Source organism: Pseudomonas sp. GLN_2 (assembly GCF_043106005.1).
Taxonomy (GTDB): domain Bacteria; phylum Pseudomonadota; class Gammaproteobacteria; order Pseudomonadales; family Pseudomonadaceae; genus Aquipseudomonas; species Aquipseudomonas alloputida.
On sequence record NZ_JBICMC010000028.1, the window covers coordinates 1 to 57,671 of the forward strand.

The following is a 57,671-nucleotide window of genomic DNA, read 5'->3' on the forward strand; positions in this document are numbered from 1 at the left end:
CACCTCCCTTCGCAAGCCCTGCGCTCGGCCTCCTGAAGTCGCAATCCGCGGCGCCTGGGCTATCGCGCGCTTAGAAGCAAAATCAAAAGCCGAAGCGAGAGCGAGAGCGAAAGCGAAAGCGAGAGCGAGAGCGAGAGCGAGAGCGAGAGCGAGAGCGAGAGCGAGAGCATCGGGATCTTGCCTTGATTTTAGCTCAATGACCCGCCGATGCCGGGCCCGCCTTGGCGGTAAAGGGCGGCTTGGCGAACCACACCAGCAGAATCAACCCGGCAAACACCCAGCTCATCAAGGTGAAGTAATCCACCGTCGACATCATGTAAGCCTGCCCGTTAAGTATCTGCTCCAACTGCGCATAACTCTGCGGGCTGGCCCCGCCCAACTGCTCAAGGGTATGCCGCGTCGTCGGGTCGAACTGGCTGATGTGCTCGCTCAGGTAGGCATGGTGCTGATCCGCCCGACGAATCCAGATCCAGGTAGTCAACGAAGCCGCAAAACTTCCGCCCAAGGTTCGCAGGAATGTAGCCAGCCCCGAACCGTCGGCAATCTGGTGCGGCGGCAGGTCAGACAGCAGAATGCTCAAGGTCGGCATGAAGAACAACGCCACGCCAATCCCCATGAACAACTGCACCAAGGCCACGTGCTGGAAGTCCACCTCGCTGGTGAAACCGGCACGCATGTAGCAACTGGTGCCAATCGCCAGGAACGCCAACCCAGCCAGCACCCGCAGGTCGAAACGGTGCGCATATTTGCCCACGAACGGCGACATGATCACCGGCAGCAAACCGATCGGCGCCACCGCCAGGCCCGCCCACGTCGCGGTATAGCCCATCTGCGTCTGCAACCACTGCGGCAGGATCAGGTTGATACCGAAGAACCCGGCATACCCCCCGACCAGCACAATGGTGCCAATGCGGAAGTTGCGATGCACAAACAGGCGCAAGTTGACCACCGGGTGCCGGTCGGTCAGTTCCCAGATCACGAATACCGCCAGGAACACCACCGAAACCAGGCTGCCGACAATGATGAACGACGACTCGAACCAGTCCAGATCGTTGCCCTTGTCCAGCACTACCTGCAAGGCCCCGACACCGATAATGAGGGTCAGCAGGCCAATGTAATCCATCGGCTGGCGGCTGGTGACCACCGGGCGCGTACGCATCTGCTGGCGCACCACGGCAGCAGCGAACAGGCCGATGGGCACGTTGATGAAGAAGATCCATGGCCAGCTGTAGCTATCGGTAATCCAGCCCCCAAGAATCGGCCCGGCAATCGGCGCCACCACCGTGACCATCGCCAGCAGCGCCAGTGCCATCCCCCGTTTTGCCGGGGGATAGACAGCAATCAGCAGGGTCTGCGTCATCGGGTAAAGCGGCCCGGCGACCACACCCTGCAAGACGCGAAACCCGACCAGCTCGGGCATCGACTGAGCGATACCGCACAGGAACGAAGCCAGCACGAACAGCAGCGTGGCCCAGATGAACAGTTTCACTTCACCAAAGCGCCGGCTCAGCCAGCCGGTCAGCGGCAAGGCGATAGCGTTACTCACCGCGAACGAGGTGATGACCCAGGTGCCTTGCTCGTAGCTCACCCCCAGGTTGCCGGAAATGGTCGGCAGGGCCACGTTGGCGATGGTGGTGTCCAGCACCTGCATGAACGTCGCGAGCGACAGGCCGATGGTGGTCAGCAGCAGACTTGGCGGCGTGAACTGGGCAGCGGCGTTGTTGCTCATCGTTGCGCCGTCTTGCCGGTTGCACTGTTCTCGTGAATCAGCCGGGCGATCAGGTTGTCGGCTTCGATCATCTGGTGGTCATACACCTGGGTGGTGTAGCTGGCCTTCTGCGGTGGCTGCTGGGCCAGGGTCGGGCCGCTCTGGTCATGCAGGTCGACTTCAACCACGGTGGACAGGCCGATACGTAGCGGGTGGTCCTTGAGCTGGTCGGGGCTGAGGTGGATGCGCACGGGTACTCGCTGGACAATCTTGATCCAGTTACCGGTTGCGTTCTGCGCCGGCAACAAGGCAAAGGCGCTGCCGGTGCCCGCGCCAAGGCTGTCGACCGTGCCGCTGTATTTGACCTCGCTGCCATACACATCAGCGGTGATTTCCACCGGCTGGCCGATGCGCATCTCGCGCAGCTGGGTTTCCTTGAAGTTGGCATCGATCCACACCTGATCCAGCGGGATGACCGCCATGGTCGCGGTGCCCGGCTGCAGGCGCTGGCCCAACTGGACGGTACGCTTGGCGACGTAACCGGTGACCGGCGCAACCAACGTGGTGCGGGCGTGGTCGAGGTAGGCCTGGCGCAGATCGGCAGCGGCAGCCATGACATCGGGGTGCGAGGACACCACAGTGTCGTCGACCAGCGCGCTGCTGGTGCTGAGCTGTTGCCGCGCGCTGTTGACGGCGGCCTGGGCAACGCTCAGGTCGTCGCGGGCATGGGACAATTCTTCTGCGGCAATCGCACCGCTGTCAGCCAGCACCTTGCGCCGGTTGAAGTCCTGCTGCGCCTTGCGCAGTTCGGCTTGGCGCGTTTCCAGTTGAGCCTTCAGCGAATCGACGTTGCTGTACAGCCCGCGCACCTGCCGCACGCTGCGTGCCAGCTTGGCTTCAGCGGACTGCAAGGCCACTTCGCTGTCGGCCGGGTCGAATTGCAGCAACACCTGGCCGGCGTGGACCAGGTCGCCGTCATCGGCCCCGATGCTGATAACGGTGCCAGCGACCAGCGGGGTGATCTCCACCACGTTGCCGTTGACATAGGCATCGTCGGTGCTTTCGTGCCAACGCCCGACAATGCTGTACCAGGCCCAGGTGCCGCCCCCTGCCAGGATCAGCAGCAACAGCAGGCCAAGCAACCAAGCCTTGCGCTTGCGCGACGGCTCGGGCGAGACGGAGGGAGTCGGGGTGTCTGCGGGAGTGGCCATGACAATACCTTGGATTATTCGTTACAGGGTTCAACGGTCGCCGAAGCGGCGGATCGTCAACGGGTCGCCAGCACCGAGCAGCACCTTGGCCAGCAGGCCTTCCAGGGTCTTGAGCTCCTCTGGTGCCAGCACGCCGCACAACTCGTTCATGGCGGCGGCGCCAATTTCCGGCAGGCGATTGGCCAGGCGCTGGCCGTCGGCGGTGAGTGCCAGGCGCACCTGGCGCCGGTCGTCGGCGCAGCGGTTGCGCACAATCAGCTCCTTCTGCTCGAGGCGGTCGAGCATGCGGGTCATCGATCCGCTGTCCAGGCCCAGGTAACGGCACAGTTCGGCCGGGGTATCCACCTGGTATTGGGTGACGATGATCAGCACTTTGAACTGCGCGGCGGTGACGCCCTCTGACTCCAGGTGCCAGTCAAGAATGCGGTCTTTGAGAATCGCAGCACGGCCAAGCAACATGCCGATGGCGCAGGTCTGGAAGTTTTCGGGAGAGAAATGGGCCATCGTTGACTGCTCAGTTAAGTGTGTATAAATATTACTGCCTAGGCAGTGAATGTCAAAGCTTTCATTAGCTAGCTATGAAATAGTGGGTGTTTTCTGGCTGTCACACCGCCCCCAGCAGGCGCGCATCGCGGCCCATCGCGACACATAACGCCGCCCCTGCCAGGGGCTACGTAAAGGCGGCTACCGCGCTCGCAGGCCCAGCGCCTCCACCGCCCCGCAAGCAATCGCCATCCCCACCAGCTCTGCGAGGCTGCCTGCCTGCAACCGCTTCATCACCCGGCCTCGGTACAGGTCCACGGTCTTGACGCTGATGCCCAACTGCTCGGCAATCTCGCGGTTGTTCAACCCTTGGGCCAGCGGTATGAAGACGTCTCGCTCACGCGGCGTCAGGCCGTCGATGCGCGCCTGCACCAGGGCCAGCGCCTGATCGCCCTGTCGCGCCAGCCCGGCGTGCTCCAGCGCAGCCTGAACGCTGTCGAGCAGCAACTGGTCGTTGTAGGGTTTTTCGATGAAGTCGCAGGCGCCGGCCTTGAACGCCCGCACCACGATCGGGACATCGGCATGACCGCTGACGAAGATCACCGGCACCATGAGGCCACGCTCGCGCATCGTCTGCTGCACAGCCAACCCGCCCAGCCCCGGCATGCGCACGTCCAACAGCACACACGCGGGCCCATCATCGACGCAGGCGTCGAGAAACGCCTGCCCGCTGGCAAACGGCAAGGCTTGCAGGCCCACCGACTGCAGCAGCCAGACCGTAGAGTCGCGCATACCCTGGTCGTCATCGACCACATACACTTTTGCTTGCAACACTGCCTCCCCTTATTCCCTGCTGACCGCCAGCCGGCAGCACAGTACCAGACCGCCATTGTCACCCGCCCGCGCCCACAGGCTGCCACCGAAGCCTTCGATCAGGCTGCGGCTCATGCTCAAGCCCAAGCCCAGGCCGTCGGCCTTGCTGGTGGTAAAGGGCGTGAAGATTTCATCCAGCCGCTCGGGTGCCACGCCCGGGCCCTGGTCAGCTACCTCGACCAGCACCCCATCGCCATCGCGCGCCGCGCAGAGCAGGATACGTGACGGCCGCTCCCCCTGCTGCTCGCGATTGGCATCGATGGCATTGCGCAGCAGGTTGAGCAGCACTTGCTCCAGCAGCACCCGGTCGGCATACACCAAGGGCAGTTGAGCGCTCATGCGAAGTTCCACCTGCACCTGGTCCCGCGCGGCTTCCCAGGCGCACAGGCGCATGGCTTCGCCGGCCAGCTCGGCCACGTCCAGTGCCTGCAGGCGGCGCGGCCCCTTGCGCAGGAAGGCACGCAGACGGCGGATCACTTCGGCGGCATGGGTGGCCTGCTCGCTGATACGCTGCAGGCCCTGGCCAACCCGCTCGCGCGCCTGGGGATCACGTTCCAGGCCCTGCAAGTAACGCTGACTGGCGTTGGCATAGTTGACCACCGCGGCCAGTGGCTGATTGATCTCGTGGGCGATGCCCGAGGCCAGCTCGCCCAGGGTCGCGAGGCGGGCACTGTGCGCCAGGCTTTCCTGCGCTTCGATGCGCAAGGTGATGTCGCGGGACACGCTGACCACCTCCACCACCGCGCCGGTGTAGGTCTCGCGGATCGCCCGGCTGGCGATTTCGAACCAACGGTAGTCACCTGTCGCCTGGCGTACCCGGCAGGTCATCGTGTGGTAGCCGTCCTGGTCCAGCGCGGCAGCGGCCTGGCGCAGTACCTGACGCCGTTCGCGCGGATGCAGCAGGGTATGTACAGGCATGCCACGCAGCTGCTCGGGCCACAGGCCGAGCAGGCGGTAGGCTGCCGGTGAGGCATCGAGAAAGCGGCCATCGGGGCTGTGCCGGGAAATCAGGTCGGTGGTGTTTTCGATGATCAGCCGATACAGGCGCCGGGCGCGGCTGGCTTCGCGTGCGCCATGGCGCTCTTCGCTGGCATCGCGGCAGCGGCCCAGCACCTGCTGGCCCTGGTTGTCCGGCATGAACGTCCACAGCACGATGCGTTCGCCGACCTGCACTTCCACATCGCTGATCGCCCGATGCTGGCGCAGACAGGCACGCACAAGGGCAGCGCAATTGGCCGGCAGCCAGCAAGCCAGCTCAGGCCCTTCGGCGACCCAGGCCTGCAATGCCGGGTTGAGTGCCAGCGGGCTTGCATCACTGGCCAGCAACAGACTGGGTTGTGGGTCTTTGGCAAGCAAGGGGTAAGCAGTGTCATCCACAGTAGGCGGCCTGTTTTTATAGTAGTTTTACTATATTGCTATAGTCGATATTCCTAATACCATAGCGACTCGCGTAAAACTGCGACAGAGGGGGCGGCCCACCGTCCGCCCCCTGCACCCTGAACAGAGCTAACAATCAGCCATCGGGGGCCAGGTGCACAGGCTGCGTCTGCCTCCCTTACAGGATTACCGCATGTCGATCTATGCCCAGGGCCTGATGCCCGCTGCCGTCAACCATGTCGCCCTCACCCCGCTGAGCTTCATCGAACGCACCGCTGCCGTTTACGGCAACTACCCGGCCGTCATCCACGGCGCCATCCGCCGCAACTGGCAAGAAACCTACCAACGCTGCCGGCGCCTGGCCAGCGCCCTGGCCGGTCGTGGCATTGGCCGTGGCGACACCGTGGCAGTGATGCTGCCCAACACCCCGACCATGCTCGAGGCGCACTTCGGCGTACCCATGACCGGTGCCGTGCTCAATACCCTGAACGTGCGCCTGGATGCCGAGGCCATCGCCTTCATGCTGCAGCATGGCGAGGCCAAAGTGCTGATCACCGACCGCGAGTTCCATGCGGTCATCGAAGGCGCTCTGGCACTACTTGAACACCCGCCGCTGGTGGTTGACGTGGATGACCCGGAGTACGGCGAAGGCCGCGCGGTCAGCCAGCTGGACTATGAGGCCCTGCTCAACGAAGGCGACCCGGAATTTGCCTGGGAATGGCCCGATGACGAGTGGCAGGCCATTTCGCTGAACTACACCTCCGGCACCACCGGCAACCCCAAGGGCGTGGTCTACCACCACCGTGGTGCCTACCTGAACGCCTTGGGCAACCAGATGACCTGGGCCATGGGCCACCGCCCGGTGTACCTGTGGACGTTGCCGATGTTCCACTGCAACGGCTGGTGCTACCCCTGGACCATCACCGCCCTGGCCGGCACCCATGTGTTCCTGCGCCGGGTCGACCCGCAGAAGATCCTGACCCTGATCCGCGAGCACAAAGTCAGCCACCTGTGCGGTGCGCCGATCGTGCTCAACGCGCTGGTCAACATGCCCGAGGCGGCCAAGGCAGCCATCGAGCACCCGGTGCAGGCCATGGTCGCCGGCGCCGCTCCACCGGCCAAGGTCATCGGCGCCGTGGAAGAAATGGGCATCAAGGTCACCCACACCTACGGCCTGACCGAGGTCTACGGCCCGGTGACCGTGTGTGCCTGGCATGACGAATGGGACGCGCTTTCGCTGGAAGAGCGTGCACGCATCAAGTCTCGCCAAGGCGTGCGCTACCCGACCCTCGATGGCCTGATGGTCGCCGACCCGCAAACCCTTCAGCCAGTACCCCGCGACGGCAATACCCTGGGTGAAATCTTCATGCGCGGCAACACGGTGATGAAGGGCTACCTGAAAAACCCTGAAGCCACCGCCGAAGCCTTCCGTGGCGGCTGGTTCCACACCGGCGACCTGGCCGTGTGGCATGCCGACGGCTATATCGAGATCAAGGACCGGCTCAAGGACATCATCATTTCCGGTGGCGAGAACATCTCCACCATCGAGGTCGAAGACGCCCTGTACAAGCACCCGGCAGTGCTGGAAGCCGCCGTGGTGGCACGCCCGGATGAAAAATGGGGGGAAACCCCGTGCGCCTTCGTTGCCCTGAAGCCGGGCCGGGAGGACACCCGTGAAGCCGACATCACCAGTTGGTGCCGCGAGCACCTGGCCGGGTTCAAGGTGCCGAAGACCGTGGTGTTCGGCGAGCTGCCCAAGACCTCGACCGGCAAGATCCAGAAGTACGTGCTGCGCGACCGGGCCAAGGCCCTCTGATGCCGTAGCCGCTCCCCTTCAGGTGCAGCACACGCCTGCGCCTGAAGGTTCAGCGCACGCCCAACCCTCCCCCACTATTGCAAGAGCTGCCGATGACCACCTATTCCGCCCCCCTGCGCGACATGCGCTTCGTCCTGCATGACGTGTTCAACGCTTCAGGCCTGTGGGCCCGACTGCCCGCCCTGGCCGAACGCATCGATGCCGACACTGCCGACGCCATTCTCGAGGAAGCATCAAAAGTCACCGGCCAGCTGATCGCCCCGCTCAGCCGCAACGGTGACGAGCAAGGTGTGTGCTTCGACGCAGGCCAAGTCACCACCCCCGAAGGCTTTCGCGAGGCCTGGAACACCTACCGCGAAGGTGGCTGGGTCGGCTTGGGTGGCAACCCGGAACACGGCGGCATGGGCATGCCAAAGATGCTCGGCGTGCTGTTCGAAGAGATGCTCTACGCAGCTGACTGCAGCTTCAGCCTGTATTCGGCATTGAGCGCAGGCAGCTGCCTGGCGATCGATGCCCACGCCAGCGAAGCGCTCAAGGCCACTTACCTGCCACCGCTGTACGAAGGCCGCTGGGCCGGCACCATGTGCCTGACCGAACCCCATGCCGGCACTGACCTGGGGCTGATCCGCACCCGCGCCGAGCCTCAGGCCGATGGCAGCGTGCGCATCAGTGGCAGCAAGATCTTCATTACCGGCGGCGAGCAGGACCTGACCGAGAACATCGTCCACCTGGTGCTGGCCAAGCTGCCGGATGCGCCCGCCGGTGCCAAAGGCATATCGCTGTTTCTGGTGCCCAAATGCCTGGTCGAAGCCGATGGCCGCCTGGGCGCGCGCAATGCTGTCCATTGTGGCTCGATCGAACACAAGATGGGCATCAAGGCCTCGGCGACCTGCGTCATGAACTTTGACGGAGCCATCGGTTACCTGGTGGGCGAACCGAACAAGGGCCTGGCAGCGATGTTCACCATGATGAACTACGAGCGCCTGTCCATCGGCATACAGGGCATCGGTTGTGCCGAAGCCTCCTACCAGAGCGCCGCCCGCTATGCCAACGAGCGCCTGCAGAGCCGCGCAGCGACTGGCCCGCAGGCACACGACAAGGTGGCCGACCCGATCATCCACCATGGTGATGTGCGGCGCATGCTGCTGACCATGCGCACCCTCACCGAAGCAGGTCGGGCGTTCGCCGTCTACGTTGGCCAGCAACTGGACGTGGCGCGCTATGCCGAGGACGTTGGCGAACGCGAGCATGCCCAACGCCTGGTGGCACTGCTGACACCGGTGGCCAAGGCATTCTTCACCGACAACGGTCTGGAAAGCTGCGTGCTTGGCCAGCAGGTGTATGGCGGTCATGGCTACATTCGCGAATGGGGCCAGGAGCAACGGGTGCGAGACGTGCGCATTGCACAGATCTATGAGGGCACCAACGGCATCCAGGCCCTTGATCTGCTGGGGCGCAAGGTGTTGGCTGACGGTGGCCAGGCGTTGGCCAGCTTTGCCAGCGAAGTGCGCGCCTTCAGTGTGGATGCGCCCTTGCACCGCGAGGCCTTGCAGGCGAGCCTGGCGCGGCTCGAGGCCACCAGCAGCTGGCTGCGGGCGCAGGCTGGCGAGGATGCCAACCTGGTCAGCGCGGTAGCCGTTGAGTACCTGCATCTGTTCGGGCTGACGGCCTATGCGTACATGTGGGCGCGGATGGCGGCGGTGGCGCTGGCCAAACGTGATGAGGACGAGGCGTTTCATGGTGCGAAGCTTGCCTGTGCGACGTTCTATTTCCAGCGGGTCTTGCCGCGGGGGTTGGGGCTGGAGGCGAGCATTCGGGCCGGTAGTGGCAGCCTTTATGGGCTAGAGGCCGCACAGTTCTGACCGGTGTGTCACTGACGCGCTTGTTGCAAGGGCAGCCGTGTGCTGCGAAGAGGGCCGGTACAGGTTACCGAATCGGTACCGCAAACACTGACCTCTTCGCCGCACCAGGCCGCCCCGGAAGCGATTGCAGACATCGTCTTTTGCCCGCGAAGGGTTCTCAAACGCTGAAAAACCGTGGTCAATCCGACGAAAAACCGGCACAACTGATAGTCATTCGCCAGTACATTGGTTCTCGGGAGCCCTCTCGCAAGGGTAGAATGGGCAAAACCCGGAGCCGCAATGAACCACGACCGCCTCAATCCCAGCCCAGACGATGCCATCACCGACGCCGCAGCGCATTGGTGCATGCGCCTGCACGCCGACGACTGCACGCAGGCCGAGCGTGAAGCATTCGCTGGCTGGTTGGCGGCCGACCCGCGGCATGCCGAAGAATATCAGGCGATGCTGGAAATCTGGCAAACAGCCGACCTGCTGCCGCGTAGCGCCACCGTCATCGACTTCAACCCACCCGCCAAACACGCCGCCCGCCCCCGCAACTGGCGGCCGCTGGCGTCTGCTGCGGCCATCGCCCTGGCAGTGCTGCCGCTGGCCGGCTGGATGGGGTGGGAACAGGGCTGGTTGCCCAACCACTACCAGCACGTCGAAGCCGGTGACCGCATGCAGACCGTGGAGCTCAGCGACGGCAGCACGGTACAGCTCAACCTGCACACCGAGCTCACCTTCCTCAACTACAAGGACCAGCGCCAGGTCACGCTCAAGCGCGGCGAGGCGTTCTTCAAGGTGCGACACGACAGCAGCCACCCGTTCATCGTGCGTGCCGGCAGTGGCCAGACCCGGGTCACCGGCACCCAGTTCAACGTGTGGAAGTACCAGGACCAGGTGAAGGTCACCCTGGTGGAAGGTTCAGTGCTGGTGTCCAGTGAGGGCAGTGCCGGTGGCTATCGCCTCGGCCCTGGCATGCAGGCCAGCTACCACAAGGGCGACTTCGAGCCGCAGCTGGAGCAAAGCGACGACTATGGCAACAGCCTGGCATGGCGCAGCGGCAAGCTGGTGCTCGACAACCTGAGCCTGGAACAGGCGCTGCCGGTGATAAACCGTTACCTCGACGCCCCGCTGCGACTGGCCGATGCCAGCACCGGCCGCATTCGCATCAGCGGCATCTACAACACCCGTGAGGTGGGGCGCCTGGTCAACAATCTGCCCAAAGTCCTGCCGGTCTACCTGACCCGCAGCAAGGACGGCAGCACCGTGCTCAATCGCATCTCGCCGCCGCCCGGCAAGGGCTGACGCCCTCCCCCGCCTTACAAGGTCATCGCCGCCAACCAACCGAACGCCAGCAGCGGCAGGTTGTAATGGATGAAGGTCGGCACCACGGTGTCCCAGATGTGGTGGTGCTGGCCATCCACGTTCAGGCCCGAGGTCGGGCCCAGGGTCGAGTCCGAGGCCGGCGAACCTGCATCACCCAGCGCACCGGCAGTACCAATGATGCACACCGTGGCCAACGGGTCGAAGCCCAGTTGTACGCACAGTGGCACGAAAATCGCCGCCAGGATCGGCACGGTGGAGAACGACGAGCCGATCCCCATCGTCACCAAAAGGCCTACCAACAGCATCAGCAGGGCACCGACGCCCTTGCTGTGATCGATCCACTGCGCCGAGGTTTCCACCAGGCTCTTCACCTCACCGGTGGCCTTCATCACCTCGGCAAAACCGGACGCGGTAATCATGATGAAGCCGATCATGGCCATCATCTTCATGCCTTCGGTGAACAGGTCGTCGGTCTCTTTCCACTTGACGATGCCCGACAGCGAGAAGATCAGGAAACCGACCATGGCACCGATGATCATCGAGTCCAGCAACAGCTGGACAATGAAGGCTGCCGCGATCGCCAGCCCGGCCACCAGCAAGGTCAGCGGGTTGTACTGCACGCTCACCTGCTCCACCTGCTGGATCCGCGCCAGGTCGTAGTCACGCTTCTTGCGGTAGCTGATGAACACCGCCACCAGCAGGCCGACGAGCATGCCGGCAGCCGGGACGGCCATGGCGTGGGTGACGTTGACGCCGCTCACATCGACACCCGCGCGGGCCACATTGGCCAACAGGATCTCGTTGAGGAAGATGTTGCCGAAGCCCACCGGCAGGAACATGTACGGGGTGATCAGGCCAAAGGTGATCACACAGGCGATCAGCCGGCGGTCGATACGCAGGCGCGTCAGCACGTACAACAGAGGTGGCACCAGCAGCGGGATGAAGGCAATGTGGATAGGCAGGATGTTCTGGGACGACACGGCCACCACCAGCATCAGGCCGATCATCAGCCATTTGACCTTGCCGCCCTTGGCGTCGTCCTGCCGGTCGATCATGGCCAGGGCGCGGTCGGCCAGCGCATGGGCCAGGCCAGACTTGGCGATTGCCACGGCAAAGGCACCCAGCAGTGCATAGGACAAAGCCACCGTGGCACCACCACCGAGGCCACCGTTGAAGGCCTTGAGCGTGCCTTCGATGCCCAGGCCGCCCACCAGCCCACCGGCCAGGGCGCCGATGATCAGGGCGATGACCACGTGCACGCGGGACAGGCTGAGTATCAGCATGATGCCGACCGCGGCGATCACTGCATTCATGGTTGGCTTACCTCATTACGACAGAAAAAAGCGCGAACTCTGAAGCAGTAGGCGGCAGATGTCAAAAGCGCCTTGATGCGGCGTTAGTGGCGGACAAATTTAAATTGAATGTTTGAATAAAGAAAAAACGGCAGGGGCCGATATTGAGGGAGGCAGCGAGGTGCCTGGCCGCAGCGCTTTGGCACCTCCCGGCCCCACCGCAGATAAAGCCATAACCCTTAATGCCAAAAAAGGGATCCGCCCCCATGCCTTTGCGACAACTTTCCATCCAGTGGAAGATCACCCTGCTCGCCGGTCTCTGTCTGGCCGCTATCGTCACCTTGCTCGTCGGCCTGTCGCTGTACCGCATGGATCACAGTTCGGACCTGGTCAAGGCCAGCAGCATGCAGATGCTGACCGAGGCGGCGCAGTCGCGTATCGAGTCACAAGGTGAAGTGCAAGCGCTGAACATTCGCCGCCAGTTCATGGATGCCTACCAGTACGGCGCCGGCTTCGCCCGTCAGGTGCTGTTCCTGCGCGAGCAGGCCGAAAAGCGCTTTCTCGATGCCTTCGACCTGCGCGAGGACATGACCCGCCAGGTACGCGCCGCACTGCAAGCCAACCCCGACCTGCTCGGCCTGTCACTGGTGTTCGAGCCCAATGCCCTGGACAACAAGGACAGCCTGTTTGCCGGCAAGGCAGAATTGGGCAGCAACGAAACCGGGCGCTTTGCCCTGTACTGGTCGCAGCCACGCGCCGGCCAGTTGACCTCGATGGCCCTGCCCGAACATGACATGGCCAACACCGAGATCGGCCCCAGCGGCCAGCCGGCCAACACCTGGTGGGTATGCCCACGCAACTCCGGCAAGGTGTGCGTGGTAGAGCCGTACTTCTACGACATCGATGGCCAGCAGGTGCTGATGACCAGCATCGTGTTCCCGCTGGCGGTCAACGGCAAGATCATTGCCACCCTGTCCATCGACATCAACCTCAATAGCCTGCAGGCGCTGAGCCAGGAGGCCAGCCGCAGCCTTTACGAAGGCCGCACCACGGTCGGCATTCTGACCCCGGTCGGTCTGTTGGCCGGCTACAGCGCCGATGCCAGCAAGCTGGCCCAGCGCTTCGACCAGGTAGACCCGGTCAAAGGCGCCGAGCTGGTGCGCAAGCTGGCCGATGGCAAGCTGACCATCCTCCACGACCGGCAGCGCTTGAAGGTACTGGCGGCATTCCGGCCAATCCCGGACGCCCAGCCCTGGGGTGTGTTGCTGGATGTACCGGAAAACGCCCTGACCGGGCCGGCCGAAACCCTGAAGCAGGAACTTGACGCGCTCAATACCAGCGGCACCTTGCTGGAACTGAGCCTGGGCATGGCCGCCGCCATTGTCGGCCTGCTGCTGGTATGGCTGATGGCCCGCGGCGTTACCCGGCCGATCCTCGGCGTGGCCGCCATGCTCAAGGACATTGCCAGCGGCGAAGGCGACCTGACCCGTCGCCTGACCTACCAGAAACAGGACGAACTGGGCGAACTGGCCGGCTGGTTCAACCGCTTCCTCGACAAGTTGCAGCCAACCATCGCCGAGGTCAAACGCTCGGTGCAGGCCGCCCGAGGCACGGCCGACCAGTCCTCGGCGATTGCCACTGAAACCAGCGCCGGCATGGAGCAGCAGTACCGCCAGGTCGACCAGGTGGCCACCGCCTCGCATGAAATGAGCGCCACCGCCCAGGACGTTGCCCGCAGCGCCGCCCAGGCTGCACAGGCGGCGCGCGATGCCGACCAGGCCACCCGCGAAGGCTTGGCGGTAATCGACCGCACCACCAGCAGCATCGGTGCCCTGGCCGCCAACATGAGCGACACCATGGCCGAAATAGAAGGCCTGGCGCAGAACAGCGAGAAGATCGGCTCGGTACTGGAAGTGATCCGCTCGATCGCCGAACAGACCAACCTGCTGGCACTCAACGCTGCCATCGAAGCTGCCCGCGCCGGAGAGGCCGGCCGTGGCTTTGCCGTGGTCGCCGATGAGGTGCGCAACCTGGCCCAGCGCACTCAGGAGTCGGTGGAAGAAACCCGGCAGGTCATCGAAGCCCTGCAGAACGGCACCCGCGAAGTGGTCGGCGCCATGGACCACAGCCACCGCCAGGCCCAAGGTGGCGTGGAGCAGGTCGGCCAAGCCGTCACGGCATTGCAGCGCATTGGCCAGGCGGTGACGGTGATCACCGACATGAACCTGCAGATCGCCTCTGCCGCCGAGGAGCAAAGCGCGGTAGCCGAGGAAATCAACAGCAACGTGGCGACCATTCGTGATGTCACTGAATCCCTGTCAGGCCAGGCCAACGAATCGGCGCGGGTCAGCCAGTCGCTGAACAGCCTGGCCAACCAACAGCAAGCGCTGATGGACCAGTTCCGCGTCTGAAGCGAACGGGGCCACGCCAGTGGCCCTGAAACGTGCAAAACCTCGTCGTCTACACTTGCCCCCACCGCCAAGGCGTGGCGAACGACGAGGTTTACATGAAGAGATTTCCAGCGCTGCTGGCCGGGCTGCTGTTGACGGTGGGCCTGGCCAGCACGGACAGCGCCGCATCGGCAGAACAGCCTGCGCCTATCCATTTTGGTGCCATCGGCTGGGAAAGCGGCGCCCTCACCACCGAGATCCTGCGCCTGATCGTGGAGCGCGGCTACGGCTACCGCACCGACAGCCTGCCTGGCAGCACGGTCAGCATGGAGGTGGCCCTGGCGCGCAATGACCTGCAAGTGATCGCCGAGGAATGGGCCGGGCGCAGCCCTGCCTGGGTCAAGGCCGAACAGGCCGGCCAGGTATTCGCACTGGGCGATACGGTCAAAAATGCAGAGGAAGGTTGGTGGGTACCGGCCTATGTGATCGAGGGCGATGCCGCACGCAACCTGAAGCCCGTGGCGCCTGAGCTGCACAGTGTCGAGGACCTCAAGCGTTACCCGCAGGTATTTTCTGACCCCGAATCGCCCGGTAAAGGGCGTTTTCTCAACAGCCCAAGCGGCTGGACGTCTGAAACCGTCAACAGCCAAAAGCTCAAGGCCTATGGCCTGGATGGCCTCTACAACAACTTCCGCAGTGGCTCCGGCGCCGCGATGGACGCCGAGATCGGTTCGGCTATCCGGCGCGGCAAACCTGTGCTGTTCTACTACTGGAACCCGACTCCGCTGATGGGGCGCTACAAGCTCATCCGGTTGGAAGAACCCCCGTTCGATGCCCAGGCCTGGGCCACCCTCACCGACCCCGCCAACCCCAACCCGAAAGGCAGCCGCTCGCTGCCGGCAAAGTTGTCGATTGGCGTGTCCAAAGCCTTTCGCGAAAACTACCCAGACCTGGTCAGCGTGTTCGAACAGGTCAACCTGCCCATCGATCGCCTGAACAAGGCCCTGGCCGTCATGAGCGAAAAACGCACGCCCCCGCGCGAAGCCGCCCTCGCCTTCCTGCGCGATCACCGCGAGGTGTGGAAAGCCTGGTTGCCGGCGGACATCGCCGCCAAGGTCGAGGCCACCCTGTGAGCAGCGGTTTCCCGCAGACCCTGCAGTTTTCCTTTGCCGACAGCATCAACCGCCTGGTCGACGGGTTGGTATTGAACTACGGCGACCACCTGCGCAGTTTTTCTGACCAGTTGCTGCAACTGCTGGTCGGCCTGGAGAACCTGTTGCGACTGTTGCCTTGGTGGCTGTTGTTGTTGCTGGTGGGTCTGCTGGCCTGGCACGCCAGCCGCAGCCTGCTGCGCAGCGCCGTGCTGGTCGCGCTGCTGGCCTTGATCGGTATGCTCGGGCTCTGGGACAAGCTGCTGCAGACCCTGGCCCTGGTGCTGGTCAGTACCGGCCTGTGCGTACTGGTGGGTGTACCGCTGGGCATCCTGCTGGCTGCCCGGCCACTGGCCAGGCGGCTGCTGTTGCCGGTCCTCGATGTGATGCAGACGCTACCTGCATTCGTTTACCTGATCCCGGTGCTGATGCTGTTTGGCCTGGGCAAGGTGCCTGCCGTGTTCGCCACGCTGATCTACGCCCTGCCGCCGCTGGTGCGGTTGACCGAGCTGGGCTTGAGCCAGATCGACCCCTCGTTGCTGCAGGCCGCACACGGCCTTGGCGCCAGCCGCTGGCAGCGGTTGCGGCGCATCGCCCTGCCCCTGGCGCTGCCGAGTATCATGGCCGGGCTCAACCAGTCGGTCATGATGGCCTTGTCGATGGTGGTCGTGGCGTCGATGATCGGCGCCCGTGGGTTGGGTGAGGATGTGCTGGCGGGGATCCAGACCTTGAATGTTGGCCAAGGGATGGAGGCCGGGCTGGCAATTGTCGCCCTGGCCATGGTGATCGACCGGATCAGCCAGGCCTATGGGCGTAGCAGTCGCTGAGCCGTATCGGCAAGGCCTGGGAGCAGCCTTGTGCTGCGAGAGGGCCGGGCCTGACAATATGCCTCTGTCAGCTGAGAACCGGACCTCAACCGCATGTCCCTGAAAGCCCTGCGCACCTTGGTGACCATCGCCCGCCACGGCACCTTTGCCCGCGCCGCCGACCTGCTCAGCCTCACCCCCTCGGCGGTCAGCCTGCACATCAAAACCCTCGAAGACGAACTGAAGGTGGCCTTGTTCGACCGTAGCCGCAGGCAGGTGGTGCTGACCGAAGCCGGCCAGTTGGCGGTGGCCCGCGCCGAAAGCCTTCTGGCTGCCTATGACGAACTGGCCGATGCCCTGGCCAGCGGCCCAAGCCTGCGCGGCCGCTTGCGCCTGGGGGCGATCCACACGGTGCTGGCGCGGCGCTTGCCCAAGGCGCTGGTGTGGATCAAAGCCCATCACCCGCAGCTACACATCAGCGTGGCCTCGGGCATGTCGGCGGAGCTGGCGCGGCGCGTGGAAGACGGTGAGCTCGATGCCGCGATCACCACCGAACCGGTCAGCCCTTACCCGCAGAACCTGGACTTTACACCGCTGTTCGAGGACCGTTTCTGGGCCATTGCCAGCCCTGATCTGGCCGGGTATAGCGTGCCGCAGTTGCTGACCAGCCAGCCTTTCCTGCGCTTCGACAAGCGTGCCTGGGCCGGCCGGCAGATCGAGCAGGAGCTACGCCGCCAGCAGGTGCAGGTGAGCGAACTGATGGAACTGGACAGCCAGGAAGCCCTGGCGCGCATGGCGGTGATGGGCCTGGGCGTGGCGGTCATCCCCATGGCGGATGACGACCTGCAACGCTTGCCACCCGCCACCTGCCTGCCGTTTGGCGAGCCGCAGCTGACCCGGCGGGTGGTGTTGCTGGAGCATGAAAAAAGCCAGCGGCGGCATTTGAGTGCGGTGTTGAAGACCGCCCTGGAAGCCTGAAGCCAGGCTGCTCCGAAGCGCGATCTGCACCCACCAACATGCATTTTTCCTCAACGGTGACTGAAGAAAACAACGTTTTTACAGATTGATCCGCCCCCGTAGTCTGTGCACGTACCCGACCACGGAATGCTGACCATGCTGCACTTGCTGCTGACCACCCTGCTCCCCATCATCCTGCTGATAGCGCTGGGTACCTTCCTGCGCCTTCGCGGTTTTCTTGCCGAGAGCTTCTGGCCTGGCGCCGAGCGCCTGAGCTACTACGTCCTGCTGCCGTCGCTGTTCCTCCATGGCCTGGCCACTGCCAACCTCGATGGCATACCGGTGCTGGGCATGGCCGGCGCACTGATGCTCTCGACCCTGGCCGGTGCCGTATTGCTGATGCTGTATCAGGGCGCGGCGAACCATGAGGGTGCCGACTTCACTTCGGTGTTTCAGGGCGGTATCCGCTTCAACAACTACATCGGGGCCACCCTGGCTGCGGGCATCTACGGCAGCGCCGGGATTGCCCTGGCGGCGGTGGCCAACGCTGCCATCGTGCCCTTGGTCAACCTGCTCTGCGTGCTGGTGTTTGCCCGCTTCAGCGCCCGTCACAGTTCGCCAGCCACAGTGCTTCGGGCGATCTTCGCCAACCCGTTGATCGTCGGCTGCGCAGGGGGGCTGGTGCTACGGGCCACGGGGCTGGGCTTGCCGGCCGGTATCGACGCCACGGTCAAGGCCTTGGGCCAGGCCGCACTGCCTTTGGGCCTGCTGTGTGTCGGCGCTGCCCTGGGCGGCGCCCGCCTTGGCCAGCAGGTACGGCCGCTGATGGCAGCATCGACGTTCAAGTTCCTGGTCATGCCACTGACCACCTGGGGCGTTTGCCGGCTGCTCGGCCTGAGTGGCCAGGCAGCGGTGGTGGCGGTGTTGTTCCAGGCGCTGCCAACCGCTTCGTCATCTTATGTCATGGCCCGGCAAATGGGCGGCAACGCGCCACTGATGGCCACCCTCATTGCCCTGCAGACCGTGGCTGCCGCCGCCACCCTGCCTTTGGTATTAATGCTTACGCTTGGCTAGACTGAAATTCTGCCCACCGCCTGGTAATGTGCCCATGCGCCTTCACTTGATGCTGATCGGCTTGACCTCGGCCCTGCTCGCAGGCCCCCTGTATGCCGCTGATCCAGCCAAGGCCGCCGTTGCCGAGGACAAGGCCGCAGTGCTTGAAGAAAAGGTCGTCGAAGAGGCGCCGCCCCCCAGGAAGGCAGAGAAACTGACCCCAGGCGAAACGCAGGCAGTGGACCCGGCTGGCCAGGCGCCGCTGGATGACAGCATCACCTGCCTGGCACGTACCATCTACTGGGAAGCCAAGGGCGCCGACGCCAAAGACATGACCGCGGTGGCCAGTGTGGTGCTCAACCGCCTGGGCCACGATGGCTTTCCCGATACCATCTGCGCGGTAGTCAAACAGGGGGTAGAGACCAAGTCCTGTCAGTTCTCATGGTGGTGTGACGGGCGCCCGGACCAGGTCGAGGAACCGCAACGCTACAACGTTGCCAAAGAGATCGCACGCAAGGCGCTGAACCAGCAGTTGAAAGACCCCACCGGCGGCGCATTGTACTTTCACGATCGCACGGTGCGCCCCGACTGGGCGAAGGCTTATCGCAAGACCGCGCAGACCACCCACTTCCTGTTCTACAAGCCGAACCAGGCGTTGGCCCATTGACGCGTAAACGGCAGACAACGCTGGCCCGATGCGAATGATTGGCAACTGACCGCACTTTTCCACCGGCCAGGGGTCTACCCCCTCTTTTGCCGCCAGTAACGATTGCCGGTGGTTTCATTGCCTTGCACGACCTCGGGCCAAAAGCGCCGGTCTTGTGTAGGATGAGCAGCGCACACCACGACGCTGCCAGTCATAGGGAGATCCACATGCGCGTCCTGACATCCGTTGTCGCCTTGTCACTGGGCCTGGTCGTTTCGACCGGGGCGCTGGCAGCCACCGGCGAAGAGGCGCAGTTGATCGACTCGATCAATGTCTACCGCAGCAAGGCCCAGCCCTGCGGTGGCGAGGCGTCGTTGGAACTGCCGCCGCTCAACAGCGACACACGCCTTGCGCTGTCGCCAGAGGGCACCCGCGACCTGCAACAGGCCATGACCCGCGCCGCCTACCCCATGGTCAGCGTCCAGGCCATCAGTCTGTCGGGGCCACGCGACGCACGCGCCGCCATGCATGCCATCGAGGAAAGCTTCTGCCAGGTGGTGCTCGACCCGCAATTCGTCGATATCGGCGTCAGCCAGGAGGGCCGCGACTGGCGCATCGTGCTGGCACGGCCGCTGCTCAGCGGCCGCCTGGGCGACTGGCAGGCCGAGGGACAAAAGGTGCTGCAGGAGGTCAACGCCGCGCGCAAGGTGCCACGGCAATGCGGCGGCCAGCCGTTTGCCGCCGCCCCGCCACTGAGCTGGAGCACAGTGCTGGCCGGGGTCGCCGCCAACCACACACGGGCCATGGCCAACCAGAACTTCTTCGACCACATCGACAAGGATGGCCGCACACCCGGTGACCGGGCGGAACTGGCCGGGTACCTGTACCAGCAGATCGGCGAAAACATCACCGCCGGGCGTGACACCGCGCAAAAGGTCGTCAACGGCTGGCTGGACAGCCCGGGGCACTGCGCCACGCTGATGAATCCGGACTTCCGTGAACTGGGCGCTGCCTATGCGATAGACCCCAAGAGCGATGCAGGGATCTACTGGACAGGGTTGTTCGGGACGCCGCAGTAGATCACGTGAGCGGGTAATGACCTGCACGCAACTGCAGGGCCGTACACCCAAACCGACGCCGCACGCACTTGCCAAGGTAGCTGGCATCACCCAGGCCCACCTCATCGGCAATCTGCGCCAGGCTGTGGCTGGAGTTGAGCAAACGCCAGCGCGCCTGCTGCAAGCGCATCTCCAGCCACCAGGCCTTGGTGCTCATGCCGTGGCTGGCCTGGAACTGCCGGTCCAGTTGACGCCGGCTGATGCCCAGTTCTGCGGCCAGTTGCTCCACGGCCAACGGCGTGCCCAGGTGATGACGCATCAGTGCTTGCGCCCGTTGCACCTGGCGCCCCTGACCAGTACCCAGCTCCAGCGAGCGCAAGGCGTGACGGCTGTCGCGGGTCTCGTCCACCAGCATGTCAGCCAGCCCTTTGAGCGCACGGGTTCGCCCGCAAGCGCGTGACAGTAGTGCAACGGCCAGGTCTATGGCGGCAGTGCCACCGGCGCACGTGATGCGGTTGCCATCGATGCAGTACAACTGCTCGCGCAGCAGCTGCAACTGCGGAAAAGCAGCACGAAACTCGGCTTCGTGACGCCAGTGCACCACCACCTTGTGCCCCTGCAGCAGGCCGCAGGCAGCCAGCAGGAAGGCGCCATTGTCGACCCCCACCAGCTTGACTCCCGCCTTGGCGGCCTGCCTGAGCAACGCCTGGTAACGTGGCGCCAGCGCCGCGGTGGCCATGGCACTGCGACCACCGAACACCACCAGGTAGTCGAAAAGGGCGAGGTCGAGCTGATCGGCAATGGCCTCGACCTGCAGCACCGCGCCACTGCTCGACGGTACCGGTTCGAGGCTGAGCCCCGCCACTGTCCAGCTGCAATAGCGTTGCTGGCTATAGTCCTCGTCGTCGGCGCTGAAGCGCAATTTGTCGAGGAAGGCGCCAAACGGCAGCAGGGCAAAATCCGGTAACGGCATGATCAGCAAGCGGATGTCGGGCGGCATGAAACCATGTCCAGAAAAGACTCTTGTATGACCAGATAATACTCTTCCAGCTTGAGCGTTGCGCCATAGACTGTCGCCTTCTCTCGAACACGGCAATTTTCAACATGGCACTGGACACCTGGCTCATCTACCTGCTGGCCAGCATCGGCCTGTCGCTGACCCCGGGGCCCAACAGCCTGTTGGCGTTGACCCATGGCGCGCGCTATGGCGCACGGCGAACGCTGTTCACCATCGTGGGCGGGGTATTGGGTTTCAGCGCCCTCATCGCCTTGACCATGTTCGGCCTCAGCGCACTGCTACAGACCTCGGCGGCAGTGCTGAGCGTCCTGAAGTGGGTGGGTGGGGCTTATCTGATCTGGCTGGGCATTCAGCTGTGGCGCAGTCCAGGCCTGCAGCTGGAACTGACCGCGCACAACGCGCGGCTGGGCAATGCCGGGCTGTTTCGCCAGGGCCTGCTTTCGGCCATGGCGAACCCCAAGGTGCTGCTGTTCTATGGTGCCTTCCTGCCGCAGTTCATCGACCCACAGCGAGGGCTGGTGCTGCAATTTGCGGTGATGGCCGCGACCTTTGCCAGCGTCGAGTGCCTGGTCGAATACCTGCTGGCGCGCCTGGCGTTTCGCATTCGGCCATGGCTGGCCAAGGGTGGCAAAGGTTTCAATCGCTGCTGCGGAAGCCTGTTTGCCTTGATTGGCCTGGCGCTGCCGCTTGGCCGATAGCGGGCCCGCGAACACGGGTGAAACCCGTGCCACCACCGCGTAACGGTTCAACCCCGGCGTGCTTTGAGTAGAAACACAACCAGCGCCACACCCGGCAACCCCGCCCCCACCAGTGCCACGCCATGCCAGCCAAACTGGCTGAACAGCGCACTGGCCACCGCCGACCCCAGCGCCCCGCCGAGGAAGATGCTGGTCATGTACACCGCATTCAGCCGCCCGCGGCTGGCAGGGTCCAGTGCGTACACTTCACGCTGGCCGATGACCATGTTCATCTGCACCGCAAAGTCCAGCAACACGCCGGTAAGGCCCAGGCCAATCACGCTGTATCCCGGCACTGTCAGCCCCAGCAACAAGGCCGCCGGCGCCAGCAACAGCGCCAGCAGCGAGCCGGCCCGGGCATGCCCGGCATCGGCCAGGCGGCCGGCCAGGGGCGCAGCAACGGCACCCACCGCGCCGACAAGGGCGAACACAGCGATCTGGCTTTGTGACAGGCCATGCTCACCGGCAAGCGCCATCGGCACTGCCGTCCAGTAAAGGCTGAACGCTGCAAACATCAATGCCTGGTACAACGAACGCTGGCGCAACAGCGGATAACGACGCAGCAGTGTGAGCAGCGACAGCATCAGCCCGGCATAACTGGCTTTGTGCTCGGGCCGCCGCTGCGGCAAGGTCAATGACAGCAACAGGATGATCGCCAGCATTACCGCGGCGGCGCCAATGAACACCGCACGCCAGCCGAAGTGGTCGGCCACCACGCTCGACAGCGGTCGCGCCAGCAGGATGCCCAGCAGCAAGCCGCCCATGATGTTACCGACCACACGACCACGCTGCTGCTCCGGCGCCAGATGCGCCGCCAGCGGGATGAGCATCTGCACCGACACTGAACTGAAGCCGATCAGCAATGCGTAACCCAGGAACAGCTGACCCTGGCCACTGCTGCTGGTGCCCGCCAGCAGCAGGCTGACGCAGGCCAGGACCGCGGTGGCCACCATCAGGCGGCGGTTTTCCAACAGGTCGGCCAGCGGCACCAGCAATAACAGGCCCAGGGCATAGCCCAACTGCGTGAGCGAAACGATGAGGCTGGCATGCTCGGTGGACAGCCCCAGGTCCGGGGCGATCAGCCCGACGATGGGCTGGGCGTAGTAGATGTTGGCGACGATCGCGCCGCAGCAGAACGCCAGCAGCACTACCAGAGCCCGGCTCAGGCTGGCGGCGGCCGGTTGCGCTGTCGCAAGGGAGGGGTTCATGCGAAGTTCCTCGACAAGGGGTGGGTATATGTCGGCCACCTTACCCGTGGACGTCAGCGTCGAGAATCCGGCGGTGGCGCAAAGCGGCTTTGCGCGCTGCGCAACACTAGTTGCCGTGTATGAGCAAATTTTCGCAAAAGTCGATGAAGGCGTTTACCCGCCGTGAGCCCCGGTGGTTGGGCATATACAGGGCATTGATGCTGTTATTGGCCATGCCAGGGCTGGCCTGCCAGTCGGGGAAGACCCGCTGCAAGCGCCCTGCCAACACATCCTCGCGCACCAGCCAGTCGGCCAGCAGTGCGATACCACTGCCTGCCAGTGCCGTTTCACGCAACATGTCGGCATTGGCGCTGCGCAGTGGCCCACTTACGTCCAGTTCCAGGCTGTCCTGGCCACAGGTCAGGCGCCAGGGGCGCGCTTTCTGCCCATAGCGAAAGCGCAGGCAGGCATGGTCAAGCAACTCCCGGGGATGCTGCAGTGGCTCACGCCCTGCCAGATAAGCCGGGCTGGCCACCAGCCAACGCTGAAAACGGCCGAGCCGGCGGCACACCAACTCGTCATTGGGCGAGGGGTCGCCCAGGCGAATCGACAGGTCATAGCGCCCGTCAAGCAAGTCGTCCAGCCGGTCACTGAGGTCGATGTCCAGTTCCAGTGCCGGGTGCTGCGCCAGGAATGGCCCCAGGTGCGGGGCGATGACCCGCCGGCCGAACTCCACTGGCAGGCTCAGGCGCAGCACACCCACAGGCTCCTCGCCGCGATCGGCGATGCTGGCATCCGCCTCGTCCAGTGCTTCAAAAATGCCCCGTGCCCGCTGGTAGTAACGGGCGCCGGCCTCGGTCAGGCTGACCTGGCGCGTCGAGCGGTTGAGCAAGGTGGCACCCAGCGACGCTTCCAGGGCATCGACCAGACGTGTCACCGACGATGTCGCCAGCCCTAGCCTGCGCGCGGCAGCAGAAAAGCCTTGGGCATCGACAGTGGCCACGAACATTTTCATCGCCAGCAACTTGTCCATGTTCAGCCCGTCTTCCAAAACTCGGAAAGTTCTTACAAACAGCCGGGCGGGTCAAGCCGCGCGCGCCAAGGCAATTGCGTCCATAGTGGAATCCACCCATTTCCAAGGAGGCTTACCATGACCCTGAACAACCTGCTGACCGCCCTACCGCCCTGCGATCCCGCCAGCGCCGAACGTGTCGACGAATTGCTCAGCCGCCCGGGCATCCGCGTGGAGCGTATCGTCTCCAGCGGGCAGGCCAGCCCACCCGGCTTCTGGTACGACCAGGCCGAAGGCGAGTGGATCATGTTGCTCAGTGGTGCTGCCGCCCTGCGTTTCGAGCACGAGCACCACACCCGCCTGCTGGCGCCGGGCGATTGTCTGGACATCCCCCCGCACGACCGCCACCGCGTGGAATGGACCGCGCCCGGCAAGGCCACCATCTGGCTCGCGGTGTTCTATAGCAGCAGCACCCCATGGCCAGCCTGAAGGGGCCATGCCTGCCCGTGCACAAGGCGCAGTTGTCCCGTCGCCGTGCAAGGTTGGGCTTACGACCAAAGCATGAATACAAATCGAAGAGGCGTCATAAACGCCCCGTTGAATGCGTTTTTCAGCACCTTATCTATACTTTTAGCCACATCTTCGTAAGTTCAGCCCTGCGACAATCAGCCTCGCTCAATTATGTACCAACTTGTTAATTAGCAAGCTAAGGGCTTAAACTGCGCGCATTCCACCTGCTGAGATCCCTGGCATGAAAGAAACACCGCGCGCCTCTGGCGCCACACACTTCATCCTGGTCGGCCTGGGCGTGATCATCGCCCTGCTCGGCCTCCTCCTCGCTGCTGGCGGCGTCAAGCTCGCCGGTCTGGGCGGTTCCTGGTACTTCCTGATCGGCGGCTTGGCCATGGCCATCGCCGGTGTCCTCATTGCTCGCCGCAAGAAGGCGGGCGCCTGGCTGTATGCCGTATTCCTGGTCGGTACTGCCATCTGGGCACTGATCGATGCGGGCCTGGTGTTCTGGCCGCTGTTCTCGCGCCTGTTCATGTTCGGTGCAATCGGCATGGTCGTGGCGCTGGTCTACCCGCTGCTGGCGCGTGCCAACGGCGCCAGCGCCGGGCGCGGTGCGTACGGCGTAGCCGGGGTAATGGCCGTGGTACTGGTGATCGCTGTCGGCAACATGTTCGTTGCCCACCCAAGCGTCGCCCCCACCGGCAAGGGCCCGGGCATGACCCCGGTCGAAGCCGGCAAGGAACAGAAAGACTGGGCCCACTACGGCAACACCGAAGGTGGCAGCCGCTTCGCCGCGCTGGACCAGATCAACCGTGACAACGTCAACAAGCTGAAAGTGGCCTGGACCTACCACACCGGCGACGTCGCGATCAGTGACGGCAACGGTGCCGAAGACCAGCTCACCCCGCTGCAGATCGGCAGCAAGGTGTTCATCTGCACCCCGCACAACAACCTGATCGCACTCGATGCCGACACCGGCAAAGAGCTGTGGAAGAACGAAATCAACGCCCAGTCCAAGGTCTGGCAGCGTTGCCGTGGCATGGCCTACTTCGACGCCACTGCTGCCATCGCCCAGCCAACCCAGCCGAACAGCTCGCCGATCACCGGCGTTAGCGTAGCGGCCGGTGCCAACTGCCAGCGTCGCCTGCTGACCAACACCATCGACGGCCGCCTGATTGCCGTGGACGCCGACAACGGCGAGTTCTGCCAGGGCTTCGGCAACAATGGCCAGGTTGACCTCAAGGCCGGCCTGGGTGATGTACCGGACTCCTACTACCAGCTGTCCTCGGCACCGCTGATGGCCGGCACTACCGTGGTGGTCGGCGGCCGTGTTGCCGACAACGTCCAGACCGACATGCCAGGCGGTGTGATCCGTGGTTTTGACGTGATCACCGGTGAAATGCGCTGGGCCTTCGACCCGGGCAACCCGGAAGATCGCCAGGCACCACAGGCCGACAGCACCTACGTGCGCAGCACCCCGAACAGCTGGGCGCCGATGTCCTACGACCCGGCGATGAACACCGTGTTCCTGCCCATGGGTTCGTCGTCCACCGACATCTACGGCGTAGAGCGCAGCAAACTGGACCACACTTACGGCGCTTCGGTGCTGGCCCTGGACGCCACCACCGGCAACCAGAAATGGGTGTTCCAGACCGTGCACAATGACCTCTGGGACTTCGACCTGCCCATGCAGCCAAGCCTGATCGACTTCACCAAGGACGACGGCCAGTCGGTACCTGCGGTGGTGATCGGCACCAAGGCCGGGCAGATCTACGTGCTCGACCGCGCCACCGGCAAGCCGCTGACCCAGGTCGACGAAGTACCGGTCAAGCCAAGCAACATCCCGAACGAGCCGTACGCCTCTACCCAGCCCAAGTCGGTGGGCATGCCGCAGATCGGCGCGCAGACTCTGACCGAATCGGACATGTGGGGTGCCACCCCGTATGACCAGCTGCTGTGCCGCATCGACTTCAAGAAGATGCGCTACGACGGCCTGTACACCGCGCCGGGTACCGACCTGTCGCTGAGCTTCCCGGGTTCGCTGGGTGGCATGAACTGGGGCAGCATTTCTACCGATCCGGTACATGGCTTCATCTTCGTCAACGACATGCGTCTGGGCCTGTGGATCCAGATGATCCCGTCGCAGAACAAAGGTGGCGCGGCTTCCGGTGGCGAAGCACTGAACACTGGCATGGGCGCGGTACCGCTCAAGGGCACCCCGTATGCCGTGAACAAGAACCGCTTCCTGTCGGTCGCCGGCATTCCATGCCAGGCACCGCCGTTCGGCACCCTGACCGCCATCGACATGAAAACCCGCCAGGTGGCCTGGCAAGTGCCGGTGGGTACCGTTGAAGACACCGGCCCGCTCGGTATCCGCATGCACCTGCCGATCAAGATCGGCCTGCCAACGCTGGGCGGCACCCTGTCTACCCAGGGCGGCCTGGTGTTCATCGCCGGTACCCAGGACTTCTACCTGCGTGCCTACGACAGCAGCAACGGTAACGAAATCTGGAAGGCTCGCCTGCCAGTAGGCAGCCAGGGCGGCCCGATGACCTACGTCTCGCCGAAGACCGGCAAGCAGTACGTGGTGATCACTGCTGGCGGCGCCCGCCAGTCGACTGACCGTGGCGACTATGTGATTTCTTACGCTCTGCCGTAAAACCGCGTCGCCTGCTTCGTGGGCAAGCCCGCTCCTACAAGGCCCCAGTAGGAGCGGGCTTGCCCACGAATGCCCCTCAAAGACAACCCGAGATTCTGTAATGCCATCCGCAACTCGCATCACCCCCACCCTGCTGCTGGCCCTGGCCAGCACCACTGCCCTTGCCAGCGACGACCTCATGACCCGCAGCACCCTGACCGGTGACTGGGGCGGCCTGCGCCATCAACTCGAAGAAGACGGCGTCAAGATCACCGGCGACTACAGCGGTGAAACCGCCTACAACGCCCACGGTGGCCTGCACCGTTCGGCGCGCTATTCGCAGAACGTCAAGCTGGGCGTGCAGTTCGACCTGTCGAAACTGTACGGCCTGGACAACGGCGGCAAGGTCCAGCTGACCATCAACGACCGTCGCGGTAACAGCGCCTCGGAAGACCTGGTAGGCAACCGCCTGCCAATCCAGGAAAACTTCGGCGGCCTGTACACCCGCCTGACCGAGCTGAGCTACGAGCGCACGCTGTTCACCCCGGCGCTCAACGTCAAGCTCGGCTACATGGCCATGGGCAACGACCTCGGCGGCCTGGACAGCGGCATCCTGTGCAACTTCATGAACGCCGGCTTCTGCGGCCACCCGCTGAACATGTCCGGCGGCAGCGGCTGGACCAACTACCCCAACGCCCACCTCGGCGTGCGCGTGAAGTACGACCTGTCACCTGCCTGGCAACTGCGCGTGGCGGCGTTCAACGTCGACCCCGAGAGCAACGGCAACTCCAGCCGCGCCTGGCACCTGGGGCCCAAGCACACCACCGGCACCGTGGTACCGGTAGAACTGGTATACAAGCTGCAGGGTGAACTGCCAGGCGAGTACAAGCTGGGCTACTACTACGACAGCTCCGACGTGAAACGCATCGGCAGCGACGACGAAGTGTCTGGCCGCGGTGGCCACTACCTGCTGGTCGACCAGGCGGTGTGGAACGATCAGGCCTCGCCTGGCCGTAGCCTGCACGCGTTCGGCCAGTACTCGGCGTCGAGCAAGGCCGCTTCGCCGTTCACCAAGTGGTATGGCGCCGGCGTGGTGTTGTACAAGCCATTCGAAGGCCGCCCGAAAGATACCGTGGCACTGGGTTACGGCCGGGCCGTGCCCAACCCGCGTAGCCGTGATGTGCTGGAGGATGCAGCGTTCAACGCTGGCCAGCAGTTCCCGGATATCGACAGCGCAGAGCAGTTGATCGAACTGAGCTACGGCTACCAGGCCACGCCATGGCTGAACCTGCGCCCGGATGTGCAATACATCATCGAGCCAGGGGCGTTTTCGGGCAAAGACATCGACAATGCACTGGTGCTTGGCCTGCAGGTCAAGGCGACCTTCTGAGTCACCGGGGCCGCACTGCGGCCCCATCCACCGTCGCAACCCTCAAGCCTGCTTGAGGTAGTCCACCAGCCTCAGCAGCATGGCATCACAGCCGCGCAACTGCTCGACACTGACAAACTCATCCGGCTTGTGGCCCTGGTCCATGCTGCCAGGCCCGCACACCACGGTGGGGATGCCCGCCTGGTCGAACAAGCCACCTTCGGTACCAAACGCTACCGTGCCGAACGTATCCGAGCCGCTGAGTAGCGCCACCAGACGCGCAGCCTCGCTGTCTTCCGGTGTCGCCAGCCCCGGATAGGCACTCAGCGGCGTCAGGCGAATGGCGCTGGCGGTATTGACCTTGCGCATACGCGGCAGCAACTCGGCTTCAGCATAGGTTTGTAACTGGTCGGCCACCGCCTGCGCCTCGAACCCTGGGAGCGCGCGTACTTCGAAGTCGAACTCGCACTCGGCCGGCACGATGTTCAGCGCCCTGCCCCCTTTGATCACCCCGGTCTGCACCGTGGAGAACGGCGGATCGAAGCGCTCGTCGTGATGGGCCGGCTGTGCCAGGGCATCGCCGATGTCACCCAACTTGCCAATCAGTTTCGCCGCATGCTCGATGGCGTTCACCCCATACGGCGCGTACGCCGAATGGCACGCTGCGCCCTGCACCTGGCAACGCATTGCCAGCTTGCCCTTGTGCCCCAGCACCGGTTTGAGTTCGGTGGGTTCACCGATCAGGCACAGCCGTGGTTTACACGGGCGCTGTTCGAGGGCAGCCAGCATCGAGCGCACGCCCAGGCAACCGACTTCTTCGTCGTAGGAAAACGCCAGGTGTACCGGCATGCGCAACGGCTGCGCGAGAAACGCGGGCACAGCAGCCAACACCGAGGCGATAAAGCCTTTCATGTCGGCCGTGCCGCGGCCATACAGGCGGCCGTCACGCTCACTCAGGGCAAACGGCTCGACCGTCCAGGCCTGGCCATCCACCGGCACCACATCGGTATGCCCAGACAGCACCACACCACCAACATTCCTGGGGCCGACAGTGGCGAACAGGTTGGCCTTGGTGCCCTCCGGGTTATGGAACAGCTCGCACTCCACCCCCAGCTCGGCCAGGTAATCACGGATAAAACCGATCAGCGCCAGGTTGGAGTCGCGGCTCACCGTGGCAAAGCCGATCAGCCGGGCCAGCAGCGCGCGACTGGCAAATTCACTCATCGCCCGGCACCCCATAGCTTGGCGCGGCGGTCGGGTTGAGGGCGCGGGTGACGTAATCCTGCATCTGCGGGCGATAGGCTTGCCACAGGCCATCGAGCACACCGATCGGGTCGCTGTCGGCCCAATCGACGCGCAGGTCCACCAGCGGCCAGGTCAGCTCGCCAGCAATCTTCAGCGCCGCCGAGTGCACGGGCCCTGCTTCGCCACCCGCGGCCATCGCCGCGTGCATGGCTGCCAGCAGGCGGTCGGCCAGGTGGCCGCCGGCCTGCTCGAAGGCCAGCACCATGGCTTCGATCACCTGGGTCGAGGACAGCAGGTTGCCAGCCGCCGCGCATTGTTCGCCGGCCATTGCATGGTGTGTGCCCAAGGCTTCCCGCCCGGTGAACAGGGCCACCTGGCCGTGGCTGTCGATCACCGTGACCTGGCGGTACTCACTCCAGCCATTGGCACTGAGCACCCTGTCCAGCGCAGCGGCGGGCGGCAACTGGCCATGCTCCAGGGCATCGAGAATCTGCGGGCCCAGCGCCGGCAGGGTGATGTTCTGGGTCGAGACCGCGCCCACACCGGCACGCACCCAGGGGCAACGGGCACCCACGGCGATGCTCGACGAGCTGATGGCGATACCGACCTGGCCGGTTTCCTGGCAACGACCGATGATGGAGAACGTCATGTCATGGTTCCTGTTGTGCTGTGCGATACACGGCATTCTGAGTGGAACCTTCGGGCGGGCGAAACGACCTTTTTCCGAGGGGGTAGGCAGGAAAAAACTAGGCTCAAGGGCCCGCCCTCCGCACCCGCTCGAAAAACCACGCCACCCACCCGGCCAACCTGCCCCACAGGCCAGAGAACTCAAGGCCTTCGCCGTTTTATCGGCAAGCACCAGCTAAATACTATTTTCGCCATTTCCACGGCATCCCTAGTCTGGCTCCAGGTAACGGCGGTCCTCCAAACCGACCTGACAAAAACCGCCTGAACAAGGGCTCGGACATGACACTGAACAACCTCGAAATCGACACCCTCGTCGTCGGCGCCGGCCAGGCCGGCGTGGCCATGAGCGAACACCTGAGCAAGCTTGGCGTGCCGCATCTGGTGCTGGAACGCAACCGCATCGCGCAGGCCTGGCGTACCGGCCGCTGGGACTCATTGGTCGCCAACGGCCCGGCCTGGCACGACCGCTTCCCGGGGCTGGAATTCAACCTCGACGCCGATGCATTCGCCGGCAAGGACCAGGTGGCCGACTACTTCGAGCAGTACGTACGCAAGTACAACCTGCCCGTGCGCACCGGCATTGAAGTCAAGCGCGTGGTGCGTAACAGCGACCGCCCTGGCTTCACCATCGACACCAGTGAAGGCGTGATTCGCGCCAATCGCGTCGTGGCTGCCACCGGCCCGTTCCAGAAACCGGTGATCCCGGCCATCGCGCCAAAAGACAGCAACCTGCACCAGATTCATTCCGCCGCTTACTTCAACCCAGAGCAGTTGCCTGAAGGCGCGGTACTGGTGGTCGGTGCCGGCTCTTCCGGCGTGCAGATTGCCGAAGAGCTGATGCGCGCCGGGCGCCAGGTGTACCTGTCGGTCGGCGCCCACGACCGCCCGCCGCGTGCCTACCGCAACCGCGACTTCTGCTGGTGGCTGGGCGTGCTGGGCGAGTGGGACGCGGAAATTGCCAAGCCCGGTCGCGAGCATGTGACCATCGCGGTCAGCGGCGCCCGTGGTGGCCACACCGTGGACTTCCGCGCCCTCGCCCACCAGGGCATGACCCTGGTCGGCCTGACCCAGTCGTTCGAAAACGGCGTCGCGCACTTCCAGGACAACCTGGTCGAGAACATCAACCGCGGCGACGACAACTACCTGGCCCTGCTGGATGCGGCCGATGCCTACATCGAACGCAACGGCCTGGACCTGCCGGAAGAGCCCGAAGCCCGCCAGCGCCTGGCCGACCCGGAGTGCATGCGCAACCCGCTGCAGCAGCTGGACCTGGCCAAGGCCGGCGTCAGCAGCATCATCTGGGCCACCGGTTATGGCGTGGATTTCAGCTGGCTGCAGGTAGACACCTTCGATGCCAACGGCAAGCCCCAGCACCAGCGTGGTGTGGCCCGTGAACCGGGCGTGTACTTCCTCGGCCTGCCGTGGTTGTCGCGCCGTGGTTCATCGTTCATCTGGGGGGTGTGGCACGACGCCAAGCACGTCGCCGGCCACATTGCCACGCAACGTACCTACACCGCCTACCGCGACCGCGAGCAACGCGCAGCGGATGAGCAGCAAACCGCCAAGATCAGCAATGTCAGCACCCTCGGAGCCCACTGATGCCTACCCATACTCGCATCCGCATGTTCAACACCAAGGAAACCTACCCCAACCAGACCCTGGACAACGACTTGTGCCAGGCCGTGCGGGCGGGCAATACCATCTACGTGCGTGGCCAGGTCGGTACCGACTTCGAAGGCAAGCTGGTGGGCCTGGGTGACCCGCGCGCACAAACCGAACAGGCGATGAAGAACGTCAAGCAACTGCTTGAAGAAGCCGGCTCGGACCTGTCGCACATCGTCAAGACCACCACCTACATCACCGACCCGCGTTTCCGCGAGCCGGTGTACAAGGAGGTGGGCAAGTGGCTCAAGGGCGTGTTCCCGATTTCCACCGGGTTGGTGGTAGCCGGGTTGGCCCAGGCCGAGTGGCTGATGGAGATCGACGTGATCGCCGTGGTACCCGATCAGCAATGACCGCAGGCCTGAATGGCGGGTGGTGACTGCCACCTGCCGTCCAGCCACGCCTGGGTTGCCCGTGCCGCTGCTTGCAAGCGTTGAGGTGCGGGCACGCCAACGGACGACGGCACTTGCACACTGAAACGTCGCCCGCAGTTCGCGCGTGGCTGGCTACCCGGCGCAGCTCCAACGCCATCGGGCGTACCACACCCAGTCCATTCAGTAGGTCGCCCTCCCGCCGCTGAGGTCAAACACAAAGCCAGTTGTAAAGCTGCACTCAGGCCCGGCGATCCAGCTGACCATGTTGGCAATCTCCTCGGCCTTGAGGAAGCGCCCCATGGGGATCTTGGCCTTGCTCGCGGCAATATGCTCGGCCGTCATCTCGGCCATCAGCGGCGTCTCGACCATCGCCGGTGCCACGCAGTTGAGCAGCACGCCATCCTGCGCCAGCTCCTTGGCTGCCGCCTTGGTGAAGGCGATGACCCCGGCCTTGGCTGCCGAATAGCCCGAGATGTACTGCACACCCTCCTTGCCAGCCATGGAGGCGATATTGACGATGCGCCCGTAGCCGCGCTCACGCATGTGCCCAATGGCGGTACGGCAGCAATAGAACACACCGTTCAGGTCGATGGCGATGACCTTGTCCCAGGCCTCTGGCGGGTACTCCCAAGACGCCACCACCGGGCCGTTGATGCCGGCATTGTTGACCAAGATCTGCACCTGCCCCAAACGCGCCAGCGTCTGGGCAAAAGCCGCCTCCACCGAGGCCAGCGACGACACATCCACTGCCTGGCGCAGCACCGGCTCGAAGCCGTTTTCCGTGCTGTTCCAGCCATCGACGGCAAGGTCCCAGATCACCACCTGGGCGCCGGCGACATGCAAGCGGCGGGCAATCGCCAGGCCGATGCCACGCATGCCACCGGTGACGATAGCGGTTTGGCCTTGCAGGTACTGGCTCATTGTTCAGCTCCATTTTCGACAGAAGGAATATCCGGCAAGCGACGCAGGTCACATGCCCTTTGGGGCGCTAGCCGAGACGATCCTCCAGGCCATGGAGGATGCCGCCCGGGACGGGTGTTCTGTTCAGTGTTCATCACGATTGCGCGCTTGTTGTTGGAAGGGCAAACAACGGAGGGGCTAGGCAAACCCGAACAATCGCCGAGGGGTGTACCACATTACTGTGCGGCGCAGCCGGGCATCCGGCATCAGGCGCTCGGCCAGCTTCAGCAGCGGGCCGTAGTCCACCCGCGCGGGTTGGCGAATGAACGGCCAGTCCGACCCCCACACACAGGCTTGGGCGCCAAAGGCTTCGAGCAGGGCCTGCACGTATGCACTGCTCTGTTCGAACAAGGCATCCGCTGCGGCAAACTTCTGCATGCCTGACAGCTTCACGCAGGCGCGGCCACTGTCGGCCAGCCGCAGCAACGCCTGGAAGCCGGCTTGCTGGACACCGGCAGCGACATCCGGGCGGCCGCAATGGTCAATCAACAGACGAGCCTGCGAGCCTTGCAGCAGGCTGTGCAGGTCCAGCAACTGGTCGTCACACACCTGCAGCTGGGCGAACATGCCAAGCTCGGCGAGCTTGCCGAACAGCCCGTCAACGCCCTTGAGGCTGGCTACCCCGTACAGCGCGGGGTTGAAGGCGATACCCACCACGCCTTGCGCCTGTAACGCCGCCAGCGCGTCGAGGTTGATGTCCGCCTTGACCACCGCCACCCCCTTGAACCGCCCCTGCCCGCTGGCCAAGGCATGCAGCAGGCAGCGGTTGTCGGTGTGGTAGCCGCTGTTGGGGCCCACCAGCAAGGCATGTTGCACGCCGTAAGCCTCCATCACCCGGGTGAACTGCGCCTGGGTGGCGACCTCCTGGCCGGAGGGCGCGTAGGGTGCATCGGGGTGATAGGGGAAACGGGCGGGGTCAAACAAATGGTTATGGCAATCGATCTTCGCTTCGTCAAATATGTTCACGCAGCACTCCCGTCAAGCGCCACTGCGCTTGTCTGCAGATCTTGTTATTGTGCGCCGCAAGGGCAGTTAGGCTGGGATTAACGATACTGTGTGGCCGGCTTTGACGCTCATACCCAGATGGCGAAAACCATAACCGAAGGTAATACACATGCTGCTTGGCAACGAAGGCGCGGACGCAAGCCCCATGGTGTTCAAGCTGCGGCACATGGAAGTGTTCAGGGCGGTGATGCTGACGGGCTCGATCAGTGCGGCGGCCAAATTGCTGTATGTGTCGCAGCCGGCGGTGAGCAAGCTGATCCAGTACATCGAAGCGCGCCTGGCCTACCCGCTGTTCGAGCGCGTCAACAACCGCCTGGTGCCGACGGCCGAAGCGCAGGTGCTGTTTCGCGAGGTCGAGCGGGTGTACCAGGCAGCGTTGCAGGTCAACGAGTGTGCCCTGGCGCTGGGCGCTGGCGGCCAGCGCAAGTTGCGTATCTCGTGCAGTGCATCGTTGTCCACGGTGGTGATCCCGATGGCCCTGGCCCAGCTCAAGCGTGAATCACCGTCACTGAATATCGAGTGGCAAACCTCGTTGATGGGTGAAATGCCCAACCAGATCGTGTCGAAGAAGGTCGACCTGTCGATCGCCGCCCTGCCGGTGGTGCACGACCACCTGCATTCGCAAGCGTTCATGCGTGGACGCATGGTAGTGGTGATGCCGCCGGGTCACCCTTTGGCCGGTCAGCCCGCGCTGACCCTGCAGCAGCTGGAGGGCCATGCGTTGCTGCTGTTCCGGCCCGACATGCCGTTTGGCAAGCTGTTGGCCGAACACATCGGGCGCCGCGGGCTACAACTGAAATCACTGTTGTCGTTCACCAATGCCAACGAGGCTGTGGCGTTGGTCAAGCAAGGCATGGGCATCAGCGTGATCGACGAGTTCGTTGCACAGGACAGCGGGCTGGCGGTGGTGCCGTTGGCCGATGAGATTCACTTCGATATCAGCTTCGTCTATTCGCGCTTCGAGCCGCCCTCGCATGCAGCGCTGCAGTTGATGCGGGTGTTGCAGGGGCAGGCGCAGAAGCTGGGCCGGGCGCTTGCGCCGGGCTGATCAGCTACGCAACTGCCCCCCTGTGGGAAGGGTTTCAGCCGCGAACGCTGCCGAAGCCGGTGCCATGCACCGAGTCGCCAGATTCGCGGGCACGTCCGCTCCCGCTGGGTATACAAGGGTTCGGTTTAAAAGCCGACCGTAGCCGAGAGCAGATAGGTCCGCGGGGTGGACAGGGTCAACCCCGGCTCACTGTCATCCGACGCCCCTGCCGAGCTCCAGTAGCGATCATCGAGCACATTCTCGACACTGGCCCGCAAGGTAACCTCGGTGGCGTCCACCTTGAAGGCATAACGTGCACCCACGTCATAACGCTCCCAGCCGTCGATGCGTTTGCTGTTGTTCTGGTCCAGGTACTGCGAGCTGGAGTGAATGCCGCGCGCTGTGAAGGTCAGCCCGCTCACCCCTGGCACGTCCCATTCAGCCCCCAGATTGACGTTGTATTCGGGCGTGGCCGGCGCACGGTTGCCATCGTAGGCACCGCCGACGGTGTCGGTCAGCTCGCTGTCGATATACATCACCCCACCCAACACCCGCACGCCCTGCACCGGCTCACCGAACACACTCAGCTCGATGCCGCGGTTGTCACGCTTGCCATTGGGGCCGAACACCCGCGAGGCGGGGTTGGTCTCGTAGGCCGGCTGGCGAATGCGGAAGGCGCTGGCAGTAAAGGCCACCTGGCCGAGGTCGTACTTGGCACCCACCTCGATCTGGCGGCTGGTGAACGGCGGGAAGATCTGGTCTTCGTTGAGCGAGGTCGAGGGGGCGATCTTGCCTTGGCTCAGGCCCTCCATGTAGTTGGCATACAACGAGAGCTGGTCGGTGACCTTGAGCAGTACGCCCCCAGAAGGCGAGACCTTTTCTTCGTCATAGCCCGTATCGCCTTTCACGCCGTCGCTCCAGTCATCCACCTGCACCCGCTGCCAGCGCGCACCCAGGGTCAACAGCAGGCGGTCGTCAAAAAAGCCAAGGGTATCGGCCAGGGCCACGCCGGAGAAGCGGTTTTCCGTGTAGACCTCGGGGTCGAGGCGGGTTGGCGTACCGGGTGTCGGTGCGGCAACCGGGTTGTAGAGGTTGCTCGGCGCCGAGGCATAGCGCGCCCCGCCGTTGGTGAAGTCCATGTAGTAATAGGTGGCGGCCAGGTTCAGTTCGTGGCTCACCGGGCCGGTATGGAACCAGTGACGCAAACCGGCCATGGCGGTGCGCACCGACTCGTCCCGGGTAAAGTCACGCGGCTGCACGGTGAAGTCGCCAGCATCGTTGGTGATCGACACGTTATGGCGCAGGAAGTCGTGGTTGCTCTTGCGCGCACCGACCGCACCATAGGCCAGCAGCGATTCGCTGATATCGTACTCGGCGTTCAGCGCACCGAAGGTGTCATTGGTACGCGCCTTGCTCCAGGCCTGGGCGTAGTTGTGGCGTACATCATTGGCATTGGGCACCTTGGCATTGGCACCGACCAGCACACGCTCCTGCGGGGCGTCGGTATCGCGCTCGGTGTGGCCAAGGTCTGCCGAGAGACGCAGGCGCTCGCCTCGAAAATCCAGGCCCAGCACCGCCATTTCGCGGTCGACGCGCTGGTGGTCCCATTCGGTATCACCGGCCTGCTTCACCCCATTGAAGCGCACGCCGAACTGCTGGCCTTCACCAAAGCGACGGCCGATGTCCACTGCGCTGCCAGCCTGGCCGGCCGAGGCGTAGCTGCCGGTGAATTCGGTGATCGGCTTGTCAGCGGCTCGCTTGGGCTGCACATTGATACCGCCGCCCACGCTGCCACGCGGCGATATGCCGTTGATCAACTGGCTGGGGCCTTTGATGATGTCGACCCGGTCGGCCATTTCCATGTCGATCGAATACGTCGGCAAGATGCCATAAAGACCGTTGTAGGCCACATCACTGTTGAACAGGCTGAAGCCGCGAATGGTGAACTGCTCGAAACGCCCGCCCGCCGGGTTGGTGGCACGCACTGAAGGGTCACTGGCAATCAGCTCGCCCAAGGTGCGCGCCTGTTGGTTCTTGACCAGGTCGCTGGTGTAGCTGGTGATGCTGAACGGGGTTTCCATGAAGTCGCGTGAACCGAGCAAGCCTTGTGCCCCTTGGCGTGCCACTTGGCCACCGGCATACGGCTGCGCTTCGTTGCCTGCGGCCAGGCCGCCGACGATGCGGGTGGGGGCGATTTCCAGCGCGCCACTGGCCTGGGGGCCTGGCATCAGGGTGAAGGCCCCCTCACCCACTGGTAGCGCCTGCAGGCCGCTACTGCGCAGCAACTGACTGAAGCCTTCATCGACACTGTAACGACCGGACAAGCCGTTACTTTGCCGGCCCTCTACCAATGCCGGGTCCAGCGAAAGGCTGACACCGGCCTGGTCGGCGAAATGGGTCAAAGCGGCACCCAGGCTGGCTGGCGCCACCTGGAACGTACGCCGGGCCGGCTCATCGGCCCAGGCGGGTGCACACAACAGCAGGCTTATCGCGAACAATGGATGTGCTGCGCGCGCCAGTGGGCGCAGGCGGCAGGATTTTACTGCAGGCATTGAACAAGGCTCCCCTTTTATTTTCTCCTACCGGTAATGACCGGCGAGTGAAAAAAAGGGGACAGCCTCATGCTCGATTTTCTCGTGCGGCCAGGCTCACCCAATAACGCGTGCGGGTCTGCACCTGCAACGGCAGGCTGGCGGCGAGCAGGGCCAACACCCGGTCGGTGTCGTCAAGGCGGAACGTGCCGGTAACACGCAAGCGCTCCAGTTCTGGTGCCCAGCGCAGTACGCCGGGGCGATACCTGCGCAGTTCGTGCAGCAACTCGCCCAGCGGGCGGTCGTCCAGCCGTAGCGCACCTTCGCGCCAGCCCAGTTGCCATGCGTCGAACGCTTTGACAGGGCCAACGCCGGCCGCCTGCAAGCTGGCCTGTTGGCCGGCCTGTAGCATCACGGCTGGACCACGCAACGGCTGCAGGCTGACTGACCCCTTGATCGCCGACACCCGACAGGCCTCATCAAGCAGGCGCAGGCACGCCTCGCCCTCACTGAGCACCACCCGGCCATAAGGCACCTGCAAGGTGAGGCTCAGGTTAGCGGGCACGCTGACGGCCACTTCACCGCGCAGCAGTGCCACGCGGCCTGCACCCCGCTCGATATCGACCGCACTGTCGGTGTTCAACTGCAACAAGGTGCCGTCGCTCAGCAGTGCCTGCCTGCGCTCTCCTACTGCGGTGCGCATGTCGGCGGTCCAGGCATCCAGCGGCAGCTCACGGCTCACCAGCCAGGCCACCGGCAACAACGCCGACACACCCAGGGCTTGTTTGAGCAGTGCCCGACGACCGGCATCCGGGCGATCCAGGGCGGCCATCGCCAATGCGCCGGGCAACCCGGCAAACCGCGCTCGCAACAGCGATGCCTTTTGCCAGGCATCTTCGTGCAGGTGACTGCTGGCGCGCCATTGCGCCAGACGCTGCAGGTCAGCTTCGCTTGCGTCGCCAGAATCCAGTAATGCCAGCCAACGGGCTGCAGCACGCAGCGCCTCGCGGGTTTCTGGGGGGTGGGGGCTCATTGCAACTCGGCCAACAGGCAATGTTCGTAAGCCTGCGCCATGTAGCGTTTCACCGAGCGCTGGCAGACGCCCAGGCGCTGGCCAATCTCGGCGTAGCCCAAGCCTTCCAGCTGGCTCCAGAGAAAGGCCTTGCGTATCGGCGGCTTGAGGCCGTCGAGCAACTCATCCAGTGCCTGCAGGGTTTCGAGCAGTACCCAGCGCTGTTCTGGCGACGGCACGTGTTGCTCGGGCAACTGCGCCAAGGCATCAAGGTAGGCCTGCTCCAGGCTACGTCGCTGGTGGAAGTTGCTGAGCAAACGCTTGCCCACGGTCAGCAGGTAGGCACGCGGTTCGCGTATGTCTGCCAGCGGCTGGGCGCTGGCCAGAATGCGCAGAAAAGTATCCTGACTGAGGTCGGCGGCATCCCAGGCATTGCCCATACGCCGGCGCAGCCAGGTTTCAAGCCAGCCGCGATGCTCCCGGTACAGGGCAGGCAGGCCAGGCTCCGCTGGCGGCGCGGCGTCGATCATGAGGAAGGTCCTGCGGCGGAGTAAATAAGATTAATTCTAATTTACATCACACCACAGAACCAAGCGGTTTGTTACCGGTCAGGCAATGGCTTCATCGACCAGCACTTGTGCTTCCTGCACCAGACGCTGCAAATGCGCCTCGTCGATGAAGCTTTCGGCGTAGATCTTGTAGATGTCTTCAGTACCCGACGGGCGCGCGGCGAACCAGCCATTGGCCGTCATCACCTTAAGCCCGCCAATCGCCTGGCCATTGCCTGGGGCGTGGCTGAGGATCTGCACGATCGGCTCACCGGCCAGTTCGGTCGACTTCACCTGCTCCGGCGCCAGCTTGCTCAGCAACGCCTTCTGCCGCGCATCGGCCTTGGCCTCGACACGGGTGGCGAACGGCTTGCCCAGCGCGTCGGTCAGGTCGGCATAAGCCTGGCTCGGGTTACGCCCGGTACGGGCGGTCATTTCGGCGGCCAGCAAGGCCGGGATCAACCCGTCCTTGTCGGTGGCCCACACCGAGCCATCGCGGCGCAGGAACGAAGCCCCTGCACTTTCTTCGCCACCAAAACCGAGCGAACCGTCGAACAGGCCCTGGGCGAAGAACTTGAAGCCCACCGGCACCTCATACAGATCGCGGCCCAGGCGTTGGGTAACGCGGTCGATCAGGCCGCTGGAGACCACGGTCTTGCCCACGGCGGCGTCGGTGCGCCACTGCGGGCGGTGGCGGAACAGGTAGTCGATGGCCACGGCGAGGTAGTTGTTGGGTTGCAGCAGGCCGTCAGGGGTGACGATGCCGTGGCGGTCGTGGTCCGGGTCGCAGGCGAAGGCCACGTCAAAGCGCTCGCGCAGGCCTATCAGGCCCTGCATCGCATACGGTGAGGAAGGGTCCATGCGAATCTGGCCGTCCCAGTCGACGGTCATGAAGCGGAAGGTCGGGTCGACCTCGGTGTTCACCACTTCCAGGTCCAGCTGGTAGTGCTTGGCAATGGCCGACCAGTAGCGTACCCCTGCCCCGCCCAGCGGGTCGACGCCCAGGCGCAACCCGGCGCCACGGATGACATCGAAATCGATGACGTTTTCCAGGTCGGCCACATAGTTGCTGACGTAGTCGTGGCGGTGGGTGGTCGGCGCCTGCAGCGCCTGGGCATGGTCCATGCGCTTGACGCCCGCCAGGTTAGCCGCCAGCAGCTCGTTGGCCTTGCCCTCGATCCACTTGGTCACGTCGCTGTCGGCCGGGCCGCCGTTGGGCGGGTTGTACTTGAAGCCACCGCTTTGCGGCGGGTTGTGCGACGGGGTGATGACGATACCGTCAGCCAGGCCCTGCGTGCGGCCACGGTTGTGGCAGAGGATGGCGTGGGAAACCGCCGGCGTGGGCGTGTATTCGTCATCCTTGGACAGCATCACCTGCACGCCGTTGGCGGCCAGCACTTCCAGGGCGCTGGCGGTCGCCGGCGCTGACAGGGCGTGGGTATCGGCGCCGATGAACAGCGGGCCATCGATGCCTTTTTCCTGGCGGTACAGGCAAATCGCCTGGCTAATGGCCAGGACGTGATACTCGTTGAAACTCAATTCAAGCGAACTGCCCCGGTGCCCCGAGGTGCCGAAGGCCACGCGCTGGGCCGCCACGGCAGCGTCTGGGCGGCCCGTGTAATAGGCGGTAAGCAGCCGGGGAATATCGACCAGCACGCTGGCCGGAGCCGGCTTGCCTGCCAAAGGACTGAGCGTCATGCAAAAACCTCGAGTTCAACGGATGTTGGTGTTGGAACGTGCAGTGTACTGAGAGTTGCAATGCCGTGCGATGGGGGACTCAAAGAAACCCCAGGCCCTGCAGGGTATTGCGCCTCCCACCCAACCCTATGACGGTCTAGAGTACAAGCCATACCCCTTGTGAATGAGGCCCCATGGCTTTCCATCGCCTGACCCGCACACACCCCCGCCTGAGCCTCGCCGCTGCAGTCGGCCTCGCTGGCGCCTGGCTGATCCCCGCCGGTGATACCGTGCAGCACATCCTCGCTGGCTGGAACCTGGGGGTGTGGCTGTACCTGCTGCTGGTGCTCTACCTGAGCTGGACAGCCAGCCCGGAAAAGGTCCGCAAAGTCGCCGGCGTCGAAGACGAGAACGCAGGCCTGGTCCTGCTGACCGTGTGCATCGCCGCCATCGCCAGCCTTGCCGCGGTCACCCTGCAACTGGTCTCCAGCCGCGGCCTGCAAGGCACGGCCCTGGCCGTGCACTATCTCTACACCGGCCTGACCGTCGCCGGTTCCTGGCTGCTGATCGGCTGCATATTCACCCTGCACTACGCCCGCCTGTTCTACACCGGGCAAAACCACGAACCCCCACTGCGCTTCGCTGATGGCGAGCGCAACCCGGATTACTGGGACTTCCACTACTTCTCGTTCACCATCAGCGTGGCGGTGCAAACCTCGGACGTGGGCGTCGCCGGGCGTGGGTTGCGGCGGGTGGTGCTGGCGCATTCGTTGGTGGGCTTCGTGTTCAATACGGCGATTCTGGGGTTCACTATCAACATCGCCGCCGGGTTGCTGGGTTAACCAAGCCGCTCGTCTGAAAAACCTGCGCGTCGAACGTCCGCGAAAGTCACCAAACCCGATGGTTACCTGGCACCTTGCGGCCGGGAAAACGTTTGCCATGCAGCCAGTCGTCACACTGCGCCCATGACAAGGGTGTGACCAGTGTCAAGCATTCGCACATTTGTCGTACTTGCAAGCGAAAATCGCGCGTAGCAGGTGCTATCTTTAATTTCCCGGCGGCCGCATCGATGTGGCCACCCGCTCATCATGTCCAGGTACGGACAAGGAGGCTGGCATGAACAAGATGACGTTCCCCAACGCCTGCCAGGTGATGCGCTGGCATTTCCATCCGTTGGGTTTCGAGGCCAGCATGGATGCGCCACGCAGCATGGTTGCGCGGCTGTTCGACCGCGCCAGCGGTGAAACCCTGCTGGCGATTGCGGGCATCCCCTGTGCAGCGATCATGGCCGCCGCCGATGTAGAGCGCATCATCGAGGCCGTCGAGGCGGAAATGGACGCCTTCATACCCGCCTTTACCTTGCGCGATGCAGTCTAGGCTCTGTTTTCAACGCAGCCTCACCGAGTATCAAGGCTTTTCATACAGCGCCTAGCCTGCAGCAGTGAGTTCCGGGCCCATGGCCTGCAATTTGCTCATGAACTGCTCGGCCGGCACAGGCTGGCCCAGCAGGTAGCCCTGCAACGAATCACACCCCAGACGGGTCAGGAAGTCCTGCTGTTTGTCGGTTTCAACCCCCTCGGCAACGATACGCAGGCCCAACGCCTGGCCCAGTGCGACGATTGCCGAAACAATCGCTGCATCGTCACTGTCCTGCTCCAGGTCGCGTACGAAGCCGCGGTCGATTTTCAGCTCGTTGGCTGGCAGGCGCTTGAGGTACATCAGGCTGGAATAGCCCGTACCAAAGTCATCAATGGACAAGTCCACGCCCATGTCGGACAGGCGCTGCAGCACGGTCAGGCTGGCATCGGCATCGTGCATGGCGGTGGTTTCGGTAATTTCCAGTGTCAGGCAGTTGGCTGGCAAGCCGTTCTGCTGCAGGGCGCGGGCCACGCTGTCGACCAGACCGGCATGGCAGAACTGGATGGCCGACAGGTTCACCGCCATGCGCCAGCCATGGTGCCCCTGGTCCAGCCACTGACGCATCTGACGGCAGGCCTCAGTGAGTACCCACTCACCAATGGGGATGATCAGGCCGGTCTTTTCTGCCAGGCCGATGAAGCGGTCAGGCAGCAGCAGGCCCTGCTGCGGGTGCTCCCAGCGCAGCAACGCTTCGGCACCGATCGGCTGGCAGGCCTGGGCGTCGAACTTGGGCTGATAATGCAAGCGGAACTGGCGCTGCTCCAGCGCCAGGCGCAGGTCCTGCAGCAGCTGCAACTGCTGGCGCGCGTTGCTGTTCATCGACACATCGAAGAAGCTGTAACCGTTCTTGCCGGCGCTCTTGGCATGGTACATGGCAGCGTCGGCGTTACGCAGCAGCTCATGCTGGTCCTGGCCATTGCCCGGGTACAGAACGATGCCCAGGCTCGCCGACAGTTGCAGGTCGTGCTCGGCCACGCGGAAAGGTCGGGACACCAGGTTGACCTGCTTGACCGCCACGTCCATGGCATCGTTCGGCTCCTGCAGTTCCACCAGCAGCACGAATTCGTCGCCGCCAATCCGTGCCAGCGTGTCCTGGCTGTGCAGGTGGCCGCGCAGGCGGGCCGCCACCGCTTTGAGCAGAAGGTCACCGATATGATGGCCAAAGGCATCGTTGACGGGTTTGAAGCCGTCCAGATCAATGAACATCAGGGCAAAACAACCGCCCTGCTCCGCCACTTTGGCAATGGCCTGTTCGATGCGGTCCGCCAGCAGGGTACGGTTGGGCAGATCGGTGAGGGTGTCGTGCAAGGCCAGTTGGGTCAGTTCCTGGTTGGCCAAGGTCAGCGAACGGGCCAACTCGGCAGTACGCGCCTCGAGACGCGCGTCCAGCACCGAAGTCAGCAAAGCCACTGCCAGTACTGCCAGCGTGGTGATCAGCACCAGGTAAACCAGGCTGTCCCCCTGCAACCCGCCCCCCAGCGCGCCGCAGAAGCTGCCCTCGGGGAAGTTCGCCGCTGCCATGCCGGTGTAATGCATGCCCACGATGGCAACGCCCATGACCACCGCCGCCAGGCCGCGGATCTGCCGTACGTAGGGGGTGTGTCTGCGCAGGCGGAAGGCAATCCACAATGCCGCCGCCGAGGCGCCTACGGCAATCAGCAGCGAAGCGCCGAACAACGTCGGGTCGTAATCGATGCCCGGCAGCATGCGCAGGGCAGCCATGCCGGTGTAGTGCATGCAGGCGATACCGGCGCCCATGATCAGCGCGCCAAACCCCAACTGCGGCGCTGGCAGGCTCGGCTGGCTGACCAGCCACAAGGCAAAGCCCGAGGACAGCACAGCGATCAGCAGCGAAAACGCGGTCAGGGCCAGGTCGTACCCCAAGTCGATGGGCAAGCTGAAGGCAAGCATGCCAATGAAGTGCATCGACCACACGCCGATGCCCATGGCCAACGCACCGCCGCCCATCCACAGGCAGGCAGCGCGGCCCTTGGCCGTGGCGATGCGGCCGGTCAGGTCAAGGGCGGTATAGGATGCCAGGATCGCCACGCACAGCGAAATCAACACCAGCGAAGAGGAGTAGCTACCGGTCAGCATTGAGAGTTCCAGCGCCGGGACAGGGGGCCCGGCAAAAGCTGACGATTGTACTCAAGCTTAAGCAAAACGCACGGGGTTTTTGCGAATGAGAATGGATCCAATAACCCCAGCCCACCCCCTCTGCGTTTGGTCAATTCTGCTCGGCAAACGCCTGCTCTGCATCCCAGCCGCCGCCCAACGCAGCCACCAGTTGCACACTGGCCACCAGGCGACCTTGCAGCAGGTTCAGCACACTGCGCTCGTTGCTCAGCGCCGTGGTTTGCACGTTGACCACATCCAGATAGCCGATCAGCCCGGCACGGTACTGGTTCTCGGTCAGGCGCAACGACTCACGGGCGGCATCAAGCGCCTCTTGGCGCACCACGGCTTCATCGCCATACACCTTCAGTTGAACCAGCAGGTTTTCCACTTCCTTGAAGCCGTCCAGCACGGTCTGGCGGTACTGCGCCACCGTCTGGTCATACACGGCCACCGTGCGGTCGACCTCGGCGCTGCGTTTGCCGGCGTCGAACAGGGTCAGCGCCAGCTGCGGGCCTACCGACCAGTAGCGGTTGGGCAGCTCGATCCAGTTGCTGAAGCTGCTGCTGGAATAACCACCACTCATGCTCAGGCTGAGGTCCGGGAAGTAGGCTGCCCGCGACACCCCGATGTTGGCGTTGGCCGCCATCACGTTGCGTTCGGCTGCAGCGATGTCCGGGCGCCGCTCCAGCAGTTGCGAAGGCAGCGAAACCGGTATTTGCGGCAACGCGGGAATCGTTTTGCTGTCGGCCAGGGCGAAGTCGGCAGGCGTCTTGCCCAGCAGCACGGCGATGGCATTTTCGAATTGCGCACGCTGCCAGATCAGGTCAATCAGGTCAGCCTGGGTGCTTTTGAGCTGCGTACGGGCCTGGGCCACGGCATCCGGGCCGGCGACACCGGCGCGGTACTGGTTTTCGTTCATTCGCAGCGAGCGCTCATAAGCCGCCACGGTGGCTTCCAGCAAGCGCTTCTGCTCATCGATCACCCGCAATTGCAGGTAGTTCTGCACCAGCTCCGACTGTTGGCTCAAGCGGATCGACGCAAGGTCGGCGAAACTCGCTTCGGCACTGGCCTCGTTGGCATTCAGGGTTTCGCGCAGCTTGCCCCACAGGTCGATCTCCCAGCTCACGCCCAACTGCGCGTTGTAGGTGTTGCGAATGCCGCTGCTGTTATTGGACAGGCTGGAACTGGAGCTGCCGGTGCCCTGCGCCGAACGGTTCTTGCTGGCGCTCAGGTCCAGGCTGGGGAACAGCGCCGCACGGCTGCTGCGCACCAGCGCCTGGGCCTGGCGGTACTGGGCTTCTGATTGCGCCACGGTCTGGTTGCTGCGGTTAAGCTCTTCGACCAGCGCGTTGAGCCCGGCATCACCGTAGATTTCCCACCAGGCGCCACGGGCGATGGCGTCGGACGGCGAGGCCTGGGTCCAACCTTCGGCGTGCTTGAACTGCGCCGCCGGGCTGTTCAGCTCGGGGCGGTGGTAGTCCGGGCTCAGGGTACAGGCACTGAGCAAGGCCACGCACAACCCGGCACCAAGCAGGCGCGAGCCACGGCCACGGGTCAGTGCCTGCAGGGCACGGTGAAGTGGGGTCTGGGCAAAAGTCATAGCGGGGTTTCCAGGGCGGCGTCGGTGCGCACGCCGCGCCAACGGTTGAAACGGTGGCGCAGGCGGTCCAGGTACAGGTAAACCACCGGCGTCGTATAAAGGGTGAGGATCTGGCTGAACACCAGGCCACCGATGATGGTCAGGCCCAGCGGCTGACGCATTTCTGCGCCTTCAGCCTGGCTCAGCAGCAACGGCAATGCGCCAAGGATCGCTGCCAGGGTGGTCATCAGGATCGGCCGCAGGCGCAGCAGGCAGGCCCGGCGGATCGACTCTTCCGGCGAAAAGCCCTGATGGCGCTCCAGCTGCAAGGCCAGGTCGATCATCAGGATGGCATTCTTTTTCACCACCCCGATCAACAGGAACAGCCCCAGCAACGAGATCAGGCTGAACTCGCCACCGGTGACGTACAGCGCCAGCAAGGCACCGACGCCCGCCGAAGGCAGTGTCGAGAGAATGGTCAGCGGGTGAATGTAGCTTTCATACAGAATACCCAGCACCAGGTACACCAGCAGCAGTGCGCCAAGGATCATGAATGGCTGGCCCTGCTGGGTCTGGGCAAAGGCATCGGCAGTGCCGCCGAGCTTGGCAATCACCTCCTCGGGCAGGCCCAGTTTGGCCACCGCGCGCTCCAGTGCCGCCATGGCCTGGTCGGGGCTGTAGCCCTCGGCGACGTCGAAGGCGATGTCTTCCGAAGCGAACTGGCCTTCGTGGCTGACCCGGTCGTTGGCCAGGCTGTTCTCGTAGTGGGCGATGGTCGACAGCGGCACCCGGGCGCCGTCGGCGGTGATCACCTGCACTTGCTCCAGCGTGCTCGGGTCCCAGGCGTATTTGGGGTTGATCTCCAGTACCACCTGGTACTGGTTGAGGCTGTCATAGATGGTGGAGATCTGCCGCTGGCTGTAGGCGTTGTTCAGTACTGCGGTGACCATGTCCATGTCGATGCCCAGGCGCTTGGCCTGGTCACGGTCGACCACCAGCGTCACCTGCTGGGTACCGGCACCATCGCGGGCGTCGATGGCGGTCAGCTCAGGCAGTGCACGCAGCGCCGCGACCACCTTGGGGAACCATTCGCGCAACGCCGCCAGGTCGCCGCTTTGCAGGGTATACAGGTACTGAGAAGAGGTCTGGTCACGCCCACCGCCACCCAGTTGCAGGTCCTGGTCGGCCATCAGGAACAGGCGCCCGCCGGGCACTTTGGGCAGTTCCTTGCGCAGGCGCTCGATCACCTTCTGCGCATCGATCTTGCGCTCGCTGATCGGTTTCAGGCGCACCAGCACAAAGGCGTTGTTGGTACCGCTGTTGCCACCGATGAAACCGGCGACACTCTGGACTGCCGGGTCGGCCAGCAAGGCGCGGCGGTAGATCTCCATCTTCGGCTGCATCACCGTGAACGACAGGCCGTCGTCCCCACGGATGAAGCCCATCAACTGGCCGGTATCCTGCTGGGGCATCAGCGTCTTGGGCACCACCACATACAGGGCGATGTTGATGCCGATGGTGGCCAGCAGGCTGAGCAGGGTCAGGCGCTTGTGGCGCAAGGCCCAGCCCAGGCTGCGGTCATAAGCAGCAACCATGCGCTGATGCAGCTTGTCGCTCCAGCGCTGCAGGCGTGTCTGCTCGGCCTGTTGCGGCTTGAGCCAGCGGGCGCAGAGCATCGGTGTAAGGGTGAGCGACACTACCAGCGAGACAATGATCGCCGCCGCCAGGGTGATGGAAAACTCCTGGAACAGGTTGCGCACGATGCCGCCCATGAACAGGATGGAGACGAACACCGCCACCAGCGACACGTTCATCGACAGCAAGGTGAAGCCCACTTCCTTGGCGCCCAGGAAGGCCGCCTTCATCGGCGGCTGGCCGTTCTCGATGTGCCTGGAGATGTTTTCCAGCACCACGATGGCATCGTCCACCACCAGCCCGGTGGCAAGGATCAGCGCCATCAGCGACAGGTTGTTGAGCGAGAAACCGCACACGTACATGACCGCGAACGTACCCACCAGCGATACCGGCACCGCCAGGCTGGGGATCAGCGAGGCGCGCAGGCTGCCGAGGAACAGGTAGACCACCAGGATCACCAGCACCACGGCGATCAGCAGGGTGTGCTCGGCCTCTTTGAGGGTGGCCTTGATCACGGGCGAGCGGTCCATGGCCACGTTCAGTTGCACGCTGGCTGGCAGCAACGACTGCAGTGCCGGAAGCTGCGCCTTGATCTGGTCGACCGTTTCGATGATGTTGGCGCCGGTCTGGCGGTTGACCACCAGCAGCACCGCTGCCTGGTCGTTGAAGAAGCCGCTGTTGTAACGGTTTTCAACGCCGTCGGTGACGGTCGCCACGTCAGACAGGCGCAGAATGGTGCCGTTCTGTTGGCGAATCACCACCGGCTCGTAATCCTTGGCGCTTTCCAGCTGGTCGTTGGCCCGCACCTGCCAGTTGCGCTCGGCGTCTTCGACAAAGCCCATGGGCCGGCGCTGGTTGGCGTTGGATACTGCGGTGCGCACTTCGTCCAGCGACAGGTTGTACTGGTTGAGCAGTTGCGGCTCGACGGCAATGCGCACGGCCGGCAGCGAACTGCCACCGATCTGCACCTCCCCTACCCCCGACACCTGAGCCAGGCTCTGTGAAAGGATGGTGTCGGCCAGGTCATACAGCTGGCCTTTCTGCAACACATCCGAGGTCAGCGAAAGCACCATGATCGGCGCCTGCGACGGGTTGATCTTCTTGTAGGTGGGCATGCTACGCATGCCACTGGGCAACAGGTTGCGGGTAGCGTTGATCGCCGCTTGCACCTCACGGGCTGCGCCATCGATGTCACGGCCCATTTCGAAGCCGATGATTACCCGTGTCGACCCCTGGTTGGAGCTGCTGGTGAGCGTGGTGACGCCGGCGATGCTGCCCAGCTTGCGCTCCAGCGGTGTGGCCACGGTGGACGCCATGACCTCGGGGCTGGCACCAGAGAGGTTCGCTGACACCACGATCACCGGGAAGTCCATTTGCGGCAGTGGCGCCACCGGTAGCAAGCCAAAGCTGACCCCACCCAGCAGCATGATCGCCAGGCTCAACAACATGGTCGCCACCGGGCGACGGATGAAAGGCCCGGACAGGTTCATGCCTGGGCCTGCTTCACGTCAGTGGCCGGGCGCAGGCGGCGGGCCAGGCGATCGAAGTACAGGTAGATGACCGGCGTGGTGAACAGCGTCAGCACCTGGCTGACCAGCAACCCGCCGACCATCACCAGGCCCAGTGGCTGGCGCAGCTCGGCACCGGAACCGGTGGCAAGCATCAGCGGCACCGCACCAAACAGCGCGGCCAGGGTGGTCATCAGGATCGGCCGGAAGCGCAGCAGCGCCGCCTGGTAGATGGCATCGCGCGGGCTCATGCCCTGATGGCGCTCGGCCTCCAGGGCGAAGTCGATCATCATGATCGCGTTCTTCTTGACGATACCGATCAGCAGGATGATGCCGATGATGGCGATCATGCCCAGGTCGTTACCGCTGATGAGCAAGGCCAGCAAGGCGCCGACCGCCGCTGACGGCAGGGTCGAGAGGATGGTGATCGGATGGATGTAGCTTTCGTACAGCACCCCCAGCACGATGTACATGGTCACCACCGCCGCCAGAATCAGCAGCAAGGTGCTCGACAACGATGCCTGGAAGGCCTCGGCCGCACCCTGGAAGCGGGTTTGCACACCCAGCGGCATGCCGATGGCCTGCTGCACCTGCTCGATCACCTGCACGGCTTCGCCCAGCGACGCGCCGTGAGCCAGGTTGAACGACAAGGTCACTGCCGGGAACTGGCCGATGTGGGAAATAGCCAGCTGGGCTTGACGCTGCTCGATCCGCGCCAGCGCCGAAAGGCGCACCTGGCCGCCATCGGTGGCCTTGACGTGGATCGACTCCAGCGCCTGCGGGCCGATCGTTGCGGCGTCCTTGGACTGCAACACCACGCGGTACTGGCTGGCCTGAGTGTAGATGGTCGAGATCTGCCGCTGGCCGAAGGCGTCGTACAGGGCATTGGTGATCTGCGACACGCTGATCCCCAGGCGGCTGGCCATGTCACGGTCGATGACCAGGTACACCTGCAGGCCCTTGTCCTGCAGGTCGCTGGCCACATCGGCCAGTTCCGGGCGCTGCTGCAGCGCCTGCACCAGCTTGCCACTCCACTGCGCCAGCAGGTCGGCGTCCGGCGACGACAGGCTGAACTGGTACTGGGTCCGGCTGACCCGGTCCTCGATGCTCAGGTCTTGCACCGGCTGCATGAACAGGCGGATGCCCACCAGCCGGTCGACCTGCGGCTGCAGGCGGCTGATCACTTCGCTGGCGCTGACATCGCGCTCGCCGTGGGGCTTGAGGTTGATCAGCAGGCGACCACTGTTGAGCGTGGCGTTGTCACCGTCTACGCCAATGTAGGACGACAGGCTTTGCACGGCCGGGTCTTGCAGGATGACCTTGCTCAGGGCCTGCTGACGTTCGCTCATGGCGGCGAACGAGGTGGACTGCGGCGCTTCGGAAATACCCTGGATCACCCCGGTGTCCTGCACCGGGAAGAAGCCCTTGGGCACGACCATGTACAGGAACACCGTGAGCACCAGGCTGGCCACCGCCACCAGCAAGGTCAGCGGCTGATGCTTGAGCACCCACTGCAGGGCACTGCCGTAGTGCTTGATCAGCCAGTCGATCCAGGCGCCACTGGCACGGTAGAAGCGGCCTTGTTCTTCTTCCTTGGGCTCGCGCTTGAGCAGACGCGCGCACATCATCGGCGTCAGGGTCAGGGACACCACCAGGGAAATCAGAATGGCCACTGCCAGCGTGATGGCGAACTCGCGGAACAGGCGACCGACCACGTCCGCCATGAACAGCAACGGGATCAGGACCGCAATCAGCGAGAAGGTCAGCGAAATCAGGGTGAAGCCAATCTGCCTGGCACCCTTGAGCGCCGCCTGCATGGGCGTCTCGCCCTCTTCGATATGCCGGGAGATGTTCTCCAGCATGACGATGGCATCATCGACCACAAAGCCGGTGGCGATGGTCAGGGCCATGAGTGTCAGGTTGTTGACCGAGAACCCGGCCAGGTACATGACCCCGAACGTCCCGATCAGCGACAGTGGCACGGCAATCGACGGAATGAGGGTGGCGCTGAAGCGGCGCAGGAAAACGAAGGTGACCATCACCACCAGAACGATGGCGATCAGCAGTTCGTGCTGCACGTCCTTGACCGCGGCACGAATGGTCTGGGTGCGGTCGGTCAGCACCGATACATCGAGGCCGGCCGGCAGGTTGTCGGTGATCGACGGCAGCAGGCCCTTGATGCGGTCGACCACTTCGATCACGTTGGCGCCTGGCTGACGCTGGATGTTCAGCAGCACAGCATGGTTCTCGTTCGCCCAGGCGGCCAACCGCTCGTTCTCGGCGCCGTCGACGATTTCGGCCACATCTTTCAGGCGCAGCGGCGCACCGTTGTTGTAGGCCAGGATCAGGTTGGCGTATTCCTCGGGAGAGCGCAGCTGGTCGTTGGCATCAAGCATCGACACCCGCGTCGGGCCGTCGAAGTTGCCTTTGGGCTGGTTGACGTTGGAGGCACCGATCAGCGTGCGCACGTCATCCAGATTCAAGCCATTGGCCGCCAGGGCGTCGACGTTGACCTTGATGCGTACCGCCTGGCGCTGGCCACCGGCAATGCTGACCATGCCCACGCCGCTGATTTGCGCAAGCTTTTGCGCCACGCGGGTATCGACCAGGTCGTTGAGCTTGGGCAGCGGCATGGTCTTGCTGGAGATGGCCAGGGTCAGCACCGGGGTGTCGGCCGGGTTGACCTTGTTGTACACCGGCGGTGCCGGCAGGTCACTGGGCAACAGGTTGCTGGCGGCGTTGATCGCGGCCTGCACCTGTTGCTCGGCAACGTCCATGTTCATGTCGAGGTTGAAACGCAAGGTCAGCACCGACGCGCCGCCAGAACTGGTCGAGGCCATCTGTTCCAGACCCGGCATCTGGCCGAACTGGCGCTCCAGTGGCGCGGTGACAGCGCTGGTCATCACCTGCGGGCTGGCGCCGGGGTACAGGGTCATGACGCGAATGGTCGGGTAATCCACCTGCGGCAAGGCGGAAACCGGCAGCAACTTGTAGGCGATCAGGCCTGCCAGCACGATGGCCAGCATGCTCAGCGTGGTGGCGACCGGGCGCAGGATGAACAGGCGCGAGAGGTTCATGCGCCCGCCTTGCCTGCTGCGTTGCCAGGTTGTGCTTCATCTGTTTGCGCCGCGCCCTTGGTTTCCTGCCCTTGCAGGTGCTGGCCCGGGGTGGTCGGCACTTGCGAGCTGTCTTCGACCACTTCCACCTGGGTGCCTTCGCGCAGGCGGTCGGTGCCTTCCAGCACCAGGCGATCGCCGGCCTTCAAGCCGTCGAGAATGACGCTGTTCTCGCCATCGCTGGCGCCCACCTTGAGCTTGCGGACATTGACGGTGCTCTTCTCGTTGACCACATAGGCAAAGGTGCCATCGTTGCCAAACTGGATGGCCGCCGCCGGGGCCATGACCACCTGCTTGAGGGTGTCGGCCAGCAAGCGCACGTTGACGAACTGGTTGGGGAACAGGGCCAGGTCCTTGTTCTCGAAGCGGCCTTTGAACTTCAGCGTGCCGGTGGTGGTGTCGATCTGGTTGTCGATGCTGCCCAGCACACCGGTGGACTGCAGCTTGCTGTCACTGCGGTCCCAGGCCTCGACCGGCAGGGTGGCGCCACTGCGGTAGCGCTCCAGCACAGTGCTCAGTTCGGTTTCCGGCAGGGTGAAGGCGACGTTGATCGGCTCGGTTTGGGTGATGACCACCAGCGCGGTGGTGTCGTTGGCGGCCACCAGGTTGCCCAGATCGAGCTGGCGCAGGCCCACACGGCCACTGATCGGCGCACGGATCTGGGTGAAATCGAGGTTCAGGCGGGCGTCGTTGACCTGTGCCTGATTGGTCTTGACCAGCCCCTGGAACTGCGCAACCTGGGCTTCGGCGGTGTCCAGTGTTTGCTTGGCGATGCTGTCTTCAGCGTACAGGCCTTTATAGCGGGCCAGGTCGACCTGAGCGTTCTTCAACTGTGCCTGGTTCTGCGCCAAGGTGCCTTCGGCCTGCTGCAGGGCGATGCGATAAGGGCGCGGGTCGATTTCGGCCAGCAGGTCGCCAGCCTTGACGCGCTGGCCTTCCTTGAAGTGGATGTTCACCAGTTCGCCAGCCACGCGGCTGCGCACATTGACCGTGTTGGTCGCGGTGACCGTGCCCAAGGCTTTGTAGTAGAGGGGGAAGTCGCCTGTCCGCACCGGCACGACGCGTACCGGCACTGGGTCGCTGGAGCCGCCAAAACCTGGGCGGCCGCCGATCATGCCCATGCCCTTGCCACCGCGCCCGCCACTGGCTTCTTTATGCGCAGGCGTCGCTGCGGGCCACAGCCACCAGGCCAGTGCAGCCACCAGCAGCAGGATCAGCAGGCCGACGAGCCAGCGACGAAGGGAACGGGAATTGGACGCTTGCATGGGTTGAACGAACCTTGTTCGGAATGACGACTTGGGGAGGATGAACGATAAGCACTGCCATCGTTTTAGCAAAGGGCCTTTACCAGAGGTTTACCTTTGCCTGACGTTGCCAAGCGGCGGAATTTTAAATGAAAACGGCCCGGAACGTGTTCCGGGCCGTTACAGGGTGTTGCTTGGAGCGGTGACGGGCCTGAAGGTTCGGTTGCCTGGTCTGGCCCTTTCGCGGGTGAACCCGCTCCTACGGGGATGTCACAGCCTTTGAAACCTGTGCCGCACGTTGTAGGAGCGGGTTTACCCGCGAAGCGGCCATCACAGGCTACAGACGCCCGCCCTGCCCCACGCAATCCTTACTTCAGTACAGCCAGCGCCGCGTCGTAGTTTGGCTCGTCAGCAATTTCGCCAACCAGTTCGCTGTGCAGCACCTTGTCGTTCTCGTCCAGCACCACCACGGCGCGGGCGGCCAGGCCGGCCAGCGGGCCGTCGGCGATGGCTACGCCGTAGTTCTCGAGGAACTCGCGGCCACGCAGGGTCGACAGGTTCTTCACATTGTCCAGCCCTTCGGCGCCGCAGAAACGTGCCTGGGCGAACGGCAGGTCAGCCGAGATGCACAGCACCACGGTGTTGGCAACGTCGTTGGCCTGGGCGTTGAACTTGCGCACCGAGGTGGCGCAGGTCGGGGTATCGACGCTTGGGAAGATATTCAGCACCTTGCGCTTGCCGGCGTAGTCTTTCAGCGACTTGTCAGCCAGGCCTTCACCTACCAGGGAGAAAGCCGGAGCCTGGGCGCCGGCCTGTGGCAGGTTGCCGTTGACCTGGACCGGGTTGCCTTTGAGAGTCACTTGAGCCATGACGAAATCCTTATGCGGGGTTTGAAAAGGACACTGAGTTAAGCATGAAGGCAGCCGGGTGCCTATGGGGGCAGGTGAAATTGTTCCATTGCCGGACGATTTTTGTGGACAAAAATGCCGATAGCCGCGGTTACGGCCAGTGGCCTCACCGTTGCCGAACGCCCATCCCGACCTCCCCCTACAATTCCTACACCTCAATCGGAAGTTTCGCTATCAAGCTCAACTTGTACATCTCTTGCGTACTGGTTTACTGGATGACGAAAGCTATTTCTTGCAATTCCAATCGAGGAGTTAATGGCATGAACCGCCCCGCTGGTTCGCTTCGGCGCCACCTGTGCTCGACGCTGCTGATTTTGTTATGTCTGCTGGGTGTGTTTCCTCTGGACGTAATCCTCCCATCATTCCCTGCGCTCTCAGATGAGTTTCGGGTCGACACAAAACAGATTGCGTACTCAGTGAGCTTTTTTGCTGTGGGTGTGGCCATGGCGCAAATCGTGATCGGCCCACTGTCGGATGGCATCGGGCGCAAGCGTTTGTTGCTCGCTGGGTTGAGCGTATCCATTGTGGGGGCGCTCGGTTGCGTATTTTCAACTCATTATGAAACGTTCATGGCCTTTCGCTTGGTGCAGGCCCTGGGTTGCGGCAGCCTCGTGCTAGGCCAGGCGCTTGTGCAGGACCTCTACAGCGGTACACAACGCAATGCCATGCGCATCCTGTTAACAAGCGCGAGCGGGTTGTTCATCTCCCTGTCACCGCTGGCAGGTGCTTTTCTTCAACAGTCCTTTGGCTGGAAGGCAAGCTTTACGGTATTCGTGATCATCGCTGCAATCGTTGCACTGTTATCGTGTGTGCTGCTTCATGACACACCTGCGGCGCATGACCGGGCGCCAAGCATGTCCAGTTATCGGGTGATGCTGCGAGACTCCAACTATCTCGCGCATTCCATACTGTCCAGCCTCGCCTTTGCCTGCCATTTTTCCTTTATCGTCATAGCGCCCTTGCTGCTGATGGGCAGGCTGGAGCTGACGGCCTATCAATTCTCTCTGGTCTTTATCGGCTATGGGTTGGCATACATCGTCGGCGGCATGGCTGCGACCTACCTGAACAGTCGCGTAAGCCCGCAAGCTCAAATAAAAGCAGGCTTGCTGCTTATAAGTACGGCGGGCATCACCCTTTTGATGTGGGAATGGGTAGCGGGTTTATCTGTGCTGGGTGTTCTACTGCCGATGATTGTCTGTACCACCGGGACAACCCTGGTACGCCCCGCCGCAACGACCCAGGCTTTGGCGCGCTATCCACATCAGGCAGGTGCGGCAGCGTCGCTCAATACGACATTGCTGTTCGCCGGCGCCGGTTTGACGAGCACTCTGGTCGCAGGCTTAGAAAGCGCGCTAACGGCGGGCTTGGGCGTGCTGTTCGTGGTGGCCAGCCTGTGCGGAGGGTGGCTGCTTGCATGCACAAAGGACGATGGAATGCAACGCTGCTGAACCCTTGATCAGGCAAAAAAATGCCCGGGTGGCGACAAGCGACCCGGGCATTCTTGAATGAAACGGGTGAATCAGCTTACAAGGCCGTACACCACCGAAGTCAGCGCAACCAGGCCGACCACAACGACGAACACGTTGGAGGCCGCACCGCTGTACTTGCGCATCGATGGCACTCGGCGAATGGCGTACATCGGCATCAGGAACAGCAGCACCGCGAGAATCGGGCCGCCGAGCGACTCGATCATGCCGAGAATGCTCGGGTTGAGGGTGGCGACGATCCAGCACACCACCAGCATCAGCGCGGCAACCACGCGGTCCAGGGCCTTGGCGCCTGGGCGCGCACCGGTCTTGGCGATGATGCCCTTCAGGCCTTCGCTGGCACCGATATAGTGGCCGAGGAACGACTTGGCGATGGCCACGAAGGCGATCAACGGCGCAGCGAACGCGATGGTCGGGTTGCTGAAGTGGTTGGCCAGGTACGACAGGATCGACAGGTTCTGCGCCTTGGCTTCGGCCAGCTGGGCGCTGCTCAGGGTGAGCACGCAGCTGAACACGAAGAACAGCACCATCACCACCATCAGCAGGTGGGCACGACGCAGGATCTGGCCGCTGCGCTCGTCGGCGTGCGCGCCGTAACGGCGCTTCTGGTCGACGGCAAAGGCCGAAATGATCGGCGAATGGTTGAACGAGAACACCATTACCGGAATGGCCAACCACAGGGTGTGCAGGAAGGCCGAGGCCGGCGGCACCTCTGTGGCGCTGTCGAGAATGCCACCGGTCCAGTGCGGCACCAGGTACAGGCCCAGCAACGCCAGCGCAACGATGAACGGGTAGACCAGCAGGCTCATGACCTTGACCGTGGCCTGCTCCCCGCAGCGCACGATGGCCAGCAGGCCGAGGATCAGCACGAATGACAGGATTGCCCGAGGCGGCGGCTGCATGTGCAGCTGGTGTTCCATGAAGCTGGACACGGTGTTGGTCAGCGCCACGCTGTAGATAAGCAGGATCGGGAAGATGGCGAAGAAGTACAGCACGGTGATCGAGGCACCGGCGGTGATGCCGAAATGCTCCTTGACCACTTCGGTGATGTCGCTGCCATCGCGCCCGGAAAGGACGAAACGGGTCAGCCCGCGATGGGCGAAATAGGTCATCGGGAAGGCCAGCACGGCCAGGATCAACAGCGGCCAGAAGCCGCCAAGGCCGGCGTTGATCGGCAGGAACAGTGTCCCGGCGCCGATGGCTGTGCCGAACAGGCCCAGCATCCAGGTGGTGTCGTGACGCGCCCAAGTGCCGAGGGCGGCGGGGGTCGATTCTGCAAAGCGTTGTTCAACGCTTGGGGCCTGCTCATTCATTCCGGGTGAAGCTCCACTCGCAAGACTGCAACAGGCTGAGAATGGCGAAATAGACGTTTCGCCCAACTCAACCGGAAAAGAGGGGCGCGATTGTGCACGGAAAGGTTGCACTTGCGAAGCCCTTTTCCGAGGAGCGGTTGCACTTGTCTTTACA

44 protein-coding genes are annotated in these 57,671 nt (G+C 63.7%); 20 read left to right on the plus strand and 24 right to left on the minus strand.

The window, feature by feature from the left end; all coding sequences use genetic code 11:
* Positions 1 to 193: 193 nt before the first annotated feature.
* The 5 genes from ACF8Q6_RS07765 to ACF8Q6_RS07785 all read right to left on the minus strand — a co-directional run bounded on the left by ACF8Q6_RS07765 (position 194) and on the right by ACF8Q6_RS07785 (position 5,652).
* The gene (locus tag ACF8Q6_RS07765; protein ID WP_019751849.1) at positions 194 to 1,729 is read right to left on the minus strand and encodes a DHA2 family efflux MFS transporter permease subunit; all 1,536 of its coding nucleotides are present in this window, start codon (positions 1,727 to 1,729) and stop codon (positions 194 to 196) included.
* Complete coding sequence (locus tag ACF8Q6_RS07770; RefSeq protein ID WP_392490748.1) at positions 1,726 to 2,919, minus strand: HlyD family efflux transporter periplasmic adaptor subunit; 1,194 nt, start codon at positions 2,917 to 2,919, stop codon at positions 1,726 to 1,728. Before ACF8Q6_RS07770 ends, ACF8Q6_RS07765 begins: the two co-directional genes overlap by 4 nt.
* A 30-nt stretch (positions 2,920 to 2,949) precedes the next feature.
* Positions 2,950 to 3,423: a MarR family winged helix-turn-helix transcriptional regulator gene (locus ACF8Q6_RS07775; RefSeq protein WP_003247811.1), complete on the minus strand. Its 474-nt coding sequence runs from the start codon at positions 3,421 to 3,423 to the stop codon at positions 2,950 to 2,952.
* A 180-nt stretch (positions 3,424 to 3,603) separates the two neighbouring features.
* Positions 3,604 to 4,236 carry a response regulator transcription factor gene (locus tag ACF8Q6_RS07780; RefSeq protein WP_392490747.1) on the minus strand — a complete coding sequence of 211 codons (633 nt, stop codon included), beginning with the start codon at positions 4,234 to 4,236 and terminating at the stop codon, positions 3,604 to 3,606.
* Between the two features lie 9 nt (positions 4,237 to 4,245).
* A complete protein-coding gene (locus tag ACF8Q6_RS07785) occupies positions 4,246 to 5,652 on the minus strand; it encodes a sensor histidine kinase (protein WP_392490746.1) in 1,407 nt (468 codons plus the stop codon).
* A 193-nt stretch (positions 5,653 to 5,845) separates the two neighbouring features.
* Between ACF8Q6_RS07785 and ACF8Q6_RS07790 the strand changes: the two genes are divergently transcribed.
* The 3 genes from ACF8Q6_RS07790 to ACF8Q6_RS07800 all read left to right on the plus strand — a co-directional run bounded on the left by ACF8Q6_RS07790 (position 5,846) and on the right by ACF8Q6_RS07800 (position 10,617).
* Positions 5,846 to 7,468: an acyl-CoA synthetase gene (locus ACF8Q6_RS07790; protein WP_003247805.1), complete on the plus strand. Its 1,623-nt coding sequence runs from the start codon at positions 5,846 to 5,848 to the stop codon at positions 7,466 to 7,468.
* Positions 7,469 to 7,560: 92 nt separating this feature from the next.
* Complete coding sequence (locus tag ACF8Q6_RS07795) at positions 7,561 to 9,330, plus strand: acyl-CoA dehydrogenase C-terminal domain-containing protein (RefSeq protein WP_392490745.1); 1,770 nt, start codon at positions 7,561 to 7,563, stop codon at positions 9,328 to 9,330.
* Between the two features lie 279 nt (positions 9,331 to 9,609).
* Positions 9,610 to 10,617: a FecR family protein gene (locus ACF8Q6_RS07800; protein WP_392490744.1), complete on the plus strand. Its 1,008-nt coding sequence runs from the start codon at positions 9,610 to 9,612 to the stop codon at positions 10,615 to 10,617.
* A 14-nt stretch (positions 10,618 to 10,631) separates the two neighbouring features.
* Here ACF8Q6_RS07800 and ACF8Q6_RS07805 read toward each other — a convergent pair whose 3' ends face one another.
* Complete coding sequence (locus ACF8Q6_RS07805) at positions 10,632 to 11,951, minus strand: Na+/H+ antiporter family protein (RefSeq protein WP_192907395.1); 1,320 nt, start codon at positions 11,949 to 11,951, stop codon at positions 10,632 to 10,634.
* A gap of 245 nt (positions 11,952 to 12,196) precedes the next feature.
* Here ACF8Q6_RS07805 and ACF8Q6_RS07810 point away from each other — a divergent pair, with 245 nt between their 5' ends.
* The 7 genes from ACF8Q6_RS07810 to ACF8Q6_RS07840 all read left to right on the plus strand — a co-directional run bounded on the left by ACF8Q6_RS07810 (position 12,197) and on the right by ACF8Q6_RS07840 (position 20,012).
* Positions 12,197 to 14,341 (plus strand): methyl-accepting chemotaxis protein, encoded by a 2,145-nt coding sequence (locus tag ACF8Q6_RS07810; protein ID WP_392498594.1) that lies wholly within the window; start codon positions 12,197 to 12,199, stop codon positions 14,339 to 14,341.
* A 95-nt stretch (positions 14,342 to 14,436) separates the two neighbouring features.
* A complete protein-coding gene (locus ACF8Q6_RS07815; protein WP_392493983.1) occupies positions 14,437 to 15,453 on the plus strand; it encodes an ABC transporter substrate-binding protein in 1,017 nt (338 codons plus the stop codon).
* Entirely contained in the window at positions 15,450 to 16,298 is an 849-nt protein-coding gene (locus ACF8Q6_RS07820) for a proline/glycine betaine ABC transporter permease (protein WP_003247791.1), read from the plus strand. Before ACF8Q6_RS07815 ends, ACF8Q6_RS07820 begins: the two co-directional genes overlap by 4 nt.
* Positions 16,299 to 16,391: 93 nt before the next feature.
* The gene (locus ACF8Q6_RS07825) at positions 16,392 to 17,255 is read left to right on the plus strand and encodes a LysR family transcriptional regulator (protein WP_392493984.1); all 864 of its coding nucleotides are present in this window, start codon (positions 16,392 to 16,394) and stop codon (positions 17,253 to 17,255) included.
* A 135-nt stretch (positions 17,256 to 17,390) separates the two neighbouring features.
* Positions 17,391 to 18,308 carry an AEC family transporter gene (locus ACF8Q6_RS07830; protein ID WP_392493985.1) on the plus strand — a complete coding sequence of 306 codons (918 nt, stop codon included), beginning with the start codon at positions 17,391 to 17,393 and terminating at the stop codon, positions 18,306 to 18,308.
* A gap of 34 nt (positions 18,309 to 18,342) precedes the next feature.
* On the plus strand, positions 18,343 to 18,954 hold the full coding sequence (locus ACF8Q6_RS07835) for a cell wall hydrolase (RefSeq protein ID WP_392493986.1): 612 nt from the start codon (positions 18,343 to 18,345) through the stop codon (positions 18,952 to 18,954).
* A gap of 206 nt (positions 18,955 to 19,160) precedes the next feature.
* Complete coding sequence (locus ACF8Q6_RS07840) at positions 19,161 to 20,012, plus strand: CAP domain-containing protein (RefSeq protein ID WP_010954417.1); 852 nt, start codon at positions 19,161 to 19,163, stop codon at positions 20,010 to 20,012.
* A gap of 1 nt (position 20,013) precedes the next feature.
* Here ACF8Q6_RS07840 and ACF8Q6_RS07845 read toward each other — a convergent pair whose 3' ends face one another.
* Positions 20,014 to 20,991, minus strand: coding sequence for a GlxA family transcriptional regulator (locus tag ACF8Q6_RS07845; RefSeq protein ID WP_392493987.1), 978 nt, complete (start codon positions 20,989 to 20,991; stop codon positions 20,014 to 20,016).
* 104 nt (positions 20,992 to 21,095) lie between these two features.
* On the opposite strand from ACF8Q6_RS07845, the gene ACF8Q6_RS07850 reads away from it, so the two are divergent.
* A complete protein-coding gene (locus ACF8Q6_RS07850; protein WP_392493988.1) occupies positions 21,096 to 21,707 on the plus strand; it encodes a LysE family translocator in 612 nt (203 codons plus the stop codon).
* Positions 21,708 to 21,754: 47 nt separating this feature from the next.
* Here the strand turns inward: ACF8Q6_RS07850 and ACF8Q6_RS07855 are convergent, their stop codons facing one another.
* Positions 21,755 to 22,954, minus strand: a complete 1,200-nt coding sequence (locus ACF8Q6_RS07855) for an MFS transporter (protein ID WP_392493989.1) — start codon at positions 22,952 to 22,954, stop codon at positions 21,755 to 21,757.
* A gap of 106 nt (positions 22,955 to 23,060) precedes the next feature.
* Positions 23,061 to 23,966 (minus strand): LysR family transcriptional regulator, encoded by a 906-nt coding sequence (locus ACF8Q6_RS07860; protein WP_276217095.1) that lies wholly within the window; start codon positions 23,964 to 23,966, stop codon positions 23,061 to 23,063.
* Positions 23,967 to 24,083: 117 nt separating this feature from the next.
* On the opposite strand from ACF8Q6_RS07860, the gene ACF8Q6_RS07865 reads away from it, so the two are divergent.
* The 3 genes from ACF8Q6_RS07865 (at position 24,084) to ACF8Q6_RS07875 (ending at position 28,483) form a co-directional block, all read left to right on the plus strand.
* Positions 24,084 to 24,434: a cupin domain-containing protein gene (locus tag ACF8Q6_RS07865; RefSeq protein ID WP_392493990.1), complete on the plus strand. Its 351-nt coding sequence runs from the start codon at positions 24,084 to 24,086 to the stop codon at positions 24,432 to 24,434.
* 262 nt (positions 24,435 to 24,696) lie between these two features.
* Positions 24,697 to 27,114, plus strand: coding sequence for a glucose/quinate/shikimate family membrane-bound PQQ-dependent dehydrogenase (locus ACF8Q6_RS07870; RefSeq protein ID WP_392493991.1), 2,418 nt, complete (start codon positions 24,697 to 24,699; stop codon positions 27,112 to 27,114).
* A 100-nt stretch (positions 27,115 to 27,214) separates the two neighbouring features.
* Complete coding sequence (locus ACF8Q6_RS07875) at positions 27,215 to 28,483, plus strand: carbohydrate porin (protein WP_392489745.1); 1,269 nt, start codon at positions 27,215 to 27,217, stop codon at positions 28,481 to 28,483.
* Between the two features lie 42 nt (positions 28,484 to 28,525).
* On the opposite strand, the gene argE is transcribed toward ACF8Q6_RS07875, so the two are convergent.
* On the minus strand, positions 28,526 to 29,686 hold the full coding sequence (gene argE / locus ACF8Q6_RS07880) for an acetylornithine deacetylase (RefSeq protein ID WP_392489746.1): 1,161 nt from the start codon (positions 29,684 to 29,686) through the stop codon (positions 28,526 to 28,528).
* Positions 29,679 to 30,356 carry a DUF1028 domain-containing protein gene (locus ACF8Q6_RS07885; protein ID WP_010954425.1) on the minus strand — a complete coding sequence of 226 codons (678 nt, stop codon included), beginning with the start codon at positions 30,354 to 30,356 and terminating at the stop codon, positions 29,679 to 29,681. Before ACF8Q6_RS07885 ends, argE begins: the two co-directional genes overlap by 8 nt.
* Positions 30,357 to 30,673: 317 nt before the next feature.
* Between ACF8Q6_RS07885 and ACF8Q6_RS07890 the strand changes: the two genes are divergently transcribed.
* A complete protein-coding gene (locus ACF8Q6_RS07890) occupies positions 30,674 to 31,993 on the plus strand; it encodes an NAD(P)/FAD-dependent oxidoreductase (protein WP_274144523.1) in 1,320 nt (439 codons plus the stop codon).
* Entirely contained in the window at positions 31,993 to 32,409 is a 417-nt protein-coding gene (locus ACF8Q6_RS07895; RefSeq protein ID WP_014590706.1) for a RidA family protein, read from the plus strand. The genes ACF8Q6_RS07890 and ACF8Q6_RS07895 overlap by 1 nt, the downstream gene beginning before the upstream one ends.
* Positions 32,410 to 32,610: 201 nt before the next feature.
* On the opposite strand, the gene ACF8Q6_RS07900 is transcribed toward ACF8Q6_RS07895, so the two are convergent.
* Both ACF8Q6_RS07900 and ACF8Q6_RS07905 read right to left on the minus strand, forming a co-directional pair.
* The gene (locus ACF8Q6_RS07900; protein ID WP_392489747.1) at positions 32,611 to 33,351 is read right to left on the minus strand and encodes an SDR family NAD(P)-dependent oxidoreductase; all 741 of its coding nucleotides are present in this window, start codon (positions 33,349 to 33,351) and stop codon (positions 32,611 to 32,613) included.
* A 177-nt stretch (positions 33,352 to 33,528) separates the two neighbouring features.
* Positions 33,529 to 34,356: an amidohydrolase family protein gene (locus tag ACF8Q6_RS07905; RefSeq protein WP_392489748.1), complete on the minus strand. Its 828-nt coding sequence runs from the start codon at positions 34,354 to 34,356 to the stop codon at positions 33,529 to 33,531.
* Positions 34,357 to 34,504: 148 nt separating this feature from the next.
* Here ACF8Q6_RS07905 and ACF8Q6_RS07910 point away from each other — a divergent pair, with 148 nt between their 5' ends.
* On the plus strand, positions 34,505 to 35,443 hold the full coding sequence (locus ACF8Q6_RS07910) for a LysR family transcriptional regulator (protein WP_392489749.1): 939 nt from the start codon (positions 34,505 to 34,507) through the stop codon (positions 35,441 to 35,443).
* 125 nt (positions 35,444 to 35,568) lie between these two features.
* Here ACF8Q6_RS07910 and ACF8Q6_RS07915 read toward each other — a convergent pair whose 3' ends face one another.
* From ACF8Q6_RS07915 to pgm, 4 genes are all read right to left on the minus strand, one after another.
* Complete coding sequence (locus tag ACF8Q6_RS07915) at positions 35,569 to 37,974, minus strand: TonB-dependent siderophore receptor (RefSeq protein WP_392489750.1); 2,406 nt, start codon at positions 37,972 to 37,974, stop codon at positions 35,569 to 35,571.
* Between the two features lie 67 nt (positions 37,975 to 38,041).
* Positions 38,042 to 38,986, minus strand: a complete 945-nt coding sequence (locus ACF8Q6_RS07920; RefSeq protein WP_392489751.1) for a FecR domain-containing protein — start codon at positions 38,984 to 38,986, stop codon at positions 38,042 to 38,044.
* The gene (locus ACF8Q6_RS07925) at positions 38,983 to 39,495 is read right to left on the minus strand and encodes a sigma-70 family RNA polymerase sigma factor (RefSeq protein WP_392489752.1); all 513 of its coding nucleotides are present in this window, start codon (positions 39,493 to 39,495) and stop codon (positions 38,983 to 38,985) included. Before ACF8Q6_RS07925 ends, ACF8Q6_RS07920 begins: the two co-directional genes overlap by 4 nt.
* Positions 39,496 to 39,573: 78 nt before the next feature.
* A complete protein-coding gene (pgm, locus tag ACF8Q6_RS07930; RefSeq protein ID WP_003247749.1) occupies positions 39,574 to 41,211 on the minus strand; it encodes a phosphoglucomutase (alpha-D-glucose-1,6-bisphosphate-dependent) in 1,638 nt (545 codons plus the stop codon).
* A gap of 173 nt (positions 41,212 to 41,384) precedes the next feature.
* On the opposite strand from pgm, the gene ACF8Q6_RS07935 reads away from it, so the two are divergent.
* Together ACF8Q6_RS07935 and ACF8Q6_RS07940 are read left to right on the plus strand one after the other, a co-directional pair.
* Positions 41,385 to 42,032, plus strand: a complete 648-nt coding sequence (locus ACF8Q6_RS07935) for a DUF1345 domain-containing protein (protein ID WP_003247748.1) — start codon at positions 41,385 to 41,387, stop codon at positions 42,030 to 42,032.
* 274 nt (positions 42,033 to 42,306) lie between these two features.
* Positions 42,307 to 42,567: a DUF1652 domain-containing protein gene (locus ACF8Q6_RS07940; protein ID WP_003247746.1), complete on the plus strand. Its 261-nt coding sequence runs from the start codon at positions 42,307 to 42,309 to the stop codon at positions 42,565 to 42,567.
* Positions 42,568 to 42,618: 51 nt separating this feature from the next.
* On the opposite strand, the gene ACF8Q6_RS07945 is transcribed toward ACF8Q6_RS07940, so the two are convergent.
* The 6 genes from ACF8Q6_RS07945 to tpx form a co-directional block, all read right to left on the minus strand.
* On the minus strand, positions 42,619 to 44,706 hold the full coding sequence (locus tag ACF8Q6_RS07945; protein WP_182375098.1) for a bifunctional diguanylate cyclase/phosphodiesterase: 2,088 nt from the start codon (positions 44,704 to 44,706) through the stop codon (positions 42,619 to 42,621).
* Between the two features lie 130 nt (positions 44,707 to 44,836).
* Positions 44,837 to 46,327, minus strand: coding sequence for an efflux transporter outer membrane subunit (locus ACF8Q6_RS07950; RefSeq protein ID WP_392489753.1), 1,491 nt, complete (start codon positions 46,325 to 46,327; stop codon positions 44,837 to 44,839).
* On the minus strand, positions 46,324 to 49,431 hold the full coding sequence (locus tag ACF8Q6_RS07955; protein ID WP_392489754.1) for an efflux RND transporter permease subunit: 3,108 nt from the start codon (positions 49,429 to 49,431) through the stop codon (positions 46,324 to 46,326). The genes ACF8Q6_RS07950 and ACF8Q6_RS07955 overlap by 4 nt, the downstream gene beginning before the upstream one ends.
* The gene (locus tag ACF8Q6_RS07960; protein ID WP_392489755.1) at positions 49,428 to 52,526 is read right to left on the minus strand and encodes an MdtB/MuxB family multidrug efflux RND transporter permease subunit; all 3,099 of its coding nucleotides are present in this window, start codon (positions 52,524 to 52,526) and stop codon (positions 49,428 to 49,430) included. Before ACF8Q6_RS07960 ends, ACF8Q6_RS07955 begins: the two co-directional genes overlap by 4 nt.
* Positions 52,523 to 53,830, minus strand: coding sequence for an MdtA/MuxA family multidrug efflux RND transporter periplasmic adaptor subunit (locus ACF8Q6_RS07965; protein ID WP_392489756.1), 1,308 nt, complete (start codon positions 53,828 to 53,830; stop codon positions 52,523 to 52,525). Before ACF8Q6_RS07965 ends, ACF8Q6_RS07960 begins: the two co-directional genes overlap by 4 nt.
* A 347-nt stretch (positions 53,831 to 54,177) precedes the next feature.
* Positions 54,178 to 54,678 (minus strand): thiol peroxidase, encoded by a 501-nt coding sequence (gene tpx / locus ACF8Q6_RS07970; RefSeq protein ID WP_012052082.1) that lies wholly within the window; start codon positions 54,676 to 54,678, stop codon positions 54,178 to 54,180.
* Positions 54,679 to 54,977: 299 nt separating this feature from the next.
* Between tpx and ACF8Q6_RS07975 the strand changes: the two genes are divergently transcribed.
* On the plus strand, positions 54,978 to 56,165 hold the full coding sequence (locus ACF8Q6_RS07975; protein ID WP_392489757.1) for a Bcr/CflA family efflux MFS transporter: 1,188 nt from the start codon (positions 54,978 to 54,980) through the stop codon (positions 56,163 to 56,165).
* A gap of 71 nt (positions 56,166 to 56,236) precedes the next feature.
* On the opposite strand, the gene ACF8Q6_RS07980 is transcribed toward ACF8Q6_RS07975, so the two are convergent.
* Positions 56,237 to 57,517, minus strand: a complete 1,281-nt coding sequence (locus ACF8Q6_RS07980) for a serine/threonine transporter (RefSeq protein ID WP_003247731.1) — start codon at positions 57,515 to 57,517, stop codon at positions 56,237 to 56,239.
* Positions 57,518 to 57,671: the final 154 nt, after the last annotated feature.

Coding starts and splice junctions, on each gene's coding strand:
- ACF8Q6_RS07885 (WP_010954425.1), bottom strand. CDS start 30,356: ATGACGTTCTCCATCATCGGTCGTTGCCAGGAAACCGGCCAGGTCGGT.
- ACF8Q6_RS07980 (WP_003247731.1), bottom strand. CDS start 57,517: ATGAATGAGCAGGCCCCAAGCGTTGAACAACGCTTTGCAGAATCGACC.
- ACF8Q6_RS07790 (WP_003247805.1), top strand. CDS start 5,846: ATGTCGATCTATGCCCAGGGCCTGATGCCCGCTGCCGTCAACCATGTC.
- ACF8Q6_RS07895 (WP_014590706.1), top strand. CDS start 31,993: ATGCCTACCCATACTCGCATCCGCATGTTCAACACCAAGGAAACCTAC.
- ACF8Q6_RS07870 (WP_392493991.1), top strand. CDS start 24,697: ATGAAAGAAACACCGCGCGCCTCTGGCGCCACACACTTCATCCTGGTC.
- pgm (WP_003247749.1), bottom strand. CDS start 41,211: ATGACGCTCAGTCCTTTGGCAGGCAAGCCGGCTCCGGCCAGCGTGCTG.
- ACF8Q6_RS07860 (WP_276217095.1), bottom strand. CDS start 23,966: ATGGACAAGTTGCTGGCGATGAAAATGTTCGTGGCCACTGTCGATGCC.
- ACF8Q6_RS07890 (WP_274144523.1), top strand. CDS start 30,674: ATGACACTGAACAACCTCGAAATCGACACCCTCGTCGTCGGCGCCGGC.
- ACF8Q6_RS07910 (WP_392489749.1), top strand. CDS start 34,505: ATGCTGCTTGGCAACGAAGGCGCGGACGCAAGCCCCATGGTGTTCAAG.
- ACF8Q6_RS07840 (WP_010954417.1), top strand. CDS start 19,161: ATGCGCGTCCTGACATCCGTTGTCGCCTTGTCACTGGGCCTGGTCGTT.
- ACF8Q6_RS07965 (WP_392489756.1), bottom strand. CDS start 53,830: ATGCAAGCGTCCAATTCCCGTTCCCTTCGTCGCTGGCTCGTCGGCCTG.
- ACF8Q6_RS07835 (WP_392493986.1), top strand. CDS start 18,343: ATGCGCCTTCACTTGATGCTGATCGGCTTGACCTCGGCCCTGCTCGCA.
- ACF8Q6_RS07765 (WP_019751849.1), bottom strand. CDS start 1,729: ATGAGCAACAACGCCGCTGCCCAGTTCACGCCGCCAAGTCTGCTGCTG.
- ACF8Q6_RS07865 (WP_392493990.1), top strand. CDS start 24,084: ATGACCCTGAACAACCTGCTGACCGCCCTACCGCCCTGCGATCCCGCC.
- ACF8Q6_RS07945 (WP_182375098.1), bottom strand. CDS start 44,706: ATGCTGACCGGTAGCTACTCCTCTTCGCTGGTGTTGATTTCGCTGTGC.
- ACF8Q6_RS07815 (WP_392493983.1), top strand. CDS start 14,437: ATGAAGAGATTTCCAGCGCTGCTGGCCGGGCTGCTGTTGACGGTGGGC.
- ACF8Q6_RS07975 (WP_392489757.1), top strand. CDS start 54,978: ATGAACCGCCCCGCTGGTTCGCTTCGGCGCCACCTGTGCTCGACGCTG.
- ACF8Q6_RS07810 (WP_392498594.1), top strand. CDS start 12,197: ATGCCTTTGCGACAACTTTCCATCCAGTGGAAGATCACCCTGCTCGCC.
- tpx (WP_012052082.1), bottom strand. CDS start 54,678: ATGGCTCAAGTGACTCTCAAAGGCAACCCGGTCCAGGTCAACGGCAAC.
- ACF8Q6_RS07845 (WP_392493987.1), bottom strand. CDS start 20,991: ATGCCGCCCGACATCCGCTTGCTGATCATGCCGTTACCGGATTTTGCC.
- ACF8Q6_RS07855 (WP_392493989.1), bottom strand. CDS start 22,954: ATGAACCCCTCCCTTGCGACAGCGCAACCGGCCGCCGCCAGCCTGAGC.
- ACF8Q6_RS07875 (WP_392489745.1), top strand. CDS start 27,215: ATGCCATCCGCAACTCGCATCACCCCCACCCTGCTGCTGGCCCTGGCC.
- ACF8Q6_RS07770 (WP_392490748.1), bottom strand. CDS start 2,919: ATGGCCACTCCCGCAGACACCCCGACTCCCTCCGTCTCGCCCGAGCCG.
- ACF8Q6_RS07825 (WP_392493984.1), top strand. CDS start 16,392: ATGTCCCTGAAAGCCCTGCGCACCTTGGTGACCATCGCCCGCCACGGC.
- ACF8Q6_RS07915 (WP_392489750.1), bottom strand. CDS start 37,974: ATGCCTGCAGTAAAATCCTGCCGCCTGCGCCCACTGGCGCGCGCAGCA.
- ACF8Q6_RS07920 (WP_392489751.1), bottom strand. CDS start 38,986: ATGAGCCCCCACCCCCCAGAAACCCGCGAGGCGCTGCGTGCTGCAGCC.
- ACF8Q6_RS07925 (WP_392489752.1), bottom strand. CDS start 39,495: ATGATCGACGCCGCGCCGCCAGCGGAGCCTGGCCTGCCTGCCCTGTAC.
- ACF8Q6_RS07935 (WP_003247748.1), top strand. CDS start 41,385: ATGGCTTTCCATCGCCTGACCCGCACACACCCCCGCCTGAGCCTCGCC.
- ACF8Q6_RS07955 (WP_392489754.1), bottom strand. CDS start 49,431: ATGAACCTGTCCGGGCCTTTCATCCGTCGCCCGGTGGCGACCATGTTG.
- ACF8Q6_RS07950 (WP_392489753.1), bottom strand. CDS start 46,327: ATGACTTTTGCCCAGACCCCACTTCACCGTGCCCTGCAGGCACTGACC.
- ACF8Q6_RS07830 (WP_392493985.1), top strand. CDS start 17,391: ATGCTGCACTTGCTGCTGACCACCCTGCTCCCCATCATCCTGCTGATA.
- ACF8Q6_RS07775 (WP_003247811.1), bottom strand. CDS start 3,423: ATGGCCCATTTCTCTCCCGAAAACTTCCAGACCTGCGCCATCGGCATG.
- ACF8Q6_RS07960 (WP_392489755.1), bottom strand. CDS start 52,526: ATGAACCTCTCGCGCCTGTTCATCCTGCGCCCGGTCGCCACCACGCTG.
- ACF8Q6_RS07805 (WP_192907395.1), bottom strand. CDS start 11,951: ATGAATGCAGTGATCGCCGCGGTCGGCATCATGCTGATACTCAGCCTG.
- argE (WP_392489746.1), bottom strand. CDS start 29,686: ATGAGTGAATTTGCCAGTCGCGCGCTGCTGGCCCGGCTGATCGGCTTT.
- ACF8Q6_RS07940 (WP_003247746.1), top strand. CDS start 42,307: ATGAACAAGATGACGTTCCCCAACGCCTGCCAGGTGATGCGCTGGCAT.
- ACF8Q6_RS07900 (WP_392489747.1), bottom strand. CDS start 33,351: ATGAGCCAGTACCTGCAAGGCCAAACCGCTATCGTCACCGGTGGCATG.
- ACF8Q6_RS07795 (WP_392490745.1), top strand. CDS start 7,561: ATGACCACCTATTCCGCCCCCCTGCGCGACATGCGCTTCGTCCTGCAT.
- ACF8Q6_RS07850 (WP_392493988.1), top strand. CDS start 21,096: ATGGCACTGGACACCTGGCTCATCTACCTGCTGGCCAGCATCGGCCTG.
- ACF8Q6_RS07800 (WP_392490744.1), top strand. CDS start 9,610: ATGAACCACGACCGCCTCAATCCCAGCCCAGACGATGCCATCACCGAC.